This is a genomic window from Streptomyces sp. NPDC090032 (genome assembly GCF_044748025.1).
Lineage (GTDB): Bacteria > Actinomycetota > Actinomycetes > Streptomycetales > Streptomycetaceae > Streptomyces.
In genome coordinates this window covers 115343-170615 of record NZ_JBIVFF010000004.1, presented here as the reverse complement: position 1 = coordinate 170615, position 55273 = coordinate 115343, and the positions used below count along the sequence as shown (strand labels likewise).

Below are 55273 nucleotides of genomic sequence, written 5' to 3'. Positions count from 1 at the left end.
TCCAGAAGAAGAAACAGGACGCCTTCGTCAAGGCCGTCGACGACCGGCTGATGTCCAAGGTCGACAAGGAGAACCGCCCGGCCGACCGCAACGTCCGCGCAGGCGGCGCCGCCATCGACCCCGCGACCGGCCAGGTCCTCGCGATGTACGGCGGCATCGACTACACGAAGCAGTACGTCAACAACGCCACGCGCCGCGACTACCAAGTCGGCTCCACGTTCAAGCCGTTCGTCCTCACCTCGGCCGTGGAGAACGCCTCCACCACCCAGGACGGCCGCACCATCACCCCGAACACCGTCTACGACGGCACCAACGCCCGCCCCGTACAAGGCTGGAGCGGCGGCTACTACGCCCCCGAGAACGAGGACAAGGTCGACTACGGCCCCATCACCGTCCGCGCCGCCACCGACAAGTCCGTCAACGCGGTCTACGCGCAGATGGCCGTCGACGTCGGCTCCGACAAGGTCAAGCAGACCGCGATCGCCCTCGGCCTCCCCAAGAACACCCCCGACCTGACCGAGTCCCCCTCGATCGCTCTCGGCCCGGCCACGGCCAGCGTCCTCGACATGACCGAGGCGTACGCCACCCTCGCCAACCACGGCAGGCGCGCCACGTACACCCTCGTCGCCGAGGTCACCAAGGACGGCGAGAGCGTCGACCTGCCCGAGCAGACCACCAGGCGCGCCGTCACGCGCGAGTCCGCCGACACGACGACATCCGTCCTGCAGAGCGTCGTCGAGGGCGGCACCGGCACCGCCGCCCTCGCCGCGGACCGGCCCGCCGCGGGCAAGACCGGCACCGCGGAGGAGGACACGGCGGCCTGGTTCGCGGGCTACACGCCCGACCTCGCCACCGTCGTCGCCGTCATGGGCCAGAACCCCGACACCGGCGCCCACACCCCGCTGTACGGGGCGCTCGGCCTGTCAAGGATCAACGGCGGCGGCTTCCCGGCGCAGATCTGGGCCCAGTTCACCAAGGCGGCGCTCGAGGGCAGCCCGGCCAAAGACTTCGACCTGGAACTGGAGGCCGGCGCCGAACAGCCCGAGATCCCGTCGGCCGCACCGGACGAACCGTCCACCGAACCGTCGTCAGGCGAGCCCTCCGACGAAACCTCGTCCGAACCGCCGTCGTCCGGCCCCCCGACCGCACCGTCCACACCGGCGGAGCCCACCCCCGCGACGCCGTCGGAGGAACCGAACCCGCCCTCAGGGCCGGTGAACGAACTGTTCGGCGACTCGGACTACCCCGACCGCGACTCGGACCCCGGCCGCGACTCCGACTCCTACCCCGGGGAGTGACCGGGCCGACCGGGCCGACTGGGCCGACTGGGCCGACTGGGCCGACTGGGCCGACGACAAGGCCTAGTGGCCCGACGTCGCCTTCAGACCCACGATGGCCACGAGCAGCAGCACGATGAAGAAGATCCGCGCCGCCGTCGCCGGCTCCCCGAGCGCCAGCATGCCGACGACGGCCGCACCGGCCGCACCGATGCCCACCCACACGCCGTAGGCCGTACCGATCGGCAGGGACTTCGCGGCGTAGGAGAGCAGCACCATGCTGGCGACGATGCCCGCGCCGGTGAACACGCTCGGCCACAGGCGGGTGAACCCGTCCGTGAACTTCATGCCGATCGACCAGCCGACCTCGAGAAATCCGGCGATCACGATAAGAACCCAGGCCATGACAGGCACCTCCGTCAGTTGGATCAACAGGGGTGCGTCGTCTTTGCGATACCCGGTACGGCGCGTCTCGTCGGGGTCCCTCAAAGGTAGCAAAGAACACGCAAAAGGGCTGGTGACAACGGTCACCAGCCCTTGAACGACACCTACAAGACCTTGCGCGGCACCTACAGGTACAGCCCGGTCGAATCCTGGGAACCCTCGAACCGGTCGGCGGCCACCGCGTGCAGATCGCGCTCACGCATCAGCACGTACGCGACACCCCGCACCTCGACCTCGGCCAGGTCCTCCGGGTCGTACAGCACCCGGTCGCCCGGCTCCACGGTCCGCACGTTCTGCCCGACGGCCACCACCACGGCCCAGGCCAGACGCCGCCCGACCGCCGCGGTCGCCGGAATCAGGATGCCGCCGCCGCTGCGCCGCTCGCCCTCGGCGGTGTCCTGCCGCACGAGCACACGGTCGTGCAGCATGCGGATGGGCAGCTTGTCGTGCTGGGTGCTGTTCTTCTCTCTGTTGGCGCTCACGCCCCGAAACCTACCTGCCGCCGCCGTGCCCGTAGGCAGGAAGGGTCAGCGCTTGCGGCGCCGCGCGGTCATGGCGAGCAGCCCCACGACGCCGACCACGGCGACGGCCACCGGAACGATGCGCTCCACACGCGGCGCACCCTCCTCGGAGACGAACTGGGCCTTGACCTCCGACACCATCCGGTTCGCACCCACGTAGGCCCGCCCGAGGGAGTGGTCGACACCGGCGACGAACCTGGCCTTCGCGTCACCGACGATCGTCTTAGGGTGCACCCGCACCCCGATCTCGTCGAGCGTCTCCGCCAGCGCCTCGCGACGGCGCTTTATGTCCGCCTCGATCTGCGCCGGGGTCCGCGCATCCGACGTTCTCGACGTGTCCGACACCGCGCTGCCTCCGTGGTCGCTGTTATGGCACTGATCGTGGACAGTCTGTCAGCTCGGCGGCCCTCGCACCCCACGGCACCCCCATTACGCTCGGGTCCCGTACCCGTATCCCGTACGAGGAGTCCCACCATGAGCGAGCGACTGACGACCGGCGACACCGCCCCCGCCTTCACGCTGCCCGACGCGGACGGCAACGAGGTCTCCCTCGCCGACCACAAGGGCCGCAAGACGATCGTCTACTTCTACCCGGCCGCCCTCACCCCCGGCTGCACGAAGCAGGCCTGCGACTTCACGGACAACCTCGACGTCCTCGCGGGCGCCGGCTACGACGTGATCGGCATTTCCCCCGACAAGCCGGAGAAGCTCGCGAAGTTCCGCGAGAAGGAGAACCTCAAGGTCACGCTGGTCGGCGACCCCTCGAAGGAGACCCTGGAGGCGTACGGCGCGTACGGCGAGAAGAAGCTCTACGGCAAAACAGTGACGGGCGTGATCCGCTCCACGATCATCGTGGACGAGGACGGCAAGGTCGAGCGCGCCCTCTACAACGTGAAGGCCACCGGCCACGTCGCGAAGATCATCAAGGATCTCGGCATCTGACCCGTCGGCCGCGGACCACCGCAGCCCCTTCCGGGTACGCGTGGCGACCCCGTTCCGGGTACGCGCGAACGTGACGGAAGTCCCTTTCGCAGGGGACTTCCGTTTGCGAACGCCACCCCTGAGCAAGTGATTCCCTGGAACTCCGCGTCCACAGAAGGGATCACTCCATGTCGGGCGTCCTCGACCCAGAACAGACGGGGTCCGCCGCCGACCCCCAGGCGGTCAAGCGCCACCGGACCCTCTTCCGCGCCGTGAAACGCCGGAAGAATCCCCCTCTGCGCCGCACCGACATCACCGTCACCGACGACGCGGCGGTGAAGCGGGCCGTGAAGGCCGCCTCACTCGGCAATGCCATGGAATGGTTCGACTTCGGCATCTACAGCTACCTCGCCGTCACCATCGGCCATGTCTTCTTCCCCTCCGGGAACGCCACGGTCCAGCTGATCTCCTCCTTCGCGACCTTCGCCGTCTCCTTCCTGGTACGCCCCATCGGTGGCATGGTCTTCGGCCCGATGGGGGACAAGATCGGCCGCAAGAAGGTCCTCGCGGCGACGATGATCCTGATGGCCATCGGCACGTTCGCCATCGGACTGATCCCGTCGTACGCCGCCATCGGCTTCTGGGCACCCGTCCTGCTGATCTTCTTCCGCCTGGTCCAGGGCTTCTCCACGGGCGGCGAGTACGGCGGCGCCTCCACCTTCATCGCCGAGTACGCACCCGACAAACGCCGCGGCTACTTCGGCAGCTTCCTGGAGTTCGGCACCCTCGCCGGCTACGTCGGCGCCGCGGGCCTCGTCACCGTCCTCACCACCCTCCTCGGCAGCTCAGGCATGGAGTCCTGGGGCTGGCGCGTCCCGTTCCTGGTCGCCGGCCCGATCGGCCTCGTCGGCCTCTACCTGCGACTGCGCCTCGACGAGACCCCCGCCTTCCAGAAACTCGAGGACGAGTCCTCGCACCGGGCCTCGGACGCCGCGTCGAACATCGAGACCACCGCGAAGGGCGACCTGGCCAAGATCTTCCGCGGCTACTGGCCGACGCTGATCCTGTGCATCTGCCTGGTCGGCGCGTACAACATCACCGACTACATGCTCCTGTCGTACATGCCGACGTACCTGTCCGACGAGATGGGCTACAAGGAGTCCCACGGACTCCTCATCCTCATCGCCACGATGATCGTGCTCATGCTGGTCATCAGCCAGGTCGGCAAACTCTCCGACCGCTTCGGCCGCAAGCCGCTCCTGATGGCGGGAATGCTGGGCTTCTTCTTCCTCTCCATCCCCTCGTTCCTGCTGGTCAAGAACGGCGCCCTGTGGGCGGTCTCGCTCGGCATGCTGCTCCTGGGCCTGTCCCTCGTCTGCATGCTCGGCACGATGTCGGCTGCGCTCCCGGCCCTCTTCCCCACCCAGGTCCGCTACGGCTCGCTCTCCGTGGGCTACAACCTCTCGGCGTCCCTCTTCGGCGGCACCACACCGCTGGTCATCACGGCCCTGATCAGCGTCACGGGCACGGACATGATGCCCGCGTACTACGCCATGGCGGCGGCCCTGGTCGGCATCATCGCGGTGGCCTGCATGAAGGAAACGGCCCAACAGCCCCTGGCGGGCTCCCCGCCGTCGGTGGAGACGCAGGAGGAGGCGGCAGAACTGGTGGAGTCCCAGGCGCGGGCACCGAAGTTCTGATCCCCCGCTCGTCGAACTGTCAGGACCTGACTAGAACTTGGTGCCGACGCGACACGCGCGCTCCCGCGCCGAGCAGCGTCGCCGTACACTGACGGGGCGGATCTCACCGAGAGGGTGAGATGTCCGTTATTTCGCGGTCGTGGTGGAATCTGGCAGTCACGTCGGGTTTAGGTCCCGGTGGGAGAAATCCCGTGAGGGTTCGAATCCCTCCGACCGCACACACAAGGGCGCTCCCCAGCAGGGAGCGCCCTTCGTCGTGCGTGGCGAGAACTCAGCCCAACAACTCCCGCACCACCGGCACCAGCGCCCGAAACGCCTTCCCCCGGTGCGAGATCGCGTTCTTCTCGTCCGGGGTCAGCTCCGCGCACGTCCGCGTATCGCCCTCCACCTGCAGAATCGGGTCGTAGCCGAAGCCGCCCGAACCCGCCGGGGCGTGCCGCAGCACTCCCCTCAGCCGGCCCTCGACCACTCGCTCCGTGCCGTCCGGCAGGGCGAGCGCCGCGGCGCACGCGAAGTGGGCGCCCCGGTGGACGTCGTCGTCGATGTCGCCGAGCTGGGCGAGGAGGAGGTCGAGGTTGGCCTTGTCGTCGCCGTGGCGGCCGGCCCAGCGGGCGGAGAAGATGCCGGGGGCTCCGCCGAGTACGTCGACGCAGAGGCCCGAGTCGTCGGCGACGGCGGGGAGGCCGGTGGCCTTGGCGAGGGCGTGGGCCTTGAGGAGGGCGTTCTCGGCGAAGGTGACGCCGGTTTCCCTGACGTCGGGGATGTCGGGGTAGGCGTCCGCGCCGACGAGGTCGTGGGGCAGGCCTGCGTCGGCGAGGATCGCCCGGAGTTCGGTGATCTTGCCGGCGTTGCGGGTGGCGAGGATGAGGCGGGTCATGGGGACCAGTATCGCGCCGGTGTTACGGCGTGCAGACCTTGGTCAGTTCGCCGGCGGCGTCCGTGACGGGGGTGATGTCGGGGGTTCCGTCGCCGTTCTTGATGGCCGTACGGACGCTGCTCACCGCGGTGTTGAGGTCGTCGACGGCCTTGGAGACGTCGGCGTTGTCGGTCTTGTCGCCGATCTTGTCGAGGTTCTTGTCGATGGAGTCGAGCGCCTTGTCGGCCTGCGCGGGGTCGTTCGTCGCGCTCTCGACGGCCTGCTTGAGGTCGGAGACGCTGTCGGCGATGGAGTCGGCGGTCTGGACGCAGTCGAGCGCCTTGTCGAGCGCGCCGCAGCCGGCGGCGGCCGGTACGGCGATGAGTGCCGCGGTGACGGCTATGACGGCGGTACGGCGACGGTGTCGTGGGCGCGCGGCCATGGAACGGTCCTCCCCTTTGTGTACGGATGGGCGCACGGCCAGATGCCGTACGCCCATCCGTAGTGACGCAGTTGACGTCTTTCGGGTTGCCACCCTACTTGGCGTGCTCTTTACCTTTGGAGGGTGGCCTCGAGTGCCGCGCGCTGGGCGGTGGCGAGGTCGGCGCAGCCGGAAACGGCAAGGTCGAGAAGGGAGTTGAGTTCGTCGCGGTCGAACGGCTCGGCCTCGGCGGTGCCTTGGACCTCGACGAAGCGGCCGTCGCCGGTGCAGACGACGTTCATGTCGGTGTCGGCGCGGACGTCCTCCTCGTAGCAGAGGTCGAGGAGGGGGATGCCGCCGACGATGCCGACGGAGACGGCGGAGACGGTGCCGGTGAGGGGCTGGCGGCCGGCCTTGATGAGCTTCTTGCCCTGGGCCCAGGTGATGGCGTCGGCGAGGGCGACGTAGGCGCCGGTGATGGCGGCGGTGCGGGTGCCGCCGTCGGCCTGGAGGACGTCGCAGTCGAGGACGATGGTGTTCTCGCCGAGGGCCTTGTAGTCGATGACGGCGCGCAGTGAGCGGCCGATGAGGCGGGAGATCTCGTGGGTGCGGCCGCCGATCTTGCCGCGGACGGATTCGCGGTCGCCTCGGGTGTTGGTGGCGCGCGGGAGCATCGAGTACTCGGCGGTGACCCAGCCTTCGCCGCTGCCCTTGCGCCAGCGGGGGACGCCTTCGGTGACGGAGGCGGTGCAGAAGACTTTGGTGTCGCCGAAGGAGACGAGGACGGAGCCTTCTGCGTGCTTGCTCCACCCGCGTTCGATGGTGATGGGGCGGAGCTGTTCGGGGGTGCGGCCGTCGATGCGAGACATGGGAGGGAGCCTAGCGAAAACGTCGAAGGCCCCGTTCCGGGTGTCCGGTGCGGGGCCTTCTTCGTGTGGTGCTCAGGCGGGTTGCCGGGTGTTCCGGGTGCTCACATCATGTCTTCGATGTCGGCGGCGATGGGGTCGGCGTCGGTGCCGATGACGACCTGGATGGCGGTGCCCATCTTGACGACGCCGTGGGCACCGGCGGCCTTCAGGGCGGCCTCGTTGACGAGGTCGGGGTTGACGACCTCGGTGCGCAGGCGGGTGATGCAGCCCTCGACCTCTTCGATGTTGTCGAGCCCGCCGAGCCCGGCGACGATCTTCTCAGCCTTGGTGGCCATGTGGTTCTCCCTGACTTTTCTCTCGGCCCGCCATGGGCCCGCTTTGTCACGGTAACCCACGGTTGGCCCATCTTCACGAGCGGTCATTCAGCCCGTGACGAATGATGGCGATCACGGCGTCATGCCCTCCCGGGCCGGCGCCCGCCGACCCGTCCCGCAACTGGTCTACACCAGTTTCCCACGACCGCCGAACGTACCGCCACAGTGGCTTGTTCCGGGAGGACGCCCATGAGCGCCGACAGCGCGGCCGTCTACAAACCCAGCCCGTGGAACAACCTCTTCCAGGGCCTGCAGAAGATGGGTCGCAGCCTCCAGCTCCCCATCGCCGTGCTGCCCGCGGCCGGCATCCTCAACCGGCTCGGCCAGCCGGACGTCTTCGGCGACGACGGTCTGGGGTGGACCGATGTCTCCAAGGTGATGGTCGGTGCCGGTTCCGCCCTGCTGGACGGCGCGCTCGGCCTCCCTCTTCTCTTCTGTGTCGGTGTGGCGATCGGCATGGCCAAGAAGTCGGACGGTTCGACGGCGCTCGCGGCGGTCGTCGGCTTCCTCGTCTACTACAACGTGCTGCACCAGTTCCCGGTGGACTGCGGACCCAGCGCGAAGGCGGTCGTCACCGGCTGCGCGGGGCCGGACGGCACGGTGGTGCCGTTCGGCTACCAGAATCCGGGCGTCTTCGGCGGGATCGTCATGGGGCTGCTCGCCGCGTTCTTCTGGCAGCGTTTCCACCGCACGAAGCTGGTCGACTGGCTCGGCTTCTTCAACGGCCGCCGGCTCGTCCCGATCATCATGGCCTTCGTCGCCATCGCCGTCGCCGCGGTCTGTCTGTGGATCTGGCCGCCGATCGGTGACGCCCTGGAGAGCTTCAGCGACTGGCTCGTCGGGCTCGGCTGGCTCGGCTCCGGGATCTTCGGCCTCGCGAACCGCGCGCTGCTGGTGATCGGCCTGCACCAGTTCCTCAACGTGCCCATCTGGTTCCAGTTCGGCACGTACACGAAGCCGGACGGGACGCAGGTCCACGGTGACATCAACATGTTCCTGGCGGGGGACCCGAACGCGGGCCAGTTCACCTCGGGCTTCTTCCCGATCATGATGTTCGCGCTGCCGGCCGCGTGTCTGGCGATGACGCACTGCGCGCGCCCGGAGCGCCGCAAGGTGGTCGGCGGCCTGATGCTGTCGGTCGCCCTGACCTCGTTCGTCACCGGCATCACCGAGCCGATCGAGTACTCGTTCCTCTTCGTGGCACCGGTGCTGTACGCGATCCACGCGGTCCTCACCGGCGTATCGATGGCGGTGACGTGGGCGCTCGGTGTGCACGACGGCTTCAGCTTCTCGGCGGGCCTGATCGACTACGTCATCAACTGGAGCCTGGCGACCAAGCCATGGCTGATCATCCCGATCGGGCTGGCCTTCGGGGCGGTCTACTACGTGATCTTCCGGTTCGCGATCACGAAGTTCGACCTGAAGACACCGGGACGAGAGCCGGCGGACGAGGTCGAGGACGTCACGAAGGCCTGACCTCTCCCGCTCCCCCGAGCCCCAGCGCCCCACCCCTCACCCCCTCACCACCCCCAAGACCCCTGGACCTCCTCGGTCCGGGGGTTTTGTTTCGCGCTGTCGCATATGACCGAGCGCACAAGGATCCCGGGAAATCGCAGGTTCCTTATACGACCTTCACCGTGCTACAACAGGTCTACACCACTGGGTGGTGTAGACCACGCGGCCTCGGGGCCGCGTTCCCGAGACGCCGCCGTCCCCACCTGTCCCCCGGGCGGCGCCTTGCCTACTGGAGGAAGTTGTGACCACGGCCAGTGCCGCCCCCGCGGCCGCCAAGAAGAAGGGCGCGGGCGCGATGGCTGTCATGCAGCGCATCGGCCGCAGCCTCATGCTGCCGGTCGCGGTGCTGCCCGCCGCCGCGCTCCTGGTCCGGTTCGGCCAGCCCGACATGCTCGGCAAGGACTCGTTCCCGACCTTCATCACCAAGCTGGCGTCCTACATGTCGGCGGGCGGCGGCGCGCTGCTCGACAACATGCCGCTGCTGTTCTGCGTCGGTATCGCCATCGGCTTCGCCAAGAAGTCCGACGGCTCCACCGCGCTCGCGGCCGTCACCGGCTACCTGGTCTTCCAGAAGGTGCTCGCCACCTTCACCGACGGCAACCTGCCGAAGGTCGCCGCCGTCGTCGACGGCAAGATCGTCATGAACGAGGCGCCGGTCAACGCCGGTGTGCTCGGCGGTGTGGTCATGGGCGTCGTCGTGGCCCTGCTCTACCAGAAGTTCTACCGGACCAAGCTGCCCGACTGGGCCGGCTTCTTCGGCGGCCGCCGCCTCGTCCCGATCCTCTCCGCCTTCGCGGGCCTGGTCATCGGCATCGTCTTCGGTCTCATCTGGCCCGTGCTCGGCACCGGTCTGCACAACTTCGGTGAGTGGCTGGTCGGCTCGGGCGCGGTCGGCGCCGGCATCTTCGGTGTCGCCAACCGTGCGCTGATCCCGATCGGCATGCACCACCTGCTCAACTCGTTCCCGTGGTTCCAGGCCGGTACCTACGAGGGCAAGAGCGGCGACATCGCCCGCTTCCTCCAGGGCGACCCGAGCGCCGGCCAGTTCATGACCGGCTTCTTCCCGATCATGATGTTCGCCCTCCCGGCGGCCTGCCTCGCGATCGTCCACTGCGCCCGTCCCGAGCGCCGCAAGGTCGTCGGCGGCATGATGTTCTCGCTCGCCGCCACCGCGTTCGTCACCGGTGTGACGGAGCCGATCGAGTTCACGTTCATGTTCATCGCCCCGGCCCTGTACGCGATCCACGCGGTCCTCACGGGTGTCTCGATGGCGCTGACCTGGGGGCTCGGCATGAAGGACGGCTTCGGCTTCTCCGCCGGCGCGGTCGACTACTTCCTCAACCTCGGCATCGCGACCAACCCGTGGGGTCTCGCGCTGGTCGGCCTCTGCTTCGCGGTGGTCTACTACGTGATCTTCCGGTTCGCGATCACCAAGTTCAACATTCCTACGCCGGGCCGTGAGTCCGACGAGGAACTGGCCGAGATCCTCAAGGCCGAGAGCAAGTAGGCCCCGGCCCCGCACGACGGTGAAGGCCCCGGAACCGATTCGGTTCCGGGGCCTTCGCCGTGCCGGGCTCAGATCTCGTACACCCGCCCGGGCACGGCCAGTTCGGCCGGACCGTCGTACACGGCGCGGGCGTCCGCGAGGTTGGCCTGGGGGTCCGTCCACGGCGGGATGTGGGTGAGGACCAGACGGCGGGCCCCGGCGCGGGCCGCGGACTCGCCCGCCTCGCGGCCGTTGAGGTGCAGGTCGGGGATGTTCTCCTTGCCGTGTGTGAACGCCGCCTCGCACAGGAACAGGTCGCTGTCCGCGGCGAGTTCGTCGAGCGCGGCGCACGCACCGGTGTCCCCGGAGTACGTGAGCGACCTGCCGTCGTGCTCGACGCGGATGCCGTACGCCTCGACGGGGTGGCACACCTTCTCCGTGCGCACCGTGAACGGGCCGATCTCGTGCCGGCCCGGCTTCACGGTGTGGAAGTCGAAGACCTCGCTCATCGAGGAGGCGGAGGGTGTGTCGGCGTAGGCCGTGGTGAGGCGCTGTTCCGTGCCTTCGGGGCCGTAGACCGGGATCGGGGCTGCGCGGCCGCCGTCGTGGCGGTAGTAGCGCGCCACGAAGTAGCCGCACATGTCGATGCAGTGGTCGGCGTGCAGATGGCTGAGGAAGATCGCGTCGAGGTCGTAGAGACCGCAGTGGCGCTGCAGCTCGCCCAGGGCGCCGTTGCCCATGTCGAGTAGCAGCCGGAAGCCGTCGGCCTCGATGAGGTAGCTCGAACAGGCCGAATCCGCGGACGGGAACGACCCCGAGCAGCCGACGACGGTGAGCTTCATAAGAGCCGGAACCTCCGCGCTGGCAGTCAGAGAGCGGGATGGGAGCAGAAGGAAGAGGGGTCGAGCGGTCCGTCGAGCGTAAAGCGCAAAAGGGCCGGTCGCTCCTCCGTCGTGGGCCGTTGTGGGAGAACTCACCTGTGCTGTCACCGGTTCGGGGGGCGTGCGTCAGTTGCGGCGTCGCGCGGGCGCCACCGGTACGGTCGTCCGTATGGACACGTCATGGTGGCTCGCGCTCGCTGCCGTGCTGCTGCTCGCGCTCGTCGCGACGCTCGTCGACGGGTGGGGCCGCGGGCACCGTCGCCGGCCCGGCGGCCGGACCCGCCCGCCGCGGGGACCGCACGCTCGCGGTGCGCGGCCGCAGCCGGGCGAGATCTGGTGGGCGCAGGTGCCGTACGAGGACGGGCCGGGCGGCAAGGACAGGCCGTGCCTCGTTCTCACGGTGCACCGGCGGCGGGTACGCGTCGCGAAGATCACCAGCAAGTACCACGACGAGCGGGCCGGGGTGATCGCGCTGCCGCCCGGGTCGGTCGGGGACGCGCAGGGCAGGCCGAGCTTCCTGGAGACGGACGAGCTGCGTGAGGTTCCCGTGGGGGACTTCCGGCGCAGGGCCGGGGTGCTGGATCCGGTGGTGTGGGATCAGGTCCGGTATCTGGCGGGGTGACCGCGGCCGGCTTACGTGAACGCGGGCTGACGCGGGAGCGGGGGCCGGGCCGCATTGCTGCCGGCCCGGCCCCCGCTTCGACGATTCGCGGCTACGCCCAGAGCTGGCCGTGCAGCGTCTCGATCGCTTCTTCCGTCGTGGCCGCCGTGTAGACGCCGGTCGACAGGTACTTCCAGCCGCCGTCGGCGACCACGAAGACGATGTCGGCGGACTCCCCGGCCGCGACCGCCTTGCGGCCGACGCCGATCGCCGCGTGCAGGGCCGCTCCGGTGGAGACGCCCGCGAAGATGCCCTCCTGCTGGAGGAGTTCACGGGTGCGGGTCACCGCGTCCGCGGAGCCGACCGAGAAGCGGGTGGTCAGGACGGAGGCGTCGTACAGCTCGGGGACGAAGCCCTCGTCGAGGTTGCGCAGGCCGTAGACCAGGTCGTCGTAGCGCGGCTCCGCTGCGACGATCTTGACGTCCGGCTTCTGTTCGCGCAGGTAGCGCCCGACGCCCATGAGGGTGCCCGTCGTACCGAGGCCCGCCACGAAGTGTGTGACGGAGGGCAGGTCGGCGAGGATCTCGGGGCCGGTCGTCGCGTAGTGGGCACCGGCGTTGTCCGGGTTCCCGTACTGGTAGAGCATCACCCAGGCCGGGTGCTGCGCGCTCAGTTCCTTGGCCATGCGGACGGCCGTGTTGGAGCCGCCCGCCGCGGGCGACGGGATGATCTCGGCGCCCCACATGGCGAGCAGGTCCCTGCGCTCCTGCGAGGTGTTCTCCGGCATGACGCACACCATGCGGTAGCCCTTGAGGCGGGCCGCCATGGCCAGCGAGATGCCGGTGTTGCCCGAGGTCGGCTCGAGGATGGTGCAGCCGGGGGTGAGCCGGCCGTCCTTCTCGGCCTGCTCGATCATGTGGAGCGCGGGGCGGTCCTTGACCGAGCCGGTCGGGTTGCGGTCCTCGAGCTTCGCCCAGATCCGTACGTCCTCGGAGGGCGAGAGCCGCGGCAGCCGCACCAGGGGGGTGTTGCCGACCGCGGCGAGCGGGGAGTCGTACCGCATCCCGATCAGGCCATGCCGCCGGCCACGGCCGGCAGGATCGTGACGTTGTCGCCGTCGGCGAGCTTGGTGGTGATGCCGTCCAGGAAGCGGACGTCCTCGTCGTTCAGGTAGACGTTCACGAAGCGGCGCAGCTTGTCGCCGTCGACGATGCGGGCCTGGATGCCCGTGTGGCGGGACTCGAGGTCGGCGAAGAGCTCGGCGAGCGTGTCCCCGCTGCCCTGTACGGCCTTCTCGCCGTCGGTGTAGGTGCGGAGGATGGTCGGGATGCGGACCTCGATGGCCATGGCTGAAGGCTCCTGTCGGAAGAAGTCAGTGGTGGGCGCGGCGCGCGGCGGCGCGGGGCATTGCCTGGGGGGTACGTGGTCGTACGCGGGTGCGGCGCCGCGGCTCACGGCCGTACGGCGAATCGGTTCAGCGCGGACAGATGGCGCTGGCGAGGCGGCACAGGTCGACGTGAAGCCGCGCCACGAGCAGCATGCCCGGCGTCTTGTCACTCACGTCGTGGAGAACCATGCGGTCATCGTATCGATTCCCGGCCGGGATCCCGGAGTGTGATCTCACCATGTGGTCGATATCCGTCCGAAGTCTGGGACGCCCTGTGGCGCGGCGGGGTCGCGGAGGCCCGGCTACGGGGTGACCTCGACCTCTTCCTCGGTCACGGCGCCCTCGACGATCCGGAACGAGCGGAACTGGAAGGGGCCCGCGTCGTCGGTGTCCGCGGTGGAGACGAGGACGTAGTGGGCGCCCGGCTCGTTCGCGTACGTGATGTCGGTGCGGGAGGGGTGGGCCTCGGTCGCGGTGTGCGAGTGGTAGATGATCACGGGCTCCTCGTCCCGGTCGTCCATCTCGCGGTACAGCTTCAGCAGGTCACCCGAGTCGAACTCGTAGAACGTGGGCGAGCGGGCGGCGTTGAGCATCGGGATGAAGCGCTCGGGCCTGCCGGTGCCCACCGGTCCCGCGACGACGCCGCACGCCTCGTCGGGGTGGTCGGCGCGCGCGTGGGCGACGATCTGGTCGTAGAGGGCCTGGGTCAGGGTCAGCATGGGGCTCAGGATAGACAGACGGGCCCTCCCGTACCGGAGTGCGGTACGGGAGGGCCCGGATGCTGAGACGTGGGGTGTTTCCCCGGTACTGCTTGGACTGCTTGGACTGCTTGGCCCGCGTGACCCGAGTGGCCCGCGCGGCCTGCGTGGGCTACTTGGCCTGCGTGGACTACTTGGGCTGCTTGCGCTTTGCGAACGCCGCGCCCTGCGGGTTGCGGCTGCGCAGGACCAGGTACGAGACCGCGAGGATCGCGGCCCACAGCGGGGCGCAGTACAGCGAGATCCTGGCGTCCTTGTCGATGCCCATCATCACGATCACCATGCCGATGAAGGCGAGCGACAGGATGCTGGGGATGATGCCGCCGGGGGCCTTGAAGGAGGACTGGGGCAGTTCGCCGCGGTCGGCCTTGAGGCGGTAGCGGATCTGGCAGATCAGGATGACGATCCAGGCCCACATGCCGGAGATGGTGGCGAAGGAGACGACGTAGTTGAACGCCTCGCCGGGCCACTGGTAGTTGATCCAGACGCCGACCATCATCAGCGCGGCCGAGACGGTCGTGCCGACCAGCGGGGTGCCGGACTTGGTGAGCTTGGTGAAGAACTTCGGGCCCTGGCCGTTGAGCGCCAGGTCACGCAGCATGCGGCCGGTGGAGTACATGCCCGAGTTGCAGGAGGACAGGGCCGCGGTGAGGACCACGAAGTTCACGATCGCGGCGCCGACGCCGAGGCCCATCTTCTCGAAGGCCTCCACGAACGGGGAGACGCCCGGCTTGAAGGAGGTCCACGGCACGACCGAGAGGATCATGATCAGCGCGCCGACGTAGAAGACGGCGATGCGCCACGGCACGGTGTTGATGGCCTTGGGCAGGACGGTCTTCGGGTCCTTGGACTCGCCCGCGGTGACGCCGACGAGCTCGACGGCGAGGAAGGCGAACATGACCATCTGGAGGGTCATGAGGGTGTTGCCGATGCCGTGCGGGAAGAAGCCGCCCTGGTCCCACAGGTGGGTCACGGAGGCGGTGTCACCGGCGTCGGAGAAGCCGAGGGTGAGGATGCCGGCGCAGATGAGGATCATGCCGACGATGGCCGTGACCTTCACCATCGAGAACCAGAACTCCAGCTCACCGAAGAGCTTCACGGAGATCAGGTTGACCGCGTAGAGGATCAGGGTGAAGACGAGCGCGGAGAGCCACTGGGGGATGTCCCACCAGTACGTCATGTAGGTGGCCGCCGCGGTGACCTCGGTGATGCCGGTGACGACCCAGAAGAGCCAGTACGTCCAGCCGGTCACGAAGCCCGCGAAGGGGCCTATGAACTCGCGCGCGTACTCCGAGAAGGAGCCCGAGACGGGGCGGTACATGAGGAGCTCGCCGAGCGCCCGCATGATGAAGAAGATGACGAGGCCCGCGATGGCGTACGCGAGGATCAGGCTGGGGCCCGCCTTCGAGATGCCCTTGCCCGCGCCGAGGAAGAGGCCGGTTCCGATGGCGCCGCCGATGGCGATCATCTGGATCTGCCGGGCACCGAGTCCGCGCTGGTAACCCTCGCCCTCACCGGACTCACCGGGGGCCTGCACGGCCTCATTGCCGTCGTGTTCCTTGCCGACCTGCACTGAGGTCATGGTGTTGCGCCTTTCTCCATGCCGATCCGTGCCACTGCGGCTCGGATCGACTGTGACGATCCTCGGGGTCTGGGCCCCTGGATGGATGGAGCTGTGCCTACCGGCGGTCTGCCGGTCGGGGCGCACCCGGCGGACAGGGGTGGCGTCCGTCGAGCGGTCGTGAAGATTTATCACGGCTGCAACAGTGATCGAGAAGGGCACCTGTGGCACACACCACTAGGAGAACCGGACAAAAAGCACCTCGCGCGTCATACGAGGCCGCCCGAGTGACGGGATCGTTATCCGGAATTGAGCGTCCGTTGAGCGAATACGCTTACATCCGGACTCTCAGCGTCCGGTCGACATGTCCCGACAGGTCAGGGCATAAGGGTTTCGACCAGAGTCTCCTGGAGCCCGCCCAGCCACAGGTATGCCATCACCATCGGCTTGCGCGGGTCCTCGTCCGGGAGCCGGTAGAGGAGGTCCGTGTCCTCCTCGTCGGTGATGTCGAGGCGGGTACCGATCGCGAGGCGCAGATCGTTGAGCGCGCGCATCCAGCGCACGGACTCCTCGGTCGAGAGCTTGAGCACCGCTCCCTCTTCACCGCCGGGCGTCAGCGCGTCGAGCGAGCGGATCACCGCGAGCGCGTCCTCGCGCTTGCCGGCCCGCAGGTCGTTCTCGGTGAAGCGCCTGAACTCGGCGGAGTGCGCGCGCTGTTCGTCCGCCTTGTCCACCGTCGCCTCCTCGTGGCCCGGCCCGCCGTAGGCGTCGGGGAAGAGGCGCTGCAGGACCGGGTCGGACGGCGGCTCGCTCGGGCCCTCCGCGAAGAGTTCGGCGAGCGGGTCGTCGGACGCGTCCCCGCCGGGCCCGGGGCCGATCAGCTCCAGGAGCTGGACCGCCAGGGAGCGGATGATCGAGATCTCGACCTCGTCGAGCGCGACGGCAGCGCCGCCGCCGGGAATCGGTTCGAAATGTCCTGGCATCAGGTGCGTCGCTACTCCGTCGCTGCTTGCGTGCGCTACTTGCGGTCCTGCTGAAGGGTGGCCCACAGACCGTAGCCGTGCATGGCCTGCACGTCGCGCTCCATCTCCTCGCGGGATCCGCTGGAGACGACCGCGCGGCCCTTCTGGTGCACGTCGAGCATCAGCTTGGTGGCCTTGTCCTTCGAGTACCCGAAGTACGACTGGAAGACATACGTCACGTAACTCATGAGGTTGACCGGGTCGTTGTGTACGAGCGTGATCCAGGGGACGTCCGGCTCGGGTACGGCGAAGGTCTCCTCCGCCGACTCGGTGCGTTCGATCTCAAGGGGTGCAGGAGCCGTCACACAGCCCATGCTGCCACTAGGGGGCGGCGACCGCACAAATGGGCCACGGAAATCGTCACACTGACGCTAATTGGGGGTAGCATCCCGCATATGAACACAGCGGACCTTGGCCTGCCGGTGGATGTTCCGTCGACAGCGCTCTTCACCGATCACTACGAGCTCACGATGCTCCAGGCCGCACTCAAGGCGGGCACGGCCGACCGGCGCTCGGTCTTCGAGGTCTTCACCCGCAGGCTGCCCGAGGGCCGCCGCTACGGCGTCGTGGCAGGCACCGGCCGGGTGCTCGACGCCGTCGAGAACTTCCGGTTCGACGCCGGCGAACTGAGCTTCCTGCGCGAGCGCGGCATCATCGACGAGCCGACCCTCGAATGGCTGGCCGCCTACCGCTTCAGCGGCGACATCTGGGGCTACCCCGAGGGCGAGGTGTACTTCCCCGGGTCCCCCATCCTGCGGGTCGAGGGCTCCTTCGCCGAGTGCGTCCTGCTCGAGACGGTGATCCTCTCGATCCTCAACCACGACTCGGCCATTGCCGCCGCAGCCTCCCGCATGGCCTCCGCCGCGGCCGGCCGGCCGCTGATCGAGATGGGCGCGCGCCGCACGCACGAGCTGGCCGCCGTCGCCTCGTCCCGCGCCGCGTACGTGGGCGGCTTCGCGACCACGTCGGACCTCGCGGCCGGGTTCCGGTACGGGATCCCGACGGTCGGCACCTCCGCGCACGCCTTCACGCTGCTGCACGACACCGAGCGCGACGCCTTCCGCGCCCAGGTCGACTCCCTCGGCGAGGGCACGACGCTGCTCGTGGACACGTACGACGTGGCGGAGGCCGTGCGCCTCGCCGTGGAGATCGCCGGGCCCGGACTCGGCGCCGTGCGCATCGACTCCGGGGACCTGCTGCTCGTCGCGCACCGCGTGCGCGGACAGCTCGACGAACTCGGCGCCACCGAGACGAAGATCGTCGTCACCTCCGACCTCGACGAGTACGCCATCGCCTCGCTCGCGGCGGCGCCCGTGGACGCGTACGGAGTGGGAACACAGCTGGTCACCGGCTCGGGGCACCCGACGTGCTCGATGGTCTACAAGCTCGTCGCGCGCGCCGAGTCCGCCGATCCGAAGGCGCCGCTGCTGCCCGTGGCGAAGAAGTCCATGGGCGCGAAGTCGTCCGTGGGCGGCCGCAAGTGGGCCGCGCGGCGGCGCGACGAAGAAGGGGTCGCCGAGGCCGAGGTGCTCGGCACGGGACCGGTCCCGGCCGGCCTCGTCGACCGGCAGCTCCTGGTCGAGCTGGTCAAGGGCGGCACGGTCGTCGCCCGCGAGCCGCTGGACGCGGTGCGCGAGCGGCACATCGAGGCGCTCGGCGGGCTGCCGCTGTCCGCGACCCAGCTGTCACGCGGAGAAGCGGTGATCCCTACGGAGTATCTGGCGGACACGCCCCACTGACACTCAAATGCCCCCTCCCGCAACGCACTTCGAGTCTCTACGCTCGAAGTCTCCCAGCCGAAGGACACCTGCTATGCGCCGCGCCTTGATCGTCGTAGATGTGCAGAACGACTTTTGTGAGGGCGGCAGCCTCGCGGTGGCGGGCGGGGCCGACGTGGCCGCGGCCGTCACCGAGCTGATCGGGCAGGCGTCCGCCGGGTACCGGCACGTCGTGGCCACCCGCGACCACCACATCGCGCCCGGTGACCACTTCTCCGAGTCCCCGGACTACGTCCACTCCTGGCCCGCGCACTGCGTGGCGGGCACGGAGGGGATCGGATTCCATCCGAACTTCGCGCCCGTCGTCGCGTCCGGCGCGATCGACGCGGTCTTCGACAAGGGGGAGTACGCGGCCGCGTACAGCGGGTTCGAGGGGCTCGACGAGAACGGGGTGTCCTTGGCGGACTGGCTCCGCGCACGGGGGATCACCGATGTGGATATCGTCGGAATCGCCACGGACCACTGCGTTCGCGCCACCGCGCTGGATGCGGTGCGGGAGGGGTTCCGGGCTCAGGTGCTGCTCGATCTGACGGCGGGGGTTGCTGCGCGGACCACTGCGGCGGCGCTGGATGAGATGCGGGGCGCCGGGGTCGAGCTCAGCGGTAAGCCTGTCGTCTGAAGCTTTTCCCCAGCCCGCCCCTTCCCCTCCCCGAAAGTCCTGGAGCTCCGCCCCAGACCCCGCCCCTCAGACGCCCGAAGGGCTGGTTGCCGGGGTGGAGGCTGAGCTGGAGTAGCCGGCCCGGCCGGGCTGCCTCGGTCTCAGGAGGGCTCTTATCGGGTGCCAGAGTTCGCCCGCCGTGCAGTGGGGGGCGGCGCGCCAGAGGAGGCCGTCGGGGTGGTGCAGGACCGCCGTGATCTCGTCCGGCGTGGGGGGCTCCGCGTTGCCCCTCAGATAGATCGCCCGCAGGCCCAGGTTGCGCAGCCGGGTCAGGGCGCGGGCGCGGTTCGCCGCGTGCACCAGGACCCGTACCGCGCCGTCGTCCGGCGACGGGCTGGGCACGGTCAGCGCCACCACCACGGTGCCGTTCGGCAGCTTGCAGAACCCTCCTGCGGACATGACTGTCACACCCCCGTGAGACGTAGTGTCAATAAGGAACCCACAGGACGCACCTAAACACGATCGGCCGCCGCCCGCTAGAGGGCGACGGCCGATCATGCTCTGACCTGCGGCGATGTTGACTACTTCGCCGAGGGGCCCACCTTCACCGTGATCGACGAGCCGTCGAGCGGCTGCCCGACGATCGAGATCCGGGTGTTGGTGTCAGTTGTCTGGACACTGCCGGTGGGGTTCTCCTTGTACCAGTACGTGCCCTTGTGGTCGTCGAAGACCGGGACGCCCAGCTGTGCCGGGATCTTGGTCTCGACGCCGAGCTTGTGCAGCGAGAAGCCCTTGTTCGGGAACCAGCTGAACGGGGCGTCGTACGGCTGGAGCTTGTTGGTGATGTATTTGCCGTCGGCCCACTTGAGCGGCTTGGCGTGGGAGTCGACCGGCAGGATCAGGCCCTTGCCGGGATGCTGGCCGACGTTGTTGTTGCGCTGCGAGGTGTCCCACTGCCAGATCATCAGGCCGGGGCGGTACGCGAGGTGCTCGACCCAGTCGTTCTTCGCACCGCCGTCGCGCCAACCGAAGTTGTACGGACCGACCTTGAGGGTCTTGTCGTAGGAGACGTACTGGCGGTTCTCCGCGAGGTAGAACTGCGGGAAGTCGCCCGTCACGGAGGCGCCGACGCGCGAGAAGCCGCGCGCGGTCCAGCCGTTGTCGTCGCCCTCGGCGTTGTCGGTGAACAGCGCCTGGCCGTCCGCCTTGACCGTGAGGTTGTCGGCGGTGAAGCCCATGCCGCCGGCGCCGCCGTCCGTCTTGTAGCGGAAGCGGACGCTGATCTTCTGGCCCGCGTAGGCGTCCAGCGGGAACACCAGGTGCTGGAACTTGCCGGAGACGCCGGTCAGGGCCGGCTTGTCGCCGCCGTCGCGCGGGATGGTGACGCCGTCGGCGGTGCCGTCGATCGTCTTCCAGCTGGCGCCGTCGTCCGTGGACACCTGCGTGTACAGGTAGTCGTAGTCCTTCTCGATGTCGTACCAGCCGTCGAGTTCGAGGGCCGCCTTCGACTTGCCGGTCAGATCGACCGGGCGCGTCAGGGTGTTGGAGAGGTCGTCACCGTAGTCCGACCACCACTGCTTCGCGCCCTCGGCGGGCTTCACGATCTCGGTGGTGACGTTCTTCTTCTCGGGCAGCTCGACGACGAGGGCCTGCTTGCGCTTGGTGTTGTACTCCGAAACACCCAGCGTGTGCGTCGACTTGGTCGCCGCCTTGGCCTTGTCGTAGTTGAGCCAGCCGAGCTGCAGCTTGTCCCAGGCGGTCATGTCGCCCGGCATGTCGCCGATGGAGTCCTTGCCGGTGCCGAGCCAGGAGCCCGCCGACATCAGGGACCAGAAGCCGACCGAGTTCTCACCGCTGTAAGTGGTGTCGTACAGGTCGGGCAGGCCGAGGTCGTGGCCGTACTCGTGGGCGAAGACGCCGAGGCCGCCGTTCTCCGGCTGCATCGTGTAGTCGCCGACCCAGATGCCGGTGTCGCCGACCGGGGTGCCGCCCGCCTTGAAGCCGGTCGGGCCGGTGTCGCCGTCGTCGCGGCCGTAGGCGTAACCGCGGTGCGCCCACAGGGAGTCGCCGCCCTGGGCGCCGCCGCCGGCCGACCCGTCCTCGCCCGCGTGGACGATCTGGAAGTGGTCGATGTAGCCGTCGGGCTCGTTGAAGTTGCCGTCGTTGTCGTGGTCCGTGCGGTCCCACTGGTCGTACTGGGCGAGGTCCGTCTTGATGTCGGCGTCGGACTTGCCGGCCGCCTTCTGCTCCTCGACCCACGCGGTCACGCCGTCGCGGACCAGGTCCTCGACGTTCGGGCAGTTGTCGGCGCCGCAGTAGTTCGAGCCGTAACGGGCCTCGTTGTAGGGGACCTTGACCCAGTCCGAGACCTCGCCGTCAACCGAGTAGCGGCCCGACGACGTCTTCTCGTAGTAGGTCTTCAGCGAGTCGACCCCCTTGCCCGTACCGAAGTACAGGTCCTGGAAGTGCTTGCTGCTGTAGTCCTTCTGCCAGGCCGTGCTGTTGTTCTTGGCACGGTCCGGCTCCGCTATCCGGTTGTGCAGCGGGCCCGGCGTGCCCCCGTACTTGGGCTTCAGGTCGGGGGTGTCGTCGTCGGCGCGGTCGACCAGCGTCGTGTTGTCGACCTTGTCGCCGAACTCCGTCAGGATCGTGAAGATCTTGTCGGTCCGCTCCCGGCCCAGCTCGACGTACTTGCCCTTGCCGAGCTGCACGACCTGCGAGCCGTCGCGCTTGACGACCTTCGACTTCCCGGCGAGCACCTGCTCCAGCGCCGTCTTGCGCTGCTGCTCCATCTGCTGGCTGAAGGGGCCGCCGATGACGTGCCCCTTGCCCCCGTACGTCTTTCCGTGCGACGTGGAGCTTCCTACGGCCGGGGTGTCGGCCTGGGCGCCCGTCGCGAGGACCGATCCGGCAGCCGCGGTCGCGGCCAGCGTCACGAGCACGGCGGCGGATCTCAACGCCCGTCTCTTGGTGGTCACTTGATGGTTCCCCTCCTCCGTGGCCATTCAGCCACGTATCACAAGTGACGCTATTTGACCGGAGGTGAAGGAGAAATAACAGACCTTGACTGGGACAACCGAAGTGCACTATGCAGTGGCGCGGCACCGGTATCCGGACACGGACTTCCCCCCAACGGGCGCGCCGAACCGTCCACTTCGTGGACTCGGTGACTCCGTGCGCCCCCCGTGCACCGGCACCGTGGGTTAGGTCACGCTTACCGCCCGTTCCTCTCGGGCATGCGTCGGATTAGAGTCATTTGACGGCGCGCCACGGCCAGTCGACCCGGCTCCGCACCCTTTACATATGCAGCTGCCAAAGGCTCCTGCTATACGCCAGTGAAGCAAGCATCCGCTGTCCCGAGGACGGATAACGCCATGCCGCGTCCGACTGCCGCACAGCTCGCCTACGGTTCCGCGACCGTGATCTTCTCGACACTCGCCATGCTGCTGTTGTCGCAGACGAGTTCGGGCCTCGGCATCGCGGTCATCGCCCTGGCCGCACTCGGCCTCGGTCTCCTCGTGGCGCTGACGGTTCCCCTGCCGAGGTCGCGGCCGGCCGCCGCGTCGGCACCCGGGGCCGCCGACGCCGGGGTTGTCACCGAGGAGCGGGTGCCGGTACGGCGGGCCGTCGTGCCCTCGGCCGCCCCGCAGGCGGCCCCCGAGTCCGTGTACGGGGTCGCGCCGTCCGGCACACGCGGAACGGCGGGCCCGTGACTCACGGACCCGCCGCACACACCGCCCCGCGTCCGCTCAGCCGGTGCTGACCACCACCGTCTTCGCGGCCTTGTCGTGCAGGCCCTGCTTGTAGGGCTTGTCGAAGAAGCTCCAGCCACCGCAGATCGCCGTCCAGATGCAGGCGCAGCAGAACACCGCCGGCAGCCACAGGACCGCGGCGCGCACCAGGTTGGTCTGGATGCTGGGCGTGGCCCCGTCGTTGAGGTTCGCCACGCGCAGCTTGAGCAGCCGCTTGCCCAGGGTCTGGCCGGTCTTCGCGGTCATGAAGGTGTCGTACCCGATGTAGAGGACGGCGGCGAGGACGGACTGGCCGAACTGCCTGCCGTACTGGATCTTGTCGGGGTTCGTCTGGTACTCGGCGACCCCGAACGCCCAGGACAGCAGGCCCACGACGATGCTGACCAGGATGATGTCGATGATCCGCGCGAGCACGCGCTTGCCGCTGTCCGCCAGGGGCGGCATCCCGGCCAGCGGGTCACCCCCGTAGGGGCCACCGCCGTAGGGGTCACCGCCGTAGGGGTCACCTCCACCGCCACCGCCGTACGGGGGTGGCGGGGGGCCGCCGGGCGGGGGCGGCGCGGAGTCGTACGGGTTCCCCGACCCCGGGGGGTTCTGCGGGTTCTCGGGGTTCTGCGGGTTCTGGGGGCCCTGGGGGTTCTGCGGAGTCCCGTACGGGTCCTGCTGCGGGCCGTCGTACGGTGAGCCACCGCCGCCATGGGACGGCGGCGGCTTCCTGAACGGATCGTCTTCCGGGGGCTGGCCTGATCCGGGGGGCGGCGGTTCGGTGCTCATGGCCCGAGTCGACCCCGAACCCCCCGATTCCGCATCCGGCGAGCCGCCGTCCGGAGTACGGCGGCTCCCCCAGGTGACGGCCGGGCCGGACGGCCGTGGTCAGCCCGCGACGAACGTACGGGCCGCCTTGTCGTGCCAGCACTGGCGCCACGGCCGGTCGAACAGGCACCACAGCACGCCGACGACCCCGATGGCCAGCAGGCCGGTCACGCTGTACACCAGCCAGCGCCGCAGCGCCGCGCCGAACATCGGCGCCGCGTGCTCCTCGATGTCCCGCACCTGGAGCCCGCACACCTTCTTGCCCAGGGTGCGGCCCCACTTGGCGGTCGGCAGGGCCTCGTAGAGGACTCCGGCGACGAGGAGTACGGCGAGGACGATGCCGAGGTAGGTACCGGTCGTGCCGTCCAGCAGCCAGACCGTGGCCTGCCGACCCGACGCCTTCGCGGCATCGATCTTCCCGTCGATGTGGTCGACGGCCTTGGTGCCGAGCGGGACGGCCACCACCGCGGTGACCGCGCCGAGCACCACCGAGTCGATGAGCCGGGCGGCGAGACGCTTGCCGAGCCCGGCGGGCCGCGCCGACGCCTGCGCCTGGGCTGCCGCCAGGAACGGGTCGCTGGCCACGGGCTTCCACGGCGTGACGGGGCCGTCGGGCTGCGCGGGTTCGCCTGCGGCGGCCTGAGCGGACTGACCCGGCTGACCGGACTGACCGGGCTGGGCGAGCTGGTGCACCTGCTGCGCCCAGGACGGCGAACCACCGCCGGGGCCGGTGGTCATGGGGGTGGCGGAGGCGGCAGCGGCCTGGGGCGCGGGGGCCTGGGGCTGGAGGGGTGAGGCTTGCGGGGCGTGCGCCTGGTGGGGCGTGGGCTGGTGGGCCGGACCCTGGGGGGCGAAGCCCTCTTGGGGCTGGGGCTGGGGCTGGGGCTGGAAGCCGGGCCGGGGCTGGGGGTTGGCCTGCTGGGGATTGGCCTGTTGGGGCGCCTGCGGGTGCTGGGCCTGCGCATGCTGCCCCTGAACCTGCTGACCCTGAACCTGCTGGCCTCCCTGCGCATGCTGCCCCTGCGCCGGTCCCTGCGTCACGGGCCCTTGCTGCACCGGTCCCTGCTGCCCCGGTCCTTGCTGCCCCGGTCCTTGCTGCCCTGGCCCCTGCTGCCCTGGCCCCTGCTGCCCCGGCACCTGCGGTGCGGACAGCGCTCGCATCGTCATCGTGCCCTCGGGGCGGTCCAGGGGCGGGGTCGGGCGGCGGAACGTTACGGTCCCGTCCCTGGGCGGCATCGCGGGCTCCGGCTGTGCGGGGCGGCCCGGGGCCGCGCCGTCCGGGTGCTCCTCCTGCTGCGGGGCGGGCACGCGCGGGTCGGCGCCCCAGGACACGCGGCGGTCCTGCTCGCCGCCGAAGCCGGTCTGGCGGGACGCGTCCGCCTGCCAGGCCGTGGCGGGTTCGGGTGCCGCGGGTTCGTCCGAGTACCGCTCCGGCTCCTCGTCGAGAAAGACCGGGCCGGTCTCCTCCACGGATGCGGGCGCAGGCAAGGGGGCGGGCTCGGGGGCGGGGGCCGGGGTCACCCCGGCGGGGGCGGCGAGGGGTTCGCCGTCGGACGGGGCCGGGCGGCTCGTGCCGGGCACCCACGCGGCACCGTTCCAGTACCGGACATATCCGGGAATGGACGGGTCGGGGTAGTACCCGTCGCGGGGCCTGTCGTCGCCGGGGGCCGGAGTTGGGGCGCTCATGTCCGTCGTCCCGTATCTGCTCGGGGGTTTTGTTGGGGGTCCACATCTATCAGACCACCGCCCACCATCGGGCGGGTCCGTCCGTACGGACCACTTTCCGGGGACACCGGAAAAACTTTCCGGAACTCGCGTAATGCTCCGCGCCCTTCGCCCTCTCTCCTTGCACGGGCCCGCTCTCGCGGGCTCGCGCACGGCCCGTACGAGGAGAGGAAACACACGACATGCACACCGTGGTGGAACGCGAACTCGAGCTGAGGCTCGTCCTGTCGCCCGAACGCAGCATCCCCGTCCCTGCCAGGCTCACCTACCGGACCGAGGACCCGTACGCCGTCCACATCGCCTTTCACATCAGCTCCGAGCACCCGGTCAACTGGACGTTCGCGCGCGAGCTGCTGGTGGAGGGGGTGTTCCGGCCGTGCGGGCACGGGGACGTGCGGGTGTGGCCGACGAAGGTCGACGGCCGCAGCGTCGTCCTCATGGCGCTGAGTTCACCGGACGGCGACGCGCTCCTGGAGGCGCCCGCCGCCGCAGTGTCCGCGTGGCTGGAGCGGACGCTGCGGGTGGTTCCTCCGGGCTCTGAGTCCGAGCGGCTCGGCATCGACGACGGCCTCGCCGAGCTGCTCGCTCCCACCCCGGGCCGCGCCGACGAGCTGTGGCTGCGCGACCCGTGGCCCTCGGACGAGTCCGTGGACGGTGAGTGAGCCCGCGTCCCACGGGGGTGGATGCGAGGAACGGACACAGAAGTACGGGCAAGGGCGGGCGTCAGAAGAGTTTGCCCGGGTTGAGCAGGCCGAGCGGGTCGAAGGCCGCCTTGACGGCGCGCTGCATCTCGACGCCGACCGGGCCGAGTTCGCGCGCGAGCCACTCCTTCTTGAGGACGCCGACGCCGTGTTCGCCGGTGATGGTCCCGCCGAGTTCGAGGCCGAGCGCCATGATCTCGTCGAAGGACTCGCGGGCCCGCCGGCCCTCGTCGGCGTCCTGGGCGTCGAAGCAGACGGTGGGGTGCGTGTTGCCGTCGCCCGCGTGGCAACAGACGCCGATCGTGAGGCCGTACTTCTCGGCGATACGGTCGACGCCGTCCAGCATCTCGGCGAGCCGGGAGCGCGGCACGCACACGTCGTCGATCATCGTCGTGCCCTTGACGGCTTCGAGCGCGGTGAGGGAGAGGCGCCGGGCCTGGAGCAGGAGTTCGGACTCGGCCGCGTCCTCGGCGGGGACGACCTGGGTCGCGCCCGCCGCCTCGCACAGCGCGCCGACGGCGGCGAGGTCGGCGGCCGGGTCCAGGGTGTCGAAGGCCGCCAGGAGCAGCGCCTCCGTGGTTTCGGGCAGCCCCATGTTCGCCATCGCGTTGACGGCCTTGACCGTCGTACGGTCCATGAGTTCGAGCAGCGACGGGACGTGACCGCCCTCCATGATCTTGCAGACCGCGTCGCAGGCGGCGTCCGTGGACGCGAATTCGGCGGCCAGGACCAGCTGCTGCGGCGGCTCGGGCCTGAGCGCGAGCGTGGCCCGGACGACGATGCCGAGGCTGCCCTCGGAGCCGACGAAGAGCCGTGTGAGGTCGTAGCCCGCGACGCCCTTGGCCGTGCGGCGTCCCGTGGACAGGAGGCGGCCGTCGGCGAGGACGACGTCGAGCCCGAGGACGTACTCCGCCGTCACTCCGTACTTCACGCAGCACAGGCCGCCCGATGCCGTGCCGATGTTCCCGCCGATGGTGCACATTTCCCAACTGGACGGGTCCGGCGGGTAGTAGAGGCCCTTTTCGTTGACGGCGCGGGAGAGCGTGGCGTTGATGACGCCCGGCTCGACGACCGCGATCCTGTCGACGGTGTTGATCTCCAGGATGCGGTCCATCTTGACCAGGGACAGCACGACGCAGCCCTCGGACGCGTTCGCCGCGCCGGACAGGCCCGTGCGGGCGCCCTGCGGAACGACGGGGACGCGTAGCTCCGTGGCCGTGCGCATCACGTGCTGGACCTGCTCGACGGTGCGGGGCAGCACCACGACGGCGGGCTCGCCCGCGTCGCAGAAGCTGGCCATGTCGTTGGCGTACGAGGCCGTGACGTCGGGGTCGGTGAGGACCGCCCCGGCCGGCAGGCCTTCCTGAAGTCGTTCGACGAGTGTGCGGCTCATGATCACAGCGTGGCACTCGGGGCCATCGGTGTGAACCCGTCTGCGGCGGCCTTCACCTGCCGGGATGTTGCCGTGATGTGATCTTCATATGGGCGCACAGTGTGGGCCATGGAGATCGAGGAGCGCGAAGCGGAACGGCAGGATCCGACCACTGGCACCGAGCCGGGGCGCCGGCTGTCCCCGCTGGTGAAGCACATGCTGATCAGCGCCGTCGCGGGGTCCGTGGCGCTCACCGGCGCCCTGCTGGTGCTCCCCTCCTCGCCGGAGCTCCCCGCGCCGCCCGCCGCGGGGCCCGAAGGGCAAGCGATGAGCGCCGCGGCCGTGGGCTCCACGTCGCTGCCCGAGCTGACGGGCCTCATCGGGGAGAGCGAGTCGTATCTGCGGAGCCATCCGCGTGACGGCCTGTCCTGGGCGGTGCTCGGGTCCGCCTACGTGGAGCGGGGGCTGCGGGCGGCCGACTCGGCGTACTACCCGAAGGCGGAGAGTGCCCTGCTGACCTCGCTGAAGACCCGGCCCGCCGGGAACGTGGACGCCCTGAACGGCCTCGTCGCGCTCGCCAACGCGCGGCACGACTACCGCACCGCGAAGAAGTGGGGCGAGGCGGCCGTGAAACTGGCGCCGAAGCGGTGGACGACGTATCCGCTCCTCATCGGCACATACGGCCGGCTCGGTGACTACAAGGCCGTGGACCGGACCCTGCAGACCCTGACCAAGCTGCGGTCGGGAGCGGACGTGCTGGTGCTGGAGGGGCAGGTCTATCAGGACCGCGGCTGGCGTGAGGACGCGAACGCGACGCTGTCCGACGCGGCGGTGCTCGCCTCGACGCCGTCCGAGCAGGCCGCGTGTCTGCACCAGCTGGGTGAGCTGGCATGGGAGCGGGGCGAGGCCGCACAGGCCCTGAACTACTTCAACCAGGCTCTCGCGGCCGACCCCGACCACGACGCGTCACTCGCCGGGAGGGGCCGTGCCCTGACGTCGCTGGGCCGTACGACGGAGGCGGTCCAGGCGTACCGGAGCGTGCTCACCGAGCAGCCGCGGCCCGAATACGCCCTGGAACTGGGCGAGTTGTACGAGTCGATCGGGTTCGGCGACGCGGCGAAGGCACAGTACGGCCTGCTGCGGAAGCGAGTGGAGGCGGACAGGGCGAACGGGGTCGACGACTCGCTCCTCATCGGCCGGTTCGAGGCGGACCACGGGGACCCGCGGGCGGCCGTGACCCTGCTGCGGGCCGAGTGGAAGCGGGCGCCGAGCGTGCAGACCGCGGACGCGCTCGGCTGGGCGCTGCACAGGTCGGGCGCCGACAAGGAGGCGATGACGTACGCGAAGCGGGCGACGGACCCGGCGCACGGGGGAGGCGGCGTCAGTGCGCTGTTCACCTACCACCGGGGCGAGGTGGAACGGGGGTTGAAGCTGGACGGGGCCGCCCGCCGGCACATCGGCGAGGCCCTGCGCATCAACCCGGCGTTCTCGCCGGTCCTGGCCCCGGCCGCGAAGAAGGCGCTGGCCGCGCTGGGCCAGCCGCGGGCCGGCGGAGCCGAGAAGGCGCGGGGGACGGCGGCGAACACGGCACCGGCTCCGCGCCCGCACGCGGCGCCCCGGAGCTCAGCCCCCAAGCGCCCCGCAACCCGGCGCCCGGCGAGCAAGAGCCCCGTGAAGCGCCCGGCCGCCCCCGTCGCGCCGCCCAAGTCCGCGGCTCCGGCCAAGCCTCTGGCAGCCCCGACCCCGGACCCGGCGAAGCCGTCGTCCCGGCCGGCCCCTCAGGCGCCCAAGTCCCCAGGCGCGTAGCCCCGGCCGCCCCCTCAGGCACACCCGGCCAATGCGCGCCCGGCTGACTCACATCCGGTCAGATCACGCCCGTCCCGATGAGCCCGTTCCGCGTGATCAGGGACGCCAGTTCCGCCTCGCTCAGGCGGTCCGTTCCCGCGGGGCGCCTCGGCAGGACCATGTACCTCGTCTCCGCGCTGGAGTCCCAGACCGTGATGCCCACGGACTCCGGGAGCGTCACGCCGAACTCGGCGAGGACGCCGCGCGGGTCCCGTACGACGCGGGAGCGGTACGCCTCGCTCTTGTACCAGCCGGGTGAGGGCCCGAGCAGGCGCAGGGGGTAGCAGGAGCACAGCGTGCAGACGACGACGTTGTGGGTGTCGGCGGTGTTCTCGACGACGCGCAGCCGCTGCTTCTGAACTCCCCCGGCGGCGAAGCCCAGTTCACCCACCGCCGAGGCGCCGTCGGCCAGGAGCCGCTCGCGGTAGGCCGGGTCGGTCCACGCGCGGGCCACGACCTTCGCGCCGTTCACGGGCGAGGCGCCCGACAGGAACCCGTCGATGACCTCGTCGACGGTGTCGCCCCCGACGATGCCCCGCTCCTCCAACAGGCTTTCCAGGCGTCGTACTTGACGGGAGATCGCCGCGTCCTCGTGCGTACCGGACATCACTCGGCCTCCCTCAGATAGCTCTCCGACAGGTCGAGTACGACGTGGTGGTCGCCCTCGCCCCACAGCTCGCGCGCCGCGAACCGGACCGCGTAGATCATCTCGACGGGGGCGTCGTCCCGCCCCTGCGCGCGCACGTCGGCGAGCGGCGCCCGGCCCTCCGGCTCGACCACGACACCGAGCTTGCCGCGGGCGTACCGCGGCAGGCGCGTGTGGTGCGGCGGGTCGTGCGGGTACGTGCGGACGCGGGCGCCGGCCGCGAACCGGTCAGTCATCGCGCAGCGCCCCTTCCTCGATGACGCCCTTGCGTTCGAGGAGCGTGCGGATCGCGTGGAACCACCGCTCGTAGTACGAGGCCGCGAGGTACTCGCCCGGCGGCATCGTCTCGATGGCGTCCCTGAACTCGTCGAGGTTGAAGACCCCTTTGACGAGGAGCGCACGCTGGAGGGCGAAGACGCGCGCCTCCCAGTCCGCGTGAAGGGGCTCGGCGTCGTCGCTGGTGTCGATGGCGCCGAACCCTGTCATGCCGCCCACGTCATTGATTCTGGCCATACGACCAGCCTAGGACGTGCGTCTACGGAGTGCCCCTAGGAGATTGACGTGTACCTACGGAGTACCCCTAGAGATTTCCGCGCTTGTCCTGCTCGCGCTCGATCGCCTCGAAGAGCGCCTTGAAGTTGCCCTTCCCGAAGCCCATCGAGCCGTGCCGCTCGATCATCTCGAAGAAGACGGTCGGCTTGTCCTGGACCGGCTTGGTGAAGATCTGCAGCAGGTAGCCGTCCTCGTCGCGGTCGACGAGGATCTTCTGCTCGCGCAGCGTCTCGACGGGCACGCGCGTCTCGCCCGCCCACTCGCCGAGGGTGTCGTAGTACGAGTCGGGGGTGTCGAGGAACTGGACGCCCGCGGCGCGCATGGTGCGTACGGACTCGACGATGTCGTTCGTGGCGAGCGCGATGTGCTGGACGCCCGCGCCGCCGTAGAACTCCAGGTACTCGTCGATCTGGGACTTCTTCTTGGCGATGGCGGGCTCGTTGATCGGGAACTTGACCTTGAGCGTGCCGTCGGCGACGACCTTCGACATCAGCGCCGAATACTCGGTCGCGATGTCGTCGCCCACGAACTCCTTCATGTTCGTGAAGCCCATGACCTTGTTGTAGAACGCCACCCACTCGTTCATCCGGCCGAGCTCGACGTTGCCGACGCAGTGGTCGATGGCCTGGAAGGTGCGCTTGGCGGGGGGCGCGACGATCGGCTCGGCGGCCGCGAAGCCGGGCAGGTACGGGCCGTCGTACCCGGTGCGCTCCACGAGAGTGTGGCGGGTCTTGCCGTACGTGGCGATCGCGGCGCGCACGACGACGCCGTGCTCGTCCTTGGACTCGTACGGCTCCGTGATGCCGCGGGCGCCGTGCTCGACGGCGTACGCGTACGCGGCGCGGGCGTCCGGGACCTCGATGGCGAGGTCGACGACGCCGTCGCCGTGCTCGGCCACATGGTCGGCGAGGAAGCGGCCCCAGTCGGTGGAGACCTTGATGACGGAGGTGAACACGAAGCGGGCGGAGCCGTTCGTGAGCACGTAGGAGGCCGTCTCGCGGCTGCCGTTCTCCGGGCCCGAGTAGGCCACGAGCTTCATGCCGAAGGCGGTCGAGTAGTAGTGGGCGGCCTGTTTGGCGTTGCCCACGGCGAAGACGACCGCGTCCATTCCCTTCACCGGGAAGGGGTCGGCCTCGCGCGCGGTGTCCGGGGTGGTCTGGATGTTCGCAGAAGTAGCTGCCATGGCCCGAGGCTCCCTCCCAACCACAAGGTGCGCAATAGTTTGCGATTCCAGTGGTCAATCTGCTCAGTGGATCGCCAATATGGTCGGGCGATCTGTACAGGATGACCACCGGGAGGCCCGTATGGCGATCGATCATCTGGACGGACGGCTGATCCTGCTGCTCGCGCGCGAGCCCCGCATCGGGGTCCTCGAGGCGTCCCGGCGCCTGGGCGTCGCGCGCGGCACCGTGCAGGCGCGCCTCGACCGGCTTCAGTCGAACGGAGTCATCCGCGGCTTCGGGCCTCAGGTCGACCCGGCGGCCCTGGGCTATCCGGTCACGGCGTTCGCCACGCTCCAGATCCGACAGGGCCAAGGCCCCGACGTCAGGGCGCACTTGACGACCGTCCCCGAGGTCCTCGAACTCCACACGACGACCGGCAGCGGCGACATGCTGTGCCGCCTCGTAGCCCGCTCGAACGCCGATCTCCAGCGGGTGATCGACCGGGTCGTGGGTTTTGATGGCATCGTCCGGGCTTCCACCGCGATCGTCATGGAGAACCCCGTTCCGCTGCGGATCATCCCGCTCGTGGAGCAGGCCTCGTCAGACACCTGACGCGCGCGTCCTCGACGTTCACGGAGCCGCCCGGACGAGGTGAGTGCCGGCGCTGCGTCTCCCGGGGACAACCCCGGACCACCGGCTGAAGCCGTCCGGACGACAGCCCGGCGCAAGGAGGTGAGGCCAGTGAACTTCTGGGAGTACATCGTCACCCGCCATCAGCAGCTGCTGGCGGATGCCTACCAGCAGGCCAGCCTCGTCTTCCAGTGCATGGTCGTGGCGACCCTCGCCGGCGTCCTCATCGGCGTCCTCACCTACCGCAGCGAGTGGGCGGGCAACTTCGCCACCTTGGCGACCTCTACCATCCTGACGATCCCCTCGCTCGCCATGATCGGTCTGCTGATCCCGATCGTCGGCCTCGGTGTCCCACCCACCGTCATCGCGCTGACGCTGTACGGGCTGCTGCCCATCGTGCGGAACTCGATCGTGGGCCTGCGGGGCGTGGACCCGTCCCTGATCGACGCGGCGCGGGGCATCGGCATGTCCCGCATGGCCCGGCTCGCCAAGGTGGAGCTGCCGCTGGCGTGGCCGCCGATCCTCACCGGGATCCGGGTCTCCACCCAGATGCTGATGGGCATCGCCGCCATCGCCGCCTACGCGTCGGGCCCCGGTCTCGGTAACGAGATCTTCCGCGGCATCGCGTCCCTCGGCAGCAAGAACGCACTGAACCAGGTGCTCGCGGGCACGGTCGGCATCATCATCCTCGCGCTCCTCTTCGACGCCGCGTACGTCCTCATCGGCCGCCTGACCATCCCGAGGGGGATCCGTGTCTGAATCCGTGCCCGAGAGCCCCACGGCCGCCACGGCGACGGCCACCGCCGACCCCGGCACGGGGCAGCCCGGCTCCACGACCGGGGCGACGATCGAGCTGGAGAACCTCACCAAGCGCTACCCGGGGTCCACCGCCCCGGCCGTCGACAACGTCAGCCTGGAGATCAAGGCGGGCGAGACCGTCATCTTCGTAGGACCGTCGGGCGGCGGTAAAACCACGCTCCTCAAGATGATCAACCGGCTCATCGAACCGACCAGCGGCCGCATCAGGATCGGCGGCGAGGACGTCACGGACATGGACCCGGTGAAGCTGCGCCGCAAGATCGGCTACGCGATCCAGTCCTCCGGGCTCTTCCCGCACATGACGGTCGCCCAGAACATCGCCCTCGTGCCGAAGATGATCGGCTGGCCCAAGTCGAAGATCAAGGCGCGCATCGAGGAGATGCTGGACCTGGTCGGCCTCGACCCGGGCGAGTTCCGCGGCCGCTATCCGCGCCAGCTCTCCGGCGGCCAGCAGCAACGCGTGGGCGTGGCACGGGCGTTGGCGGCCGACCCTCCCGTGCTCCTGATGGACGAGCCGTTCGGCGCCGTCGACCCGATCACCCGCGACCACCTCCAGGACGAGCTGATCCGCCTCCAGCGCGAGCTGCACAAGACGATCGTCTTCGTCACCCACGACTTCGACGAGGCGATCAAGATCGGCGACCGCATCGTGGTCCTGCGCGAGCGCTCGCACATCGCCCAGTTCGACACCCCCGAGGCCATCCTCACCAACCCCGTCGACGACTTCGTGTCCGGCTTCGTCGGCGCGGGCGCCGCCCTCAAGCGCCTCAACCTCACCCGCGTACGGGACGTGGAGGTCACCGACTACCCGACCGTGCAGGTCGACGACCCCCTCCAGACCATCTTCGACAAGCTGCGCGACGCGGGCACCAACGAACTGCTCCTGCTCGACAAGCGGCGCCGCCCCTACAAGTGGCTGCGGCGCGGCGACCTGATGCGCGCCAAGGGGTCACTGGCCCGCGCGGGCACCCTCGTGCACGACACGGTGACACGGGACGCGACCCTGCGCGACGCGCTCGAAGCGGTCCTGACCGACAACGCGGGACGCGTCGCGGTCACCGGGCGGCGCGGCGAGTACGAGGGCGTCGTCGACATGGAGACGCTGATGAACTCCGTACACGAACTCCTGGACGCCGACCGGCTCGAGGCCGTGGAGCACCAGCACGAGCTGGAGGACCTGCGCGCCGCGCAGACCCACCAGGAGCAGGAAGGCGAGGGGGGACCGAAGGCGTGAACACCCCCAAGTCGCCTCCGGAGGAGCGTCCGGAGGGCGAGCACGAGGTCAAGGGCGTCGCCTTCCGTGACGAGGGCGAGGCCGAGCAGGAGGCGCCGCCACCACCGCAGGCCCGCGAGAAGCGCCGGATCTCCTGGCAGAAGCTCACGTTCCTGCCGGTCGTGATTGCAGCCGTGCTGCTGGCCACCTGGATCTGGTTCCAGCAGGCCACCCTGGACACGATCTCCGAGAACGCGATCTCGGGCGGTCAGGTGTGGAAGCTCCTCAAGCAGCACATCTACCTCACGGTGGTCTCCACGTTCTTCGTGCTGATCATCGCGATCCCGCTCGGCATCCTGCTGACCCGCAAGGCCTTCCGCAAAGCGACCCCGGTCGCCCTCGCCTTCGCCAACATGGGCCAGGCGACCCCCGCGATCGGCCTGCTCGCCCTGCTGGTGATCTGGCTGGGCATCGGCCGGCGGTCGGCCCTGATCGGCATCATCATCTACGCGATCCTGCCCGTGCTCTCCAACACCATCGCCGGACTGAAGGCCAACGACCCCACGCTCCTCGAATCGGCGCGCGGCATCGGCATGTCACCGTTCGGCGTCCTCACCAAGGTCGAACTGCCGCTGGCCGTACCGCTGATCCTCGCGGGCGTGCGCACCGCGCTCGTCCTGAACGTCGGCACGGCGACCCTCGCCACGTTCGGCGGCGGTGGCGGTCTCGGCGTACTGATCACCACCGGCATCACCAACCAGCGCATGCCGGTCCTGGTGCTCGGCTCGATCCTGACGGTCGCGCTGGCCCTCCTCGTGGACTGGCTGGCCTCGCTCGCCGAACTCCTCCTGCGCCCGCGCGGGCTGGAGGTGCGGTCATGAGGCGTACGTACCGTGCGGCGGCGGCAGCGGGCCTGGTCGCGTCCCTGCTCGCCGGCTGCGGACTGACCAGCGGCAGCCCGATGGTCGACGAAGTGAAGCCGGGCTCGGTCGGAAAGGGCGAGCCGCTCGACGGCGCCAGCATCACCGTCACGTCCAAGGAGTTCACCGAACAGCTGATCCTCGGCGCGATGATGGGCATCGCCTTCAAGGCGGCCGGCGCCGACGTCCTCGACCGGACCGGCATCCAGGGCTCCATCGGCGCCCGTGAGGCCATCAAGAGCGGTGACGCGGACGGGATGTACGAGTACACGGGCACGGCCTGGATCACCTACCTCGGCCACTCCCACCCCATCCCCGACCCGCAGGCCCAGTGGCAGGCCGTCCACGACGCCGACCTCAAGAACGGCATCACCTGGCTGCCGCCGTCCGCGCTCAACAACACGTACGCGCTGGCCATGAACGAGGCCAACTTCAAGAAGTACGGCACGAAGACGCTCTCGGACGTCGCCGCGCTCGCCAGGAAGAACCCCAAGGCCGTCACGCTGTGCGTGGAGAGCGAGTTCGCCAACCGCGCGGACGGGCTGCCCGGCATGGAGAAGGCGTACGGCATGAAGATCCCCACCGGGAACGTCACGCAGATGGACACCGGGATCATCTACACGCAGGCCGCGAAGGGCACGTGCACGTTCGGCGAGGTCTTCACGACCGACGGCCGCATCAAGGCGATGAACCTCAGGGTGATGGCGGACGACAAGCACTTCTTCCCGAACTACAACGCGGCCCCGGAGATGAACACCAAGTCCCTGAAGAAGTATCCGGCGATGGCGAAGGTCATCGAGCCGATCACGAAGAAGCTCAACAACACGGTCGCGCAGGAACTGAACGCGAAGGTGGACGTCGACGGCCAGGACCCGCACGACGTGGCGAAGGACTGGCTGGTGAAGGAGGGCTTCGTGACGGAGTGAGCCGGACCTGGGGCCAACAGGCGGGTCCTGGGTCTAACAGCTGGGGACCTTGCTCGCCTCGCCCTTGTCCAGGGCCGTCAGCGCGGACACCGCGCCCCGCAGCGTCGTCACGGGGATCAGCCGCATGCCCTTGGGCGCGTCGGCTTTGGCGTCGCCGCACTCCGCCCTCGGCACCAGGAACACCTTCGCGCCGTCGCGCCAGGCCGCCTGCGTCTTGAGCGACACCCCGCCGACCGCGCCGACCTTCCCGCCGGAGGTGATCGTCCCCGTACCGGCGATGGAACGGCCACCCGTGAGATCGCCCCCGCTGCCGTTGCCGTCCAGCTTGTCGACGATGCCCAGCGAGAAGAAGAGCCCCGCGCTCGGCCCGCCGACGTCACCGAGCTGAAGGTCCACCTTCACCTCGCCCGGATCCTTGCCCAGAAAGCCGAGCGCCGCCGCGGTCGCGGAGTCCTGCGACTTCTTCATCTCACCGAGGTTGTGCTGCTCGATCTCCTTGGTGGAGTCGCCCGACGGATATACGGAGTCGCGGGGCATGACCGCACGGTCCGTACGGAACCAGCTGTCGACGACGTCACCCAGACCCACCTCCGCACCGGGCCCCGTAGCCACGATCGTCACCATGCGCAGCTTCCCCGTGGTGTCCCGGGTGGGCGCCCCGGAGATCTCGATGACGGGCTTCCCCTTCGAGTCCCCGAGCACATCGGTGGTCGGCCCCGGCTGCGCGATGGCGAACGGCAACGGCGCGAACCCCGCCACACCGAGCAGAGCCACCACAGGCAAAGCACAAACGGCAAGGGCCTTGGGCCGAGAAATCCGAGAGAGAAGCACGAGCCCAATCTAACGCGAGCCCCACGCGCCCCAACTCCGGCGGGGGCAACGCTCCCGAGGGGCGCCCTACAGGGCGCGGGGAACTGCGCCCCCAGCCACAACGAACCCGCACCCGACAACGAACCGCGGTTTTTGAGGGGCGCGGGGAACCGCGCGAAACGCCCGCCACTGACACCCCGCACAAACACGCCCCGCGCCGACACCCACCCGGCCGCGCGCTAGCGCAACGCGTCGGCAACCTCCCGCGCCGCATCAAGAACCCGCGGCCCCACCCGCTCGGGCACGGAGTCCGAAAGCATCACCACGCCCACACTCCCTTCGAGCCCGGTCACCCCCACCAAGGGCGCCGCAGCGCCACACGCACCGGCCTCGAGCTCCCCATGGGTCAGCGTGTAACCAGGCTCAGGCACAAGCCCCTGCCGCGCCGCGAGTATCGCGCGGCCCGCGGCCCCCCGGTCGAGCGGATGCCGGAACCCGGCCCGGTACGCCACGTGATAGTCCGTCCAGGTCGGTTCGACGACGGCCACGGCGAGCGCTTCCGAGCCGTCGACCAGCGTCAGATGCGCGGTGGCCCCGATGTCCTCGGCAAGTGATCGCAGCGCCGGCAGCGCGGCCTCCCGTACCAGCGGATGCACCTGGCGGCCCAGGCGCAGTACGCCGAGCCCCACCCGCGCCCGGCCGCCGAGATCGCGTCGGACCAGGGCGTGCTGTTCGAGCGTGGCGAGCAGGCGGTACACGACGGTACGGTTCACGCCGAGCTTGTTGGACAGCTCGGTGACCGTCAGTCCGTGATCGGTGTCGGCGAGCAGCTTGAGGACTCGAAGTCCCCGGTCGAGCGTCTGGGAGGTCTCCGCGGTCACGACGCCCACTCCTTAGTGGTGAAGGCGGCGGCCCCCTCCGCGGCGGTTGCGACGCCGGTCCCGTGGGCGACGCGCGTCAGAGGCCGCCGGTCGGCAATCGACCCGGGCTTCGGATGGTCCCGGGCGGAGGCGCATGGCGCACCGGCTTCGCTCCGCGGCGGCTCTGCCACGGGGCGTGTGCGTTGCCGGGAATGTAGCGAGGTCGTCCCGCTCAGCGGAAGACTCCGTCCAGAATCCGGGCAGTAACTATCCCGACCTGTACAGATTGCCCCGATACGGGGGCCAGGATCAACGGAGCGTGCACCACCTCTGCACGTAGCGCACACGATTCCCGGCGCGCCGAATACCGCCGGCAGGGGACCCACACGGGTCACGCACGGGCCGCACACGGCGCACCCACGCACGCCGCGGGCCCGTCACTTCCCGTCAATTCCCGTGAAGTCCCGTCACTTCATCCGGGTGGCCCACTCCTGGACCTTCGCGATGCGCTGCCGCAGCTGCCCCGCCGTGGCCTCGGCGCTCGGCGGCCCCCCGCACACCCGCCGCAGCTCGGTGTGGATGACGCCGTGCGGCTTGCCGCTCTGGTGCACGTAGGCGCCGACCATGGTGTTCAGCGACTTGCGGAGTTCGAGGAGCTCCTTGTGGGAGACGACGGGCCGCCGCTCGGCCGGCATCTCCAGCAGGTCGGCCTCGCTGTCGGGCTTCTTCTTGCTGTGCGCGATCTGCCGCGCCTGCCGCTTCTGGAGCAGCATCTGCACCTGGTCGGGTTCGAGGAGCCCGGGAATGCCGAGGTAGTCCTGCTCCTCCTCGCTCCCCGGGTGGGCCTGCATGCCGAACTCGGCACCGTCGTAGAGGACCCGGTCGAAGGTGGCCTCGGACTCGAGCGCCTCGAAGGAGAACTGTTCCTGCTCCCCCGTGTCCTCGTCCTCCTGCTTGTTCGCCTCGTCCATCTCCTTCTCGGACTCGGCGTAGGGGTCCTCCTCCCCTTCCTTCTTCGGCTTGTCGAGCACGTGGTCGCGCTCGACCTCCATCTCGTTGGCGAAGCCGAGCAGGTCGGGGACGGTGGGCAGGAAGACGGAGGCGGTCTCGCCGCGCCGCCGCGAACGCACGAAACGGCCGACGGCCTGCGCGAAGAAGAGAGGGGTCGAGATGGTCGTCGCGTAGACCCCCACGGCGAGCCGGGGCACGTCGACGCCCTCGGACACCATGCGGACGGCGACCATCCAGCGGTCGTTGCTCGCCGAGAAGTCGTCGATGCGGCTCGACGCGCCGGTGTCGTCGGAGAGGACGGTGGTGGGCTTCGTGCCGGTGATCTCCCGGATCAGCTTGGCGTAGGCGCGGGCGGAGTCCTGGTCGGCGGCGATGACGAGACCGCCGGCGTCCGGGATGCCCTTCCTGACCTCGGTGAGCCGCTGGTCGGCGGCGCGCAGCACGCTCGGCATCCACTCGCCGCGCGGATCGAGAGCCGTGCGCCAGGCCTGGCTGATGGCGTCCTTGGTCATCGGCTCGCCGAGGCGCGCCGCGATCTCGTCACCCGCCTTGGTGCGCCAGCGCATGTTGCCGCTGTAGCTGAGGAAGATGACGGGCCGCACGACGCCGTCGCCGAGCGCGCTGCCGTAGCCGTAGGTGTAGTCGGCCGACGAGCGCCGGATGCCGTCCTTGCCCTCCTCGTACTGGACGAAGGGGATCGGGTTGGTGTCGGACCGGAAGGGCGTACCGGTGAGGGCGAGGCGGCGGGTGGCCGGCTCGAAGGCCTCCAGGCACGCCTCGCCCCACGACTTGCTGTCACCGGCGTGGTGGATCTCGTCGAGGATGACGAGGGTCTTGCGCTGCTCGGAGCGGTTGCGGTGCAGCATCGGCCGCACGCCCACACCCGCGTACGTGACGGCGACGCCCTGGTACTCCTTGTTGAGCGGCCCCGCGCTGTACTCCGGGTCCAGCTTGATCCCTATGCGCGCCGCCGCTTCCGCCCACTGCTTCTTCAGGTGCTCGGTCGGCGCGACCACGGTCACCTGCTGCACGACATGGTGGTGCAGCAGCCAGGACGCGAGGGTGAGCGCGAACGTCGTCTTGCCGGCGCCCGGGGTGGCGACGGCGAGGAAGTCTCGCGGCTGCTCCTGCAGGTACCTCTCCATGGCCCCTTGCTGCCAGGCACGCAGCTTGCCCGCGGTGCCCCAGGGGGCGCGGCCGGGAAAGGCGGGCGAGAGGTGGTGGGAGGAGGCGGAAGAGGCGGTGGCGGCGGCGGTGGTAGTCACGGTCTCCGGTTTTGACGCAGGTACGGGCGCGGGTGCGAAGTGCTGACGACGCGGGCTTCTGACGCTGGGAGTACGCACTTTGACGCTCGGGGGTACGTACGACAACCGGGCCACCCTACCGGTGGGGTGGCCGGGTCAGCGGGGGAACGGCACCGGGGCGGCACGTGATGCGACCCGTTTCACAGTCGCTCTTACGGAGCGCGTACAGGTCCCGCACGGAGTGCTTACGGGTCCCGCACGGAGTGCGTACGGCCGGGCGGCCGCCCGGATTCAGCCGCCCGGATTCAGGCGACCGGATCGGATCAGGCGACCGGATCAGGCGACCGGATTCAGATACCCGGGTTCGGCAGGCCGGAGGCCTGAGGCCGGGCAGCGGACCTCACGCGCGTAGCCACCCAGGCCCCCGCCAGGGCCACCGCCGCCATCGGCAGGAACACCGCGACGAAGGCCACCGGATGCGACTCTCCGCCGGAGGAAGCCACACCGTGGGCGGCCCCCACCGCTCCCCCGCCGAGCGCGGCGAACGCCGCTCCCCCCACGGCCAGCAGCACCACGTTGGACAGCCCGTCCGAGATCTGGAGGGCGGCCGAGTTGGCGCCCGCCTCCTCAGGCGCCGACAGCTCCAGCAGCAGCACGCTCGTCGACGAGATCACCAGCCCCATTCCCAGGCACCCGAATCCCCACGCCACGGCGACGATCCACACCGGCACGGCCTGGATCAGCACGCTCGGCGCCGTAGCGACGGCCGCCGCCACCAGCACCATCCCGCCCGCCATCAGCCGCTCCCGATGCGGCTCGAAGCGCGGCCGCGACTGCAGGAACGACCCGAACGCCCACGTGGCCCCGCCCACCGCGAGCGACAGCCCGGCCGTCATCGGCGAGAGCCCGCGCTGCGTGACGAGCATCAGCGGCACGAACGACTCGGCCGCGATGAAGGACCCGGCGGCGACACCGCGCAGGAGAACCACGGCCGGCAGCCCGCGGGCAGCACGGTACGTCCCGCGGGGCAGCAGCCCGAGCACGGCAGGCACCAGCAGGGCCACTCCCAGCGCACCGGGCAGGAGCGAGATCCACCGCAGGTCCTGGGCGGCGTACTGGAGCAGACCGGCCCCGAGCGAGATCCCGAGGGCGAGCCGGATACGGCGGCCGTCGACGGATCCGCGCGCCGCGCCCCGCGCGGGTCCCGACGCGCGCCGCCGGATCTGCGGCAGCGCGAGCGCCAGCGGGAACACGACGAGCACCGGGATCCCGATGAACACCCACCGCCACCCGAGGTGCTCGGTCACGGCGCCGGACGCGAGCGGCCCGACGACGGACGGAACGACCCAGCTCGCCGCGAACGCGGCCATGATCGCGGGCCGCAACCGCTCCGGATAGGCGCGGCTGACGACGACGTACAAGGCCACGATGACGAGCCCGCCCCCGAGCCCCTGCACGGCCCGCCCGGCGATGAACATCCACATCGACCCGGCGGTCCCGGCGAGCAGCAGCCCCATCGCGAACGCGGCGATCCCCGCCCCCAGCGGCCCGAGCGGACCGCGCCGGTCCGCCCACTGCCCCGAGAACACCATCCCGAACAGACTCGTCGTGAAGTACCCGGAGAACGCGAACGCGTACAGCGACACCCCGTCCAGCTCACGCGCGGCGACGGGCATGGCGGTCCCGACGGCGGTGGCTTCGAACGCGATCAGCAGAACGACGGAGACGATGCCGATGCTGAGGGCGCGATAGCCCCGCCCGAGCACGCCTTCAGCCGTCATGACATCGGCAGCAAGATCGGCGGGAGCGGCGGAAGCGATGTCGCCTCCGATATCGGGGGCGACATCGGAGGCAATGACGCGGGCGACATCGGCGTCACCGGACGGTTCCAGGGCGGTCATGAACCCCAGAGTAAGGGGCACAGCACCACTTGACCCCTGTCGATGGTCCCCGTTCTCCTGGTCCCTTGGTCGTACGACCATGAACGCCGTATGGCAGTCACGTTGCGACCCACGCGCCTCTCTTGGCGCGGCGACCCAGGGGCCATACGGTCAAGACACCGAGTTCAACGAACTTCGTTCCGAACTCAGTTGGCCGTGTGCCCGAGTGGTTTAGGGATTCGCCTGCAAAGCGAAGCACACCGGTTCGATTCCGGTCACGGCCTCGACCAGCACGCTCACGGAAGGGCGCCCCGCTTCGGCGGGGCGCCCTTCGGCGTTGCATCGCAGCTCCCCGTCAAGAGCTCCCCGTCAAGCGGGATGGAGTACGTCACCCGAGCCGGACACCCCTCCGACCCGCCATCCACCGGACTGGTCATTGATCACCCGGACGTGGGGTGACCGGCCCGCCCCGCTCCTCGTTGCCCAGAATCCCGCCTAGCCACAAGGCAGTTGGGCGATGCGGGGGATGCGAGCACAGACACGGGGAGGACATCGACATCATGGTCATCGGACCTGCTCAGGGGCAGCAGAATCTGGCTTCGTCACCGGCACGGAAGCGCGCCGCGGCAGGGGCGATCGAGAACCACATCGAACCCGACACGCGCCGCGCGGGCGAGTGGGCGGACGAGGACACTGGCGCCGCCGTCCGGGCGTTCGACGCGAAGGACGGGCACGGCTGGGTCACGTCATCGGCCCTGAAGAAGGCACACAAGGCATGGGGGGATCAGGTGAAGTCCCTTATGAACAGGCTGAGTTCGGAAAAGGTGTCGCTGCGCGCCACCACCGCACTCCTCCAGGGAACGGACTTCGGTGTAGGGGCGCAAGCCCGGACGTCGTCATCGCTCGACCACTACTGACTGCCGTACACCCCACCCGCCCTCCCCCGACCGACACACGAAGACAGGACAGGACAACACCGGACCCATGCCCACGTACCACGAGATCATGACCACTGACCTCGCCACGCTCACCACCGCCGCCGATCGCTGGGACGGCATGGCGAAGGAATTCGGAAAGCGGGAGGCGGACTACAAGCGGGACGTGCACGGCATCACGCCCGGCCCGCCGTCCCCCACGGCCTGGACCGGCCTCAGCGCCGACACGGCCGGCAAGCGCTTCGACGTAACGCTCCACGAATTCCGGAACGCCCAGACCGAAGCAAAGGCGATCGCCTCGCTGCTCCGGGACGCTCACGCGCAGTTCACCACGTTGCGCGGCCGCCTCTCGTCCGAACGCCAGGAAGCAGTCAAGGCCGGCATAAAGGTCTCGGACCGGGGAGTGGTGGCGTACGACGAGGAGCGCGCGGCGGCGAGCGAGGCCGGCTCCGCGATGCACGACCCCGCGAGCAGGGCCGAGGTGCACAGGGCGGTCGCGTCCTGGCAGGGGCGCATCGACAAGGCGGTGCGCGCGGTCGGGGACGCCGATACGGGTGTCGAGATCGCGTTGAGCGCGGCGGTCTTCGACTCGGTCCTGACCGACGGCACGGGAAGCGGATTCAACTCCCGAGCCAAGGGCGACATCGAACGGTACGAGGCCGACGCGGCAACGGAGTCCGCCCGCGAACTGGCCAACGGCGGACGGCTCACACCGCACCAACTCGCGGAACTGCAACGCGCGTTCCGCGACAACAGCCACGATCCGGTATTCAGCCGAACCGTCCTCGACAGCCTCGGCGCGAGCGGCACGATCCGGCTCGGCAACAGCCTGGGCGACCTCGCCCACGTAACGGACCCCCGGCACGCCGCGGACTACGCGTCCCTCGAAACAGGCCTCGCCAACTCCCTCGCGACAGCGACCAAGAACTCCGACTCCAAGTGGTACGAGAACTGGCGGACGGAAATGCGGAAGGCGGGCGTCGCCCGCTACGAGACCGATGTCCAGGCAGCCAGGCTGGACAAGATCCGCGGATACCAGTCCCTGGTCACGCTGATGCAGCACGGCGACGGATACGGGCGCGACTTCCTGGAGGACCTCGGCGACGACATGATCAAGGCCGAGAAGAAGAACCCGGACATCTGGGACCTGAAGGGCGAGTACAGCGGGCAACGGGATGGCTGGTTCGCCAACGACCCGGTCGACGGCGTACTCGGCGTCATGAGCCACGAGCCGGCCACGGCGGCGCATTACCTCAATGACGACGACCGCATGAAGTACCTGATGCACGACCGCGACTGGAAGGTCACGCTGCACACGGACGAGGCGGCAAAGGCGACGGTCTACACCCCGTCCCTGGACAAGGACACCCACGCAGGCTTCGCGGCGGCGCTCCAGGCGGGGGCAACGGGCCTGGACCCGTCGGACCCGAACGCGAAGTACGTCGAGCACTCCAAGGACAACAATGCAGTGTTCAAGTCGTCACTGAAATACCTGGCAGAAGAGGGCGACAAATTCCCGGCTTCGTTGAGGGAACCGGTGGCGAAGATCCTGGTTAATCATGGGGGTACGGTGCATGCGGCGGCGAGCCGAATCGAAATGAAGGGGTCTGCTGTCGAGCAGGACACCCTGTACGAGGTCGTGAAACAGGTATCCAAGGACCAGACCTCGTACGCCGCACTCAACAGTGGGATCAATCACGCAATTGTGAGCGATATCCACGACCCCGACCAGAAGCGCCCGCTGGATTCACTGACGCGCGCGGGACGAACAGTTGGGTTCCTGGAACAGGCAAGGGTCGCCGCCGCAGGTGACCCCAAGACCGCAGAGTTCGAGCAAAAATGGGTCGTCGATCAGGCCATTGGGTACCTACCCGTCGGGAGCGATGAAGTGCAGTCAGGAGTTGACTACGTGACAGAGAAATGGCTGGCCGACGAACAGCGAAAGATCGACGACAAAGCGGCAGACGCCAATATCGCCAACTACAGCAATCGAAACGACCAGCTCATGGCTCTGGCGGAGGAGTGGCGCAAGGTCCATCACACTCGCGACTCACCGTACGATCCACAGAACGTAGTCGACCAAGCCGCAGACGCGGGGTCCCAACGCGCCCACGGCGTATCAGGGGAGCCCACCCAGTGAGCCTTCGCGACAGGGCGGGCGGAGCATGTGCGCTGGCGACCTTCACTCTGCTCTGCCTGCCCGCATGTAGCGCGCAGGACATCAGCATTCCAAGGTCGATTTGCGACACGCCCGTCGAGCAAAAACTCACCGCACCCCTACTCAAACGCACAGGGGAATTAAGCGAATGGCACACCGCCGGCTGGGGCGGGAAGGAGACGTCGGTATGTATCATCTCTGTCGACAAAACCGAAGCGCTGCGATTCAGGTTTGCCTGGCATACCGACATCATCGACCCTATGACGTACTCGTCACTCGATAATTCTGTCACCGGACTGTGGGAGCCAAGACGCGTGCGTCACTTGGCCGAATCCGCCACGCTCGGAGACAACGGAGCGATCGCCACGACCCGATGCGAGGGCCGAGCGAAATGGCACTTCACCCTCGCCCTTAAAGTCACTCGCGATCAAAAGATCGTTCACCAGAGAAACGACATCGAGCAGTTCATGCGCGCCTACATGCCCGCAACTATGAGAGCCGTGGGCTGCACCCACCCCTGAAAGGCCAAGCGCCAGCGCCCGTCACCCCCCAGCGGTAAGAATCACTCCCCCACCCACAACAATCACCGCAAACGCAACAAAAACCGCCACAAACAGCAGCAGCTTCCCGGCGGAGGGACCCGGCTCGTAAGCGCGCGGCTCGGGCTCGTCCGCCGGATTCTGGCGACCTGAAGACTCACCTGTCGTCGTCACCACTGCCGTCCTCTCAACGCGAAGTTCGCACACCCAACGTACGACTCCGCGGAGACGGACTATCGACCACCCCGCCCAGCCAAGACGGAACCGGCCGTACGGGACCCCGCATCAAACGCGGGGCCCCACCGACCACTCCTGCCACCCCCGTGACGCGGCAGTGTCGCCTCACCATAGGCCTGGACCACTGCAACTCCACCGTGCGGCCACTGGATGACCACTGGGCTTCCGCAAACGGAACGAGGGCCGCCCAACCACGGGGGGAAGTCGGGCGGCCCTCGTACTCAACAGTAGGCATCCGTCGGCGGAAACGGTCGCGCGGATGGCCGAAGTTTGCTCGATCTGCACGCCCGGCGCGTGACCGTCACACACACGTCTGCGCTGGTCATCGCCATGAATGAGTCGTGCGGGCGGCGCCGCGGGGCCACTTCGATTCGGCCGGAGTCCATCGCTCGCTCGCAACGACACCTACTGACGCACAGCGGAAGGGGCGGCGCCGGAATCACTCCGGTACCGCCCCTTCCGGCTGTCTGTCTACGCGCTCAGGAGCCCGACATGGAGCCCCCGAACATGGGGTCGTCCCCCGATTTCCCGATGCCGACGGACGACGCACCGAAGCTCACCGCGCCGGTGGCCGTGACTCCTCCGGTGGAACCGCGAAGGCCCCACACGGCACCGTCGTCGCTGTTCTCGCCGCCCGCGCCCACAGACAGATCGGCGCGGCCGTCCTTGTTGTGGTCGGCGAGGTGGATGGCGTCGCCGAACAGGTCCGACGACTCGTTGGCGCCCGGGACACCCGAGGTGCCCTGATTGAAGGACTGGGCACCGGTCCCCGTCAGGCCGGAGGCGCCGCCGCGCAGCACCCAGACGTTGCCTGCGTGGGAAGCGGAGCCGATGGTCTCGAAGCGCGCGGGGCGCCCGTTCAGCCGAAAGATGATCGCCCACCAGACAACCCGCCAGGCCGGCATGCCCCGGCCTCAACCGCGCACCACACCGTTACCCGCGCGCCCACCGGCCCCCTCCCCACCGAACACCCCACCCCGCGCCGCCCGATAAGCCGCCTCAGCGCTCGCAGCAACGAGCCGCTCGTCGATGTCCGCCCTCATGATGAGCAGCCGGTAGTAGAAGGGCGCGCTCAGCGCCGCGATGACTTCGTACGCATCCGTGTCCGGAGGAACCTCGCCCCGTTCGACGGCACGACGCACCAACTGCGTCACGACTTCCGTGCGCGCGACGAAAGCGCCGCGGACAAGATCCGCGATATGCGGGTCGTACGCGGCGGCCGCCACCATCGCCTCGACGAGGTTGCGGCTGCGCGGCAGGGCGTGGAACCCGGCGATGGCCTCGGCCAGCTCGTACAGGTCCTGACGGAACTCACCGGAGTCCGGCGTGGCGATGGTCTTGCTGTGCTGAGCCATCAGATCGACGACGACACCCTCGACGCTGCGCCAGCGGCGCCTGATCGTCGAGACGTGGACACCGGAACGCGCCGCGAGCTTGTCGAGCGTGAGCGCGCCGAACCCGGCCTCGTCGAGCTCGTGCAGCGCGGCCGCGAGGACGGCCGCGCGGGTGCGGGCCGTACGTCCGCCGGGGCGGGCGGAGCCGTGCTGTGGTCGCTCAGTCATCGACGTCAATGTAGACGCCGCGACACCAAGGCGAACGCCGAGCCGCCAGGCAGGCCCCGCTGAACCCCAGCCGTGCGCCAGACGCGGCCCAACCCGACACCGACCCCACGGGCACCAGATCTTCACGTGCGGTCAGGACGATTCCTGCCGCATTCGCTTTGCGCGGCCGACGGCTACCGGATAGCGTGGCCACACCTTAATGCGCGATGGGAAGCATTAGCGCGTCACGCATGGGTGCACGGGGGACGTGAGCCGGGTCGAACCGGGCTCGCACAACGGGGGATATCGTCACCGCTGCCGCGCCGGCCAAGGCCGCGCGGCAGCGGTGGCGCCACGGCAGCGCCACGCCCGCACCGCGCCGTGCAGCCACGACAGCGGCACCTCTCCCCCCTCACCGGAGGCACCTGCCCACCAGCGGTGATCCCCCTGGCACCCGCACCCGCACCCGCGTGGCCCGAAGCTCCGATCCCGGGCATCCTCACCACCGGCGCACCGTCAGCACGAACGGCAAGCCGTCACCGGGCTCGGACTGCCAGGGAGGAAACCTCCCCGAGGACCACGGCTACGGCCTCAAGGCCTGCCTGGAAAACCACGACGCACGCGCCTGCTCGACCGAGCACCACGTCCACTCCTGACGCCCGGGTTCCGCGGAACCCCGGGCCGCGGAACCCCAGCACTCCGGCACTCGGCACCCACCACTCATGAGCACCCGTACGCGCCACGCCTGAGTACCTCGACGGTGCCGCCACGCCCCTCCGACGACTTTGATCGTCTCCATGCAAACGATGCCGCCGCCCCAGCCCACTTCCCCGAGCCGCCCGAAGCAGGCTGGGACCGGCGCCACCGTCAGTCGAGGGCAGTGGGCATCAATCGCGGCAGCCCTCGCGTTCGTCGCCCTCATAGGCTTTACGGCCAAGGCATGCGAGTCGCTCGAGGGCGGCCCCGTCAGATCGGCTTCCGCCTTCGGCCGGCAGGTCCAGGACACGAAGCAGGCAGGCGAGGACGCATACGCACAGCTGTCACCCGCATCGTTGACGGAGCCGTACGCGGAAAAGGAAGGCAGCACGTCCTGCGTGGACGACTTCGGCTTCGACGACACCGGCGTCACCCGGGACCAGCCGATCTACACCTGGAGCGTCGAGTTCGGAGACCGCGCCGGCTACCTCACGGCGCTCGCGAACCTCAAGGCCGATTGGAAGAAGCAGGGCCGCACGGTGAAGAACATCGCATCCCCCGCCGAAGACGAACCGGGCCACGGCCTCCCCGGCATCAGCACAACCGACGACCACGGCACAAAGCTGTCCCTCGCCCCCGGCTACTACTCAGGGAAGCCGGTCATCCGCGCGGAAGGCACATGCACGCGCCACCGCGACGAGTACGGCTACGACTACGACGGGGACGGCGAGCCGGGCTGGTGACGGTTCAGCAGCAGGCGACGAACGCCGCCCAGGCGCACGCCTCGCCCGCCGACTGACAGTCCAGCAACTCCTTGACTGGGCCCGATCGTTCGAGACAGCGGAGCAACTGGTGGCCGAACTGGCGATCAACGCGTTCACCCACGGCCGCGTACCCGGCCGAGACTTCCGCCTGACACTCAACCTCACACCGACGGACACGCTGTGTATCGAGGTACGGGTCCACGCGGAGACGCCATGCCGCTCGAGCCGAGCTACGGCAAGCCCCGGCCTGCTCCTGGTCGAGGCGCTGGCAGACGCCTGGGGCGCGAGGCCGGGGCCGCCTCCGACCGAGACGGTATGGGCTGAATTGGCAGCATCAAAGCCGTCCTGACCACATCGAGGTCTTCACGACGCGGTGGACCAATGCGCGGCGGGTCACGCGATCAAAAGCCAAGTATCCGGGGAGAGAACCCTCCCGAACCTCCCCCGACCCCCACTGGCGCTGCCGCTGCCGCTGCTGCTGCTGCTGCCGCCGCTCGACCGAACCCCGACTGAGGCTGACGTTCGCAGACCGAGGCCCAACCGCGGCCCGGGTTGCCCTCCCGAGGAATGCTCGATCGCCCCCCCCAGGCTGGACGACGCACTTCCCGGCAAGTTGGAGATCACAAAGGAGGGGATCACCCACGACGCTGCGACTCCCAACGGTCAACACGAGCTGGCAGTGCTTCGCATCAGGAAACGCCTGGAACAGGACATGCCAAATAGCCTGGTGGCTCACACGGGGGTCCCCGACGTGGAGGGCGAGCCCAGCAGATCCTGCGCCGCCCGGACGTCATGTTGATCGCCGAGGCCGACATGGAAGCTGAGGGCGCATTCGATCCGCGCACGCTGCTGGCTGCCATCGAGGTCGCCTCAATCTCCAACCCCGACAACGACTGGGTAGGCAAGACGAGGCACTACCCACTCCTGGGAATCCCCATCTACGTGATCTTCGACCCCAGAACGGGCACCGGCGCCGTAATGACGGACATCCACTCCACCCTCGAGGGCCCGCGCTACGCGACCCGCAAGGACTTCGTCTACGGCGAGACCGTCACCATCGCCGACTGGACAATCCCCCACAGACACGCTCCCCCGCTACCACTGAACCACAGCACTCACGCCACCCCTCGAGAGCTCACGCACAGTTCCCGCCAGATCACGATCGCACAATGTGATCTTGATAGTTCGGTTGCTAGGTTGATCGCAGTCGGCGTCCGGCAGTCGCGAAAGCAACCAGACGCACGGGGAGCCACAGCACACACGGGGGAAGGTGCTCACCCATGGCATGGGAAGAGTGGGAGCAACTCAAGACCGACGCGGAAGCTCGGCGGTCCACGCAGATGCAGATCAATCACGTGGCCCCAGTGAGCGACGACCGGGCCGCCACCCCCACGTTCGGGGACCTGAAGGTCAAGAACGCCGACCTGGAGAAGATCGGCAAGGAGGCGCACTCCCTCTTCGAGCACCTCGGCCGCGAAGGCAAGGTCTCCCTCGCCAGTAGCGACTCGGCCGCGAGCAATCTCAAGCAGCAGGGCTTCGACCTCGCAAACGGGCTTCAGCACGTATCGAACCGCTGGGAGAAGCAGCTCGGATCGCTCCTGGACGCCTGCGCACAGATCTCGAACCATCTCCATAGGACGCAGTCCATCCACGGCGGAGACGAGGACTACATCCGCCGCACGATGAGCAGCATCGACACGCTCGACCAGGGCTTCGACGAGCGCGTGGGCAAGGCCGGGAAACCGAACCCCGCGTACTACGGCAAGCCGAGCGAGAAGAAGGACGACTGAGGCTGATGGACTTCGACACGCTCTACCACGCCAACTTCAAGCTGCTGGATGACGCTGTAGGGGACTGGAACCTCCTCGTCGGCAACCTGGAGAAGCTGGAGACCCAGGCTGAAGACGGACTACACAAAGCCGCCAACAAGGCCAACTGGGCCGGCATGAACGCCCGGGTGACCAAGAAGTTCATCGGGAAGACGGCTGGCGAGTTCACCGATGCCCACACCCAGGCTAAGACGATCCACAGCATCCTCGGCGACACCGTGGGTGAGCTGAAGAGGTACCACGAGGATCTGAAGAACGCCATCGCCCGGGGCCAGAAGAAGCACCTGACGGTCACCTCCACCGGCGACGGCGGGTTCACGGTCCGCGCCGCGAAGGGACACACGCCTCCCGAACATGACCGGAGCGAGGTCACCACGCTCCGGGACGAGGTTCAGAAGATCCTCGACAAGGCGACTGAGAGCGACAGTTCGGCCAGCAAGGTACTGAGGGCCATCGCCGATCAGAGCGAGCTTGGATTCTCCGACGCGAAATACAAGAACCGGGACGAGGCTGCGGCGGCCATCAAGGCAGCCGAGGAGTTGGCCAAGATCGCCAGGAAGAACCCCGAGGACCTCACGGTCAAAGACTTCGACCGGATCAGCGCCGGGTTGAAGAAGTACAAGAACGACGAACTGTTCTCAGAGCGGTTCGCCACCACGCTCGGCCCACAGAAGACCATGGAATTCTGGGCCGGCATCAACGACCCCGCCGTGAACTTGGACGTCGGACGCGATCGCCGCAATCAACTCGACGACATGCAGCGCAACTTGGGTATGACTCTCGCCCACGCCTCCCAGAGTGACTCGACCGCGATGGACAAATGGCGGCTCAGCGTCATCGAGCTGGGCGACAAGCCCATCTACGGCGACAAGGGCGGCCCCATGGGCTTCCAGGTCATGAGCAACCTGATGCGCACGGGCGACTACGACGACCAGTTCATGAAGGACTACGGCACCAAGCTCATGGCCACCGAGCGCAGGCTCACCGGCAACGGCGAACACGCCAATATGGCATGGCAGCACATGGGCACCGACCAGACACTCAACCGGATCGGCGATGACAGCGGGTCGGATCCGCTCACGGGTTATCTGAAGGGGATTTCCAACAGCCCCGACGCAGCTACGGCCTTCTTCAACGAGCAGTTCGTTTCGAAGCATGACCCAGACAACCCGTTCGAGCACGACACGGACGGCGACGGAAATACGGGCAGGAAGGAACTGTCCAACTTCCAGTACCTGTTCGAGGAGCGGGAGTGGCCTGAAGAGACCGACTTCCACGGTGACGAAATCAATACCGGACGGAACAATCTGGCGCTGGCACTGGAAGCGGCTACCACTGGGCATCCGGCGGGCGAGATGCCAACTCTCGACACCCCCGCACACAACGGCGACCAGGCCAAGCTGTTCAACGCAATTGTAGGATCCGTTGCAGATGACCCTGACCGACTCACGGGGAAGGGTTACATGTCGGACAGCATGGGCCAGATGGCCTCGGAATACCTTCCCGACATCAACCGAGCGGCCAGCGATGTGAGTAGAGACTCCGCAGCATGGAAGGACATCGAAAAGCTCTACCCACTTGCCGGCTCCGACGCTAAACTCCAGCACCCCGAGGTGACCAAATTCCTGTTCGCTGTCGGACAGAATCAAGAAGGGTACGCCGCCGTCGAAGTTGGACAGAAGGCGTATCTGGGCAAGCTGCTGGATTATCATCTCGACCCTGAACTCCCTGCGAGTCATCGCTATTCAGAGGACGAGCAAACGGTTATCGAGCGTATCTCAAAGAGCTCGGGCGAGATTTCTGGAACTCTTGTGCTCGGGCGCCAAGAGGAGATCGGTGGCCCCGCTGGAGAAAAGGACGAGGCCTACGAAAAGTCTGTGGCCCAGTACAAGAACCTGGCTGCCAGAACTGCAGCGACCGTGACGGGCGCAGGCACATCCCTCATTGCATCACCGATGGCTGGAGCTGTAGTCGGCGGTGTAGTCGGCACCGCAACAGGCGCGATTCTGGAGGGAGCTTTCGCGGACGCCGAGGGGCACGCGGCAGAGGCCGCACAAGGCAAGATGGGAAATCGTTGGCAGGCGGGTCTCTACGACAACGGTGAACGGGCAGGAGGGGCAGCTCGGACTGCCGCAGAATCCAACCCTCATGTCGACGACAGCGACGCAGACTCTTGGGCCCGGGACGCAGCGCGCCAGGGATATTTGAACGCGCAGAATATCCTTGACGGGCAGGCCCCGGGCAGCATCACGAATCCCTGAAGATTCCACCGAAAGACAAGGTCAAGTGAACCAGATCTGCACCTCAATGGGTCCTCGACTTATTATGGCTGCCCTGTCCAGTGGGCTCATTTTGTTGACCTCCGGATGCTCCGGAGGCCAACAAGGCCGCAACTATTCCATCCCCTCCACCCTGTGTGGGATTCATTTCGATGCCGACAAGTTGGCCGAATTCCTGCCAGGGGGAGACGGAATCTCCACGAAACAGAAGTCGCCCGACAAAGGCGTTAAGCAGTGCGACGTGTTCGTCGACGGAAAGTTGGCGGCAACCACCACTCAAGCATGGTGGGCCGAAGGGACCTCTCTTGCTGACTTTACGTCCGGGCAGACTCTCAAGAATATCGACCACACGGCAAGCAAGGGGAATTACCTGTACTCGGGGAATGAAGCATTCGGAAAGACCGCCGACTGCGCGAAACCTGAAGAAGCTGGCCGACTACTGTTCACTGCAGTACAAGTATCCGAGTCGAGCCATAGCGACCCTGAAGCAATGAAAATTATTATCTCCGACTACACCAGCGCAGTTGAGGAATCCAACGCATGCCGATGAGAGCAACAGTCGCATGATTGCACCGATGATTATCGACTGGCTGCCTTGCCCAGGACTTCGCACACACCTTGCCGCCATCGACTGACCTATTTACCGGACTACAGGCCTACAGCTCCAGGCGCCCGGATTCCGATGCCATGCATCAGATGATCGCGTCCTACCAAGCGCTCCTCGGAGGCTCAGCCTCTTTATCTCCATCAGTGCAAACGGTCATCACGAGTACCGTCACTACTGGGAAAAGCATGTGAACGGGTTTTCTCACGTCTAGGATCATCGAACGTCATAGGTATCGCTGCGTTCCTTGAGCCGGATCGCCCTGCGGTTGCGCCGTTCCGCCTGATCACCCAGCTTCAAGCAGACAGAGAAAAGCGCCCCACCCGATACCTATACTCGCGCCCGTCACGCGCCGCACCCGGATCTATCGCAGTCCGCTTCACTCCTCATAGCCTGGCCAATTCGCCTACCGCACGCTCTCGGCCTGCACGGCAGTGAGGTACCACTGGTCGTCACGCGTCGAATCCGCTTCCGCGGGGGCCACTGCCATTCCCGTCAGCACGAGGCCGGAGAAGGCTCAGACGACAATCCGGTGCCTGCACCGGATCGCATGGGGCGGCATGTGTCTGCCTCTCGTCGTACTCGACGCGTCATCACAAAGCCCGCCCAGGATCGTGCGGGACGTCCCGGTTGGGTGCGTCAGGTGCCCTGGTTGGGGTTGTACTGGTTGTCGTTCGACGGAGGTGTCGCGTACGGCTGCGGATTCGTGAATTGCGGTGCCCCGTAGGGCTGTCCCTGGTAGGGCGGCTGGGCCGGAAGGTAGGGCGGCAGCGAGGCTTGTGAGGCTGCCGTGCGGCGTCGGCTGCGGGTGACCGCGACGGCGGTCGCGGCACCGGCCACTACGAGCACGCCTACGCCGACGCCGATCCAGAGGGGGGTGTTGCTGTCGTCGCCCTTCGATGCGGCGGCCGGCGCGGCGGAACTGCTGCCGTCCGGGGCCTGGGCACCCGTGGAAGGCTTGGCCGACGGCGACTTCGACGCTGCGACGGGGTAGTCCGGAAGCGGGTACTTGTTGGCCGGGCCCGGGTCGCCCGGGGTCTTCAGGGCGATGCGGGGGCGGACAATTCCGTAGCCGATGAAGTCGCTGCGCTTCGCTCCGCTGGTGGGGCCACCGATGGTGTTGAGCATGACCCGGAGGACCTGGTTGTTGGTCCAGTTCGGGTGCTTGGCCCAGATCAGGGCGGCGCTGGCGGAAGCAAGGGCGGTGGCATCGCTTGTGCCGTGGCTTTTACAGAGGCCTGTCGCACTCGACTTACTCCCGCAGGCATGGACCATTTCATCCCCTGGAGCCGCCATGTCCACCTGCGCGCCGTGAGTGGATTCGGCCGTCACGCCAAGGTCCTTACCGACGGCACCCACGCCCACCACCCCTGGAGTGGCAGCTGGGTATTCCACCGTGTTTCCGTCCTTACCGGCATTACCGGAGGACGCAAAAACCAGTGAGCCCTTCTTCAACGCGTAGTTCACTGCATCAGTGAGCTCGTCCGACCCCGACAAGACGCCCTGGGAGATGTTAATGACCTTGGCGCCATGGTCCACCGCGTACCGGATCGCCTTGGGAGCAAGCCGGTTGAACACTTCAGCGGATTGGTACTGGTTTCCCAGCTTGGCGCCATCCGGCATACGAATCGGAAGGATCTTGGCTTCCGGCGCAAGTCCGAAGGAGCCCTGGCCACCGCCGTGCGCTCCAGTCGCGGCAATCAAACCCGCCATGCCGGTGCCATGGCCTCCAAAGTCTGTGTGCTCGTCACCAGCCTCTTTGGGAGCCAGGTTCAGGCCGTCCAACACTCGCCCCCGCAGATCGGCGTTGTTCGGGTCCACACCTGTGTCGATTACCGC

55 protein-coding genes, 2 tRNA genes, 1 pseudogene and 1 riboswitch (2 of these 59 cut by a window edge) are annotated in these 55273 nt (G+C 68.5%); of the genes and pseudogenes, 27 read left to right on the top strand and 31 right to left on the bottom strand.

Going from position 1 to position 55273, the window contains the following annotated elements; all coding sequences use genetic code 11:
* Window positions 1-1298 carry the 3' portion of a transglycosylase domain-containing protein gene (locus ACIPWY_RS10670; protein ID WP_362906184.1) on the top strand. It extends 988 nt beyond the left edge of the window, so only the last 1298 of its 2286 coding nucleotides appear in the window; its start codon lies beyond the left edge, outside the window; it ends in the stop codon at window positions 1296-1298.
* Window positions 1299-1361: 63 nt separating this feature from the next.
* Here the strand turns inward: ACIPWY_RS10670 and ACIPWY_RS10665 are convergent, their stop codons facing one another.
* The 3 genes from ACIPWY_RS10665 to ACIPWY_RS10655 form a co-directional block, all read right to left on the bottom strand.
* On the bottom strand, window positions 1362-1682 hold the full coding sequence (locus ACIPWY_RS10665; protein ID WP_383885484.1) for a DMT family transporter: 321 nt from the start codon (window positions 1680-1682) through the stop codon (window positions 1362-1364).
* 31 nt (window positions 1683-1713) lie between these two features.
* Window positions 1714-1782: riboswitch (guanidine-III (ykkC-III) riboswitch) on the bottom strand.
* A gap of 64 nt (window positions 1783-1846) precedes the next feature.
* Window positions 1847-2149, bottom strand: a complete 303-nt coding sequence (locus ACIPWY_RS10660; RefSeq protein WP_199841797.1) for a co-chaperone GroES — start codon at window positions 2147-2149, stop codon at window positions 1847-1849.
* Between the two features lie 99 nt (window positions 2150-2248).
* Complete coding sequence (locus ACIPWY_RS10655) at window positions 2249-2587, bottom strand: DUF3618 domain-containing protein (protein ID WP_362906188.1); 339 nt, start codon at window positions 2585-2587, stop codon at window positions 2249-2251.
* A 129-nt stretch (window positions 2588-2716) separates the two neighbouring features.
* On the opposite strand from ACIPWY_RS10655, the gene bcp reads away from it, so the two are divergent.
* The 3 genes from bcp (at window position 2717) to ACIPWY_RS10640 (ending at window position 5081) form a co-directional block, all read left to right on the top strand.
* Window positions 2717-3184 (top strand): thioredoxin-dependent thiol peroxidase, encoded by a 468-nt coding sequence (bcp, locus tag ACIPWY_RS10650; RefSeq protein WP_393704548.1) that lies wholly within the window; start codon window positions 2717-2719, stop codon window positions 3182-3184.
* Window positions 3185-3351: 167 nt separating this feature from the next.
* Window positions 3352-4863, top strand: coding sequence for a glycine betaine/L-proline transporter ProP (gene proP, locus ACIPWY_RS10645; RefSeq protein ID WP_362906192.1), 1512 nt, complete (start codon window positions 3352-3354; stop codon window positions 4861-4863).
* Between the two features lie 133 nt (window positions 4864-4996).
* A tRNA-Leu gene (locus ACIPWY_RS10640) sits at window positions 4997-5081 on the top strand.
* 53 nt (window positions 5082-5134) lie between these two features.
* Here ACIPWY_RS10640 and rdgB read toward each other — a convergent pair.
* The 4 genes from rdgB to ACIPWY_RS10620 form a co-directional block, all read right to left on the bottom strand.
* Window positions 5135-5740, bottom strand: a complete 606-nt coding sequence (gene rdgB, locus ACIPWY_RS10635) for an RdgB/HAM1 family non-canonical purine NTP pyrophosphatase (RefSeq protein ID WP_362906194.1) — start codon at window positions 5738-5740, stop codon at window positions 5135-5137.
* A gap of 22 nt (window positions 5741-5762) precedes the next feature.
* Window positions 5763-6161 carry a hypothetical protein gene (locus ACIPWY_RS10630; protein WP_401532777.1) on the bottom strand — a complete coding sequence of 133 codons (399 nt, stop codon included), beginning with the start codon at window positions 6159-6161 and terminating at the stop codon, window positions 5763-5765.
* Between the two features lie 110 nt (window positions 6162-6271).
* Window positions 6272-7009, bottom strand: a complete 738-nt coding sequence (gene rph, locus ACIPWY_RS10625; protein ID WP_362906198.1) for a ribonuclease PH — start codon at window positions 7007-7009, stop codon at window positions 6272-6274.
* Window positions 7010-7110: 101 nt separating this feature from the next.
* Window positions 7111-7431 carry a PTS glucose/sucrose transporter subunit IIB gene (locus tag ACIPWY_RS10620; RefSeq protein WP_362906200.1) on the bottom strand — a complete coding sequence of 107 codons (321 nt, stop codon included), beginning with the start codon at window positions 7429-7431 and terminating at the stop codon, window positions 7111-7113.
* A 141-nt stretch (window positions 7432-7572) separates the two neighbouring features.
* Between ACIPWY_RS10620 and ACIPWY_RS10615 the strand changes: the two genes are divergently transcribed.
* Entirely contained in the window at window positions 7573-8859 is a 1287-nt protein-coding gene (locus ACIPWY_RS10615; RefSeq protein ID WP_362906202.1) for a PTS transporter subunit EIIC, read from the top strand.
* Between the two features lie 280 nt (window positions 8860-9139).
* Entirely contained in the window at window positions 9140-10405 is a 1266-nt protein-coding gene (locus tag ACIPWY_RS10610; protein ID WP_362906204.1) for a PTS transporter subunit EIIC, read from the top strand.
* A gap of 68 nt (window positions 10406-10473) precedes the next feature.
* On the opposite strand, the gene ACIPWY_RS10605 is transcribed toward ACIPWY_RS10610, so the two are convergent.
* Entirely contained in the window at window positions 10474-11226 is a 753-nt protein-coding gene (locus tag ACIPWY_RS10605) for an MBL fold metallo-hydrolase (protein ID WP_362906206.1), read from the bottom strand.
* Between the two features lie 208 nt (window positions 11227-11434).
* Between ACIPWY_RS10605 and ACIPWY_RS10600 the strand changes: the two genes are divergently transcribed.
* Window positions 11435-11887 carry a type II toxin-antitoxin system PemK/MazF family toxin gene (locus ACIPWY_RS10600; protein WP_362906208.1) on the top strand — a complete coding sequence of 151 codons (453 nt, stop codon included), beginning with the start codon at window positions 11435-11437 and terminating at the stop codon, window positions 11885-11887.
* A 91-nt stretch (window positions 11888-11978) separates the two neighbouring features.
* Here the strand turns inward: ACIPWY_RS10600 and ACIPWY_RS10595 are convergent, their stop codons facing one another.
* The 7 genes from ACIPWY_RS10595 to clpS form a co-directional block, all read right to left on the bottom strand.
* On the bottom strand, window positions 11979-12929 hold the full coding sequence (locus tag ACIPWY_RS10595) for a PLP-dependent cysteine synthase family protein (RefSeq protein ID WP_266670975.1): 951 nt from the start codon (window positions 12927-12929) through the stop codon (window positions 11979-11981).
* A 5-nt stretch (window positions 12930-12934) separates the two neighbouring features.
* Window positions 12935-13213: a MoaD/ThiS family protein gene (locus tag ACIPWY_RS10590; RefSeq protein ID WP_362906212.1), complete on the bottom strand. Its 279-nt coding sequence runs from the start codon at window positions 13211-13213 to the stop codon at window positions 12935-12937.
* 127 nt (window positions 13214-13340) lie between these two features.
* Window positions 13341-13442 (bottom strand): putative leader peptide, encoded by a 102-nt coding sequence (locus tag ACIPWY_RS10585; protein ID WP_362906215.1) that lies wholly within the window; start codon window positions 13440-13442, stop codon window positions 13341-13343.
* 113 nt (window positions 13443-13555) lie between these two features.
* Window positions 13556-13972 (bottom strand): M67 family metallopeptidase, encoded by a 417-nt coding sequence (locus ACIPWY_RS10580; RefSeq protein WP_362906217.1) that lies wholly within the window; start codon window positions 13970-13972, stop codon window positions 13556-13558.
* A 169-nt stretch (window positions 13973-14141) separates the two neighbouring features.
* Window positions 14142-15593: an amino acid permease gene (locus ACIPWY_RS10575; protein WP_362906218.1), complete on the bottom strand. Its 1452-nt coding sequence runs from the start codon at window positions 15591-15593 to the stop codon at window positions 14142-14144.
* A 356-nt stretch (window positions 15594-15949) separates the two neighbouring features.
* Window positions 15950-16555 (bottom strand): DUF2017 domain-containing protein, encoded by a 606-nt coding sequence (locus ACIPWY_RS10570; RefSeq protein WP_362906220.1) that lies wholly within the window; start codon window positions 16553-16555, stop codon window positions 15950-15952.
* 35 nt (window positions 16556-16590) lie between these two features.
* Entirely contained in the window at window positions 16591-16908 is a 318-nt protein-coding gene (gene clpS / locus ACIPWY_RS10565; RefSeq protein WP_362906222.1) for an ATP-dependent Clp protease adapter ClpS, read from the bottom strand.
* Between the two features lie 81 nt (window positions 16909-16989).
* On the opposite strand from clpS, the gene ACIPWY_RS10560 reads away from it, so the two are divergent.
* Together ACIPWY_RS10560 and ACIPWY_RS10555 are read left to right on the top strand one after the other, a co-directional pair.
* Window positions 16990-18333, top strand: a complete 1344-nt coding sequence (locus ACIPWY_RS10560) for a nicotinate phosphoribosyltransferase (RefSeq protein WP_401532770.1) — start codon at window positions 16990-16992, stop codon at window positions 18331-18333.
* A 73-nt stretch (window positions 18334-18406) separates the two neighbouring features.
* Window positions 18407-18991 (top strand): isochorismatase family protein, encoded by a 585-nt coding sequence (locus ACIPWY_RS10555; protein WP_362906226.1) that lies wholly within the window; start codon window positions 18407-18409, stop codon window positions 18989-18991.
* A 66-nt stretch (window positions 18992-19057) separates the two neighbouring features.
* On the opposite strand, the gene ACIPWY_RS10550 is transcribed toward ACIPWY_RS10555, so the two are convergent.
* Window positions 19058-19429 (bottom strand): hypothetical protein, encoded by a 372-nt coding sequence (locus ACIPWY_RS10550; protein WP_356289131.1) that lies wholly within the window; start codon window positions 19427-19429, stop codon window positions 19058-19060.
* A gap of 122 nt (window positions 19430-19551) precedes the next feature.
* On the bottom strand, window positions 19552-21948 hold the full coding sequence (locus ACIPWY_RS10545; protein ID WP_383885523.1) for an immune inhibitor A domain-containing protein: 2397 nt from the start codon (window positions 21946-21948) through the stop codon (window positions 19552-19554).
* A 396-nt stretch (window positions 21949-22344) separates the two neighbouring features.
* On the opposite strand from ACIPWY_RS10545, the gene ACIPWY_RS10540 reads away from it, so the two are divergent.
* A complete protein-coding gene (locus ACIPWY_RS10540; protein ID WP_401532767.1) occupies window positions 22345-22683 on the top strand; it encodes a hypothetical protein in 339 nt (112 codons plus the stop codon).
* Window positions 22684-22719: 36 nt separating this feature from the next.
* Here ACIPWY_RS10540 and ACIPWY_RS10535 read toward each other — a convergent pair whose 3' ends face one another.
* Together ACIPWY_RS10535 and ACIPWY_RS10530 are read right to left on the bottom strand one after the other, a co-directional pair.
* Window positions 22720-23496 carry an RDD family protein gene (locus tag ACIPWY_RS10535; RefSeq protein WP_401532765.1) on the bottom strand — a complete coding sequence of 259 codons (777 nt, stop codon included), beginning with the start codon at window positions 23494-23496 and terminating at the stop codon, window positions 22720-22722.
* 99 nt (window positions 23497-23595) lie between these two features.
* Entirely contained in the window at window positions 23596-25221 is a 1626-nt protein-coding gene (locus tag ACIPWY_RS10530; protein WP_401532763.1) for an RDD family protein, read from the bottom strand.
* A gap of 221 nt (window positions 25222-25442) precedes the next feature.
* On the opposite strand from ACIPWY_RS10530, the gene ACIPWY_RS10525 reads away from it, so the two are divergent.
* Window positions 25443-25922, top strand: coding sequence for an SsgA family sporulation/cell division regulator (locus ACIPWY_RS10525; RefSeq protein ID WP_362906235.1), 480 nt, complete (start codon window positions 25443-25445; stop codon window positions 25920-25922).
* A 61-nt stretch (window positions 25923-25983) separates the two neighbouring features.
* Here ACIPWY_RS10525 and ACIPWY_RS10520 read toward each other — a convergent pair whose 3' ends face one another.
* Complete coding sequence (locus ACIPWY_RS10520) at window positions 25984-27354, bottom strand: FAD-linked oxidase C-terminal domain-containing protein (protein WP_362906237.1); 1371 nt, start codon at window positions 27352-27354, stop codon at window positions 25984-25986.
* Window positions 27355-27462: 108 nt separating this feature from the next.
* On the opposite strand from ACIPWY_RS10520, the gene ACIPWY_RS10515 reads away from it, so the two are divergent.
* The gene (locus ACIPWY_RS10515) at window positions 27463-29139 is read left to right on the top strand and encodes a tetratricopeptide repeat protein (protein WP_401532760.1); all 1677 of its coding nucleotides are present in this window, start codon (window positions 27463-27465) and stop codon (window positions 29137-29139) included.
* Window positions 29140-29197: 58 nt separating this feature from the next.
* Here the strand turns inward: ACIPWY_RS10515 and nthA are convergent, their stop codons facing one another.
* From nthA to hppD, 4 genes are all read right to left on the bottom strand, one after another.
* On the bottom strand, window positions 29198-29785 hold the full coding sequence (gene nthA, locus ACIPWY_RS10510; RefSeq protein ID WP_393704565.1) for a nitrile hydratase subunit alpha: 588 nt from the start codon (window positions 29783-29785) through the stop codon (window positions 29198-29200).
* Window positions 29785-30060, bottom strand: coding sequence for an SH3-like domain-containing protein (locus tag ACIPWY_RS10505; protein WP_362906242.1), 276 nt, complete (start codon window positions 30058-30060; stop codon window positions 29785-29787). Before ACIPWY_RS10505 ends, nthA begins: the two co-directional genes overlap by 1 nt.
* Window positions 30053-30337 carry a hypothetical protein gene (locus ACIPWY_RS10500; protein ID WP_401532757.1) on the bottom strand — a complete coding sequence of 95 codons (285 nt, stop codon included), beginning with the start codon at window positions 30335-30337 and terminating at the stop codon, window positions 30053-30055. The genes ACIPWY_RS10505 and ACIPWY_RS10500 overlap by 8 nt, the downstream gene beginning before the upstream one ends.
* A 67-nt stretch (window positions 30338-30404) precedes the next feature.
* Window positions 30405-31559, bottom strand: a complete 1155-nt coding sequence (gene hppD, locus ACIPWY_RS10495; RefSeq protein WP_393704569.1) for a 4-hydroxyphenylpyruvate dioxygenase — start codon at window positions 31557-31559, stop codon at window positions 30405-30407.
* 121 nt (window positions 31560-31680) lie between these two features.
* Here hppD and ACIPWY_RS10490 point away from each other — a divergent pair, with 121 nt between their 5' ends.
* The 5 genes from ACIPWY_RS10490 (at window position 31681) to ACIPWY_RS10470 (ending at window position 36047) form a co-directional block, all read left to right on the top strand.
* A complete protein-coding gene (locus ACIPWY_RS10490; protein ID WP_362906246.1) occupies window positions 31681-32151 on the top strand; it encodes an Lrp/AsnC family transcriptional regulator in 471 nt (156 codons plus the stop codon).
* Window positions 32152-32280: 129 nt separating this feature from the next.
* A complete protein-coding gene (locus ACIPWY_RS10485; RefSeq protein ID WP_362906248.1) occupies window positions 32281-32928 on the top strand; it encodes an ABC transporter permease in 648 nt (215 codons plus the stop codon).
* An 88-nt stretch (window positions 32929-33016) separates the two neighbouring features.
* Entirely contained in the window at window positions 33017-34222 is a 1206-nt protein-coding gene (locus ACIPWY_RS10480; RefSeq protein WP_362906432.1) for a betaine/proline/choline family ABC transporter ATP-binding protein, read from the top strand.
* Window positions 34219-35082, top strand: coding sequence for an ABC transporter permease (locus ACIPWY_RS10475; protein WP_393704572.1), 864 nt, complete (start codon window positions 34219-34221; stop codon window positions 35080-35082). The genes ACIPWY_RS10480 and ACIPWY_RS10475 overlap by 4 nt, the downstream gene beginning before the upstream one ends.
* On the top strand, window positions 35079-36047 hold the full coding sequence (locus ACIPWY_RS10470; RefSeq protein ID WP_362906252.1) for a glycine betaine ABC transporter substrate-binding protein: 969 nt from the start codon (window positions 35079-35081) through the stop codon (window positions 36045-36047). The genes ACIPWY_RS10475 and ACIPWY_RS10470 overlap by 4 nt, the downstream gene beginning before the upstream one ends.
* Window positions 36048-36080: 33 nt before the next feature.
* Here ACIPWY_RS10470 and ACIPWY_RS10465 read toward each other — a convergent pair whose 3' ends face one another.
* The 4 genes from ACIPWY_RS10465 to ACIPWY_RS10450 form a co-directional block, all read right to left on the bottom strand.
* A complete protein-coding gene (locus ACIPWY_RS10465) occupies window positions 36081-36824 on the bottom strand; it encodes a S16 family serine protease (RefSeq protein ID WP_393704574.1) in 744 nt (247 codons plus the stop codon).
* A gap of 272 nt (window positions 36825-37096) precedes the next feature.
* Window positions 37097-37738 (bottom strand): IclR family transcriptional regulator, encoded by a 642-nt coding sequence (locus tag ACIPWY_RS10460; RefSeq protein ID WP_266671017.1) that lies wholly within the window; start codon window positions 37736-37738, stop codon window positions 37097-37099.
* A 446-nt stretch (window positions 37739-38184) separates the two neighbouring features.
* Window positions 38185-39993 (bottom strand): DEAD/DEAH box helicase, encoded by a 1809-nt coding sequence (locus ACIPWY_RS10455; RefSeq protein ID WP_383885556.1) that lies wholly within the window; start codon window positions 39991-39993, stop codon window positions 38185-38187.
* Window positions 39994-40322: 329 nt separating this feature from the next.
* Complete coding sequence (locus tag ACIPWY_RS10450) at window positions 40323-41873, bottom strand: MFS transporter (protein WP_393704577.1); 1551 nt, start codon at window positions 41871-41873, stop codon at window positions 40323-40325.
* Between the two features lie 191 nt (window positions 41874-42064).
* Between ACIPWY_RS10450 and ACIPWY_RS10445 the strand changes: the two genes are divergently transcribed.
* The 4 genes from ACIPWY_RS10445 (at window position 42065) to ACIPWY_RS10430 (ending at window position 45466) form a co-directional block, all read left to right on the top strand.
* Window positions 42065-42136 (top strand) — tRNA-Cys (locus ACIPWY_RS10445).
* Window positions 42137-42412: 276 nt separating this feature from the next.
* Entirely contained in the window at window positions 42413-42769 is a 357-nt protein-coding gene (locus tag ACIPWY_RS10440) for a hypothetical protein (protein WP_362906260.1), read from the top strand.
* 88 nt (window positions 42770-42857) lie between these two features.
* Window positions 42858-44927, top strand: coding sequence for a hypothetical protein (locus ACIPWY_RS10435; RefSeq protein ID WP_393704579.1), 2070 nt, complete (start codon window positions 42858-42860; stop codon window positions 44925-44927).
* Window positions 44924-45466 carry a hypothetical protein gene (locus tag ACIPWY_RS10430; RefSeq protein WP_393704581.1) on the top strand — a complete coding sequence of 181 codons (543 nt, stop codon included), beginning with the start codon at window positions 44924-44926 and terminating at the stop codon, window positions 45464-45466. Before ACIPWY_RS10435 ends, ACIPWY_RS10430 begins: the two co-directional genes overlap by 4 nt.
* Window positions 45467-46200: 734 nt before the next feature.
* Here ACIPWY_RS10430 and ACIPWY_RS10425 read toward each other — a convergent pair.
* Both ACIPWY_RS10425 and ACIPWY_RS10420 read right to left on the bottom strand, forming a co-directional pair.
* Window positions 46201-46626, bottom strand: coding sequence for a hypothetical protein (locus ACIPWY_RS10425; RefSeq protein ID WP_393704583.1), 426 nt, complete (start codon window positions 46624-46626; stop codon window positions 46201-46203).
* A gap of 9 nt (window positions 46627-46635) precedes the next feature.
* A complete protein-coding gene (locus ACIPWY_RS10420) occupies window positions 46636-47283 on the bottom strand; it encodes a TetR/AcrR family transcriptional regulator C-terminal ligand-binding domain-containing protein (protein ID WP_362906267.1) in 648 nt (215 codons plus the stop codon).
* Window positions 47284-47732: 449 nt separating this feature from the next.
* Between ACIPWY_RS10420 and ACIPWY_RS10415 the strand changes: the two genes are divergently transcribed.
* From ACIPWY_RS10415 to ACIPWY_RS10390, 6 genes and pseudogenes are all read left to right on the top strand, one after another.
* Window positions 47733-47918, top strand: a complete 186-nt coding sequence (locus ACIPWY_RS10415; RefSeq protein WP_362906268.1) for a hypothetical protein — start codon at window positions 47733-47735, stop codon at window positions 47916-47918.
* 141 nt (window positions 47919-48059) lie between these two features.
* Window positions 48060-48701, top strand: a complete 642-nt coding sequence (locus ACIPWY_RS10410; protein ID WP_393704586.1) for a hypothetical protein — start codon at window positions 48060-48062, stop codon at window positions 48699-48701.
* 595 nt (window positions 48702-49296) lie between these two features.
* Window positions 49297-49827, top strand: a pseudogene (locus ACIPWY_RS10405) (Uma2 family endonuclease).
* A 175-nt stretch (window positions 49828-50002) separates the two neighbouring features.
* Entirely contained in the window at window positions 50003-50512 is a 510-nt protein-coding gene (locus ACIPWY_RS10400; protein ID WP_393704588.1) for a hypothetical protein, read from the top strand.
* Window positions 50513-50517: 5 nt separating this feature from the next.
* Window positions 50518-52812, top strand: a complete 2295-nt coding sequence (locus tag ACIPWY_RS10395; RefSeq protein WP_401532748.1) for a hypothetical protein — start codon at window positions 50518-50520, stop codon at window positions 52810-52812.
* A gap of 25 nt (window positions 52813-52837) precedes the next feature.
* Window positions 52838-53380: a hypothetical protein gene (locus tag ACIPWY_RS10390; RefSeq protein WP_393704592.1), complete on the top strand. Its 543-nt coding sequence runs from the start codon at window positions 52838-52840 to the stop codon at window positions 53378-53380.
* 693 nt (window positions 53381-54073) lie between these two features.
* Here ACIPWY_RS10390 and mycP read toward each other — a convergent pair.
* On the bottom strand, window positions 54074-55273 hold the 3' portion of the coding sequence (gene mycP / locus ACIPWY_RS10385) for a type VII secretion-associated serine protease mycosin (RefSeq protein WP_393704594.1). 183 nt of this gene lie beyond the right edge of the window; the window shows 1200 of its 1383 coding nt (coding positions 184-1383); its start codon lies beyond the right edge, outside the window; its stop codon occupies window positions 54074-54076.

What these genes read in the sequence shown, in the direction of transcription:
- ACIPWY_RS10665 (WP_383885484.1), bottom strand. Translation starts at nt 1,682, where the DNA reads ATGGCCTGGGTTCTTATCGTGATCGCCGGATTTCTCGAGGTCGGCTGG.
- ACIPWY_RS10660 (WP_199841797.1), bottom strand. Translation starts at nt 2,149, where the DNA reads ATGCTGCACGACCGTGTGCTCGTGCGGCAGGACACCGCCGAGGGCGAG.
- bcp (WP_393704548.1), top strand. Translation starts at nt 2,717, where the DNA reads ATGAGCGAGCGACTGACGACCGGCGACACCGCCCCCGCCTTCACGCTG.
- proP (WP_362906192.1), top strand. Translation starts at nt 3,352, where the DNA reads ATGTCGGGCGTCCTCGACCCAGAACAGACGGGGTCCGCCGCCGACCCC.
- rdgB (WP_362906194.1), bottom strand. Translation starts at nt 5,740, where the DNA reads ATGACCCGCCTCATCCTCGCCACCCGCAACGCCGGCAAGATCACCGAA.
- ACIPWY_RS10630 (WP_401532777.1), bottom strand. Translation starts at nt 6,161, where the DNA reads ATGGCCGCGCGCCCACGACACCGTCGCCGTACCGCCGTCATAGCCGTC.
- rph (WP_362906198.1), bottom strand. Translation starts at nt 7,009, where the DNA reads ATGTCTCGCATCGACGGCCGCACCCCCGAACAGCTCCGCCCCATCACC.
- ACIPWY_RS10620 (WP_362906200.1), bottom strand. Translation starts at nt 7,431, where the DNA reads ATGACCGCTCGTGAAGATGGGCCAACCGTGGGTTACCGTGACAAAGCG.
- ACIPWY_RS10615 (WP_362906202.1), top strand. Translation starts at nt 7,573, where the DNA reads ATGAGCGCCGACAGCGCGGCCGTCTACAAACCCAGCCCGTGGAACAAC.
- ACIPWY_RS10605 (WP_362906206.1), bottom strand. Translation starts at nt 11,226, where the DNA reads ATGAAGCTCACCGTCGTCGGCTGCTCGGGGTCGTTCCCGTCCGCGGAT.
- ACIPWY_RS10600 (WP_362906208.1), top strand. Translation starts at nt 11,435, where the DNA reads ATGGACACGTCATGGTGGCTCGCGCTCGCTGCCGTGCTGCTGCTCGCG.
- ACIPWY_RS10595 (WP_266670975.1), bottom strand. Translation starts at nt 12,929, where the DNA reads ATGCGGTACGACTCCCCGCTCGCCGCGGTCGGCAACACCCCCCTGGTG.
- ACIPWY_RS10590 (WP_362906212.1), bottom strand. Translation starts at nt 13,213, where the DNA reads ATGGCCATCGAGGTCCGCATCCCGACCATCCTCCGCACCTACACCGAC.
- ACIPWY_RS10585 (WP_362906215.1), bottom strand. Translation starts at nt 13,442, where the DNA reads ATGGTTCTCCACGACGTGAGTGACAAGACGCCGGGCATGCTGCTCGTG.
- ACIPWY_RS10580 (WP_362906217.1), bottom strand. Translation starts at nt 13,972, where the DNA reads ATGCTGACCCTGACCCAGGCCCTCTACGACCAGATCGTCGCCCACGCG.
- ACIPWY_RS10575 (WP_362906218.1), bottom strand. Translation starts at nt 15,593, where the DNA reads ATGACCTCAGTGCAGGTCGGCAAGGAACACGACGGCAATGAGGCCGTG.
- ACIPWY_RS10570 (WP_362906220.1), bottom strand. Translation starts at nt 16,555, where the DNA reads ATGCCAGGACATTTCGAACCGATTCCCGGCGGCGGCGCTGCCGTCGCG.
- clpS (WP_362906222.1), bottom strand. Translation starts at nt 16,908, where the DNA reads ATGGGCTGTGTGACGGCTCCTGCACCCCTTGAGATCGAACGCACCGAG.
- ACIPWY_RS10560 (WP_401532770.1), top strand. Translation starts at nt 16,990, where the DNA reads ATGAACACAGCGGACCTTGGCCTGCCGGTGGATGTTCCGTCGACAGCG.
- ACIPWY_RS10555 (WP_362906226.1), top strand. Translation starts at nt 18,407, where the DNA reads ATGCGCCGCGCCTTGATCGTCGTAGATGTGCAGAACGACTTTTGTGAG.
- ACIPWY_RS10550 (WP_356289131.1), bottom strand. Translation starts at nt 19,429, where the DNA reads ATGTCCGCAGGAGGGTTCTGCAAGCTGCCGAACGGCACCGTGGTGGTG.
- ACIPWY_RS10540 (WP_401532767.1), top strand. Translation starts at nt 22,345, where the DNA reads ATGCCGCGTCCGACTGCCGCACAGCTCGCCTACGGTTCCGCGACCGTG.
- ACIPWY_RS10535 (WP_401532765.1), bottom strand. Translation starts at nt 23,496, where the DNA reads ATGAGCACCGAACCGCCGCCCCCCGGATCAGGCCAGCCCCCGGAAGAC.
- ACIPWY_RS10530 (WP_401532763.1), bottom strand. Translation starts at nt 25,221, where the DNA reads ATGAGCGCCCCAACTCCGGCCCCCGGCGACGACAGGCCCCGCGACGGG.
- ACIPWY_RS10525 (WP_362906235.1), top strand. Translation starts at nt 25,443, where the DNA reads ATGCACACCGTGGTGGAACGCGAACTCGAGCTGAGGCTCGTCCTGTCG.
- ACIPWY_RS10520 (WP_362906237.1), bottom strand. Translation starts at nt 27,354, where the DNA reads ATGAGCCGCACACTCGTCGAACGACTTCAGGAAGGCCTGCCGGCCGGG.
- ACIPWY_RS10515 (WP_401532760.1), top strand. Translation starts at nt 27,463, where the DNA reads ATGGAGATCGAGGAGCGCGAAGCGGAACGGCAGGATCCGACCACTGGC.
- nthA (WP_393704565.1), bottom strand. Translation starts at nt 29,785, where the DNA reads ATGTCCGGTACGCACGAGGACGCGGCGATCTCCCGTCAAGTACGACGC.
- ACIPWY_RS10505 (WP_362906242.1), bottom strand. Translation starts at nt 30,060, where the DNA reads ATGACTGACCGGTTCGCGGCCGGCGCCCGCGTCCGCACGTACCCGCAC.
- ACIPWY_RS10500 (WP_401532757.1), bottom strand. Translation starts at nt 30,337, where the DNA reads ATGGCCAGAATCAATGACGTGGGCGGCATGACAGGGTTCGGCGCCATC.
- hppD (WP_393704569.1), bottom strand. Translation starts at nt 31,559, where the DNA reads ATGGCAGCTACTTCTGCGAACATCCAGACCACCCCGGACACCGCGCGC.
- ACIPWY_RS10490 (WP_362906246.1), top strand. Translation starts at nt 31,681, where the DNA reads ATGGCGATCGATCATCTGGACGGACGGCTGATCCTGCTGCTCGCGCGC.
- ACIPWY_RS10470 (WP_362906252.1), top strand. Translation starts at nt 35,079, where the DNA reads ATGAGGCGTACGTACCGTGCGGCGGCGGCAGCGGGCCTGGTCGCGTCC.
- ACIPWY_RS10450 (WP_393704577.1), bottom strand. Translation starts at nt 41,873, where the DNA reads ATGACCGCCCTGGAACCGTCCGGTGACGCCGATGTCGCCCGCGTCATT.
- ACIPWY_RS10440 (WP_362906260.1), top strand. Translation starts at nt 42,413, where the DNA reads ATGGTCATCGGACCTGCTCAGGGGCAGCAGAATCTGGCTTCGTCACCG.
- ACIPWY_RS10435 (WP_393704579.1), top strand. Translation starts at nt 42,858, where the DNA reads ATGACCACTGACCTCGCCACGCTCACCACCGCCGCCGATCGCTGGGAC.
- ACIPWY_RS10425 (WP_393704583.1), bottom strand. Translation starts at nt 46,626, where the DNA reads ATGCCGGCCTGGCGGGTTGTCTGGTGGGCGATCATCTTTCGGCTGAAC.
- ACIPWY_RS10420 (WP_362906267.1), bottom strand. Translation starts at nt 47,283, where the DNA reads ATGACTGAGCGACCACAGCACGGCTCCGCCCGCCCCGGCGGACGTACG.
- ACIPWY_RS10410 (WP_393704586.1), top strand. Translation starts at nt 48,060, where the DNA reads ATGCAAACGATGCCGCCGCCCCAGCCCACTTCCCCGAGCCGCCCGAAG.
- ACIPWY_RS10400 (WP_393704588.1), top strand. Translation starts at nt 50,003, where the DNA reads ATGGCATGGGAAGAGTGGGAGCAACTCAAGACCGACGCGGAAGCTCGG.
- ACIPWY_RS10395 (WP_401532748.1), top strand. Translation starts at nt 50,518, where the DNA reads ATGGACTTCGACACGCTCTACCACGCCAACTTCAAGCTGCTGGATGAC.